Genomic DNA, 53,784 nt, shown 5'->3' on the forward strand with positions numbered 1-53,784 from the left:
TCGCCAACGAACCGGATTTCTTGATCGGCCTGGAAGATATCGAACGGGTGATGGGCAACCTGATCGCCGCGCGCCCCGACGCCATTCAGGTCAACTACGGCCAGGCGGATCTGCTGCAGCGCGCGCCGCAGCGCGAAAAACCGGCGCTGGTGATGCGCACCGACGTCGGCAACGCCTATAACGCCGCGCGCCACCGCGAAATGTGGGCGGTGCTGCACAACCCGGAGGCGCCGATCCTCGCGGCGCTGCAAATGGACGCCGCCGCGGTGGTGGTCAATCTGTATATGATCCCGGATGAGCCCGGCATTTTCCGCCAGTGCGTGGAAAACATCGGCCGCCTGCGCCACGCCTGCGATCAATACGCCATGCCGCTGATGATCGAACCGCTGGTGATGGCCCCGGCCGGCCAGGGCGCCGCCTACGGCTCGCTCGGCGACGTGGAGAAGATCGTGCCGCTGGTGCGGCTGGCGCGCGAGCTGGGCGCCGACATCATCAAGGCCGACCCGACCGAGCGGGTGGAAGACTTCCACCGCGTGGTGGAAGCGGCGCGCTGCCCGACGCTGGTGCGCGGCGGCGGCAAGGGGGAGCTGGGGCCGGTGCTGGAGAAATCCGCCGCGCTGATGGCCCAGGGTGCCTCCGGCATGGTCTACGGCCGCAACGTCTATCAACACAGCAATCCGTCGCAGGTGGTGCGCGCGTTGATGGCAATCATCCATCAGGGCGCCAGCGGCCAACAGGCGCTGGAGATCTACCACCAGCAGTGACCCGCTTTTGTAACTAAAATAACCCCCTGCTCCCCCGGCAGCATGCTATAACCTGCTGCCGGTAACTGCAGCTTGCCTCATTCCTCGCTAGAATACGCCGTGATATCGCCATTCGGAGAACCGCCATGCCAAAACAACGGGTGCCGCTCAAGCTGAGCACCTCCATCACGCTGATGGTGTCCGCCATCATCGCTTCGGTGCTGCTGGTGGTATTCGCGCTGTTTTTCGTGCAGATGAGCCGCGAGGGGCAAGATCAGCTGCAGCAGAAAGCCATCGCCGTCGCCAATACGCTGGCGCTCTCCAGCACGGTGGTTGACGGCCTGCAGCGGCGCGACCAAAGCGGCGCCATTCAGCGCTTCGCCGAGCAGGTGCGCCATCAAAACGAGCTGCTGTTCGTGGTGGTGGTGGATATGCAGGGTATCCGCTATTCGCACCCCAAACCCTGGCTGATCGGCCAGCATTTTATCGGCGACGATCTGGCGCCCGCGCTGCAAGGCAACGTCAACAGCGCCATCAACCGCGGCACGCTGGCCCCGGCGCTGCGGGTGTTCGTGCCGGTGTATGACGCGCAGAAACAGCAAATCGGCGTAGTGGCGCTCGGCATCGCGCTGGATACCGTGCAGCGGGTGGTGGCGGAAAGCCGCTGGATCATCTATTGGACCATCGCCTTCGCCGCGCTGGTCGGCAGCCTGGGCACCTTCTTCCTGGTCTCCGCACTCAAGCGCATCATGCTGGGTTTCGAGCCTTACGAAATCTCCAACCTGTTCGAACAGCGCAACGCCATGCTGCAATCGATTAAAGAAGGCGTGATCGCGGTCGATAATAAATCCCGCATCACCATCGTCAACGACGAGGCCAAGCGCCTGCTGCGCCAAAGCGGCCCGGTGGAAAACCTGCTGCTGGAAGCCGCCAGCAAGCATTGGCCGGCGCAGCTGCATCTGGCGGAGGTGCTGGCCAGCGGCAAACCGCTGCGCGATCGGCAGATCAGCTTCAACGGCAGCGAACTGCTGACCAATACCGTCCCGGTGATCGTCAACGGCCAGGTGACCGGCGCCATCGCCACCTTCCGCGACAAGACCGAGGTCAGCCGCCTGCTGCAGCGCCTGAGCGGCATGGCGCACTACGCCGATGCGCTGCGGGTGCAGTCGCACGAATTTATGAACAAGCTGCACGTGATACTCGGCATGCTGCACATGAAGGCCTACCAGCAGTTGGAAAACTACATCATCAATACCGCCAGCAACTATCAGGAAGAGATCGGCGCGCTGCTGCGCAAGATTCACTCGCCGGAAGTGGCGGGCTTCTTCATCGGCAAGATCAGCCGCGCCCACGAAGCCGGCGTTGAGCTGACCATCGAGGAAACCAGCCTGCTGCCGGAAACCGACGACGCGGAAACCACCCATGTGCTGATCAGCGTGCTCGGCAACCTGATCGAAAACGCCATCGACGCCATCGACGGCGTTGAGGGCCACGAGATCGGCCTGAGCTTCCATCACCACGACGATCAATTACACTGTATCGTCAGCGACGACGGCCCCGGTATCGATCCGGCGATCGGCGCGCGCATCTTCGAACACGGATTTTCTACCAAGGGAACGGGACGCGGCATTGGCCTGGCGCTGATCCGCAGCCATCTGGAGAAACTGGGCGGCAGCATCGATTTCGAATCCGAACCGGGCGAGCTGACCCAATTTTTCGTGCACCTTCCCTATCAGGCCAAGAGCAGAGCCCATGATTAACGTACTGATTGTCGACGACGACCCGATGGTGGCGGAGCTGAACAAATACTACCTGAGCCAGGTCAGCGGTTTTCACTGCCAGGCGACGGTCGCCACCCTGAACCAGGCGCGCGCCCTGCTGGCCGATGCCGACGTCAGCATCGATCTGGTGCTGCTGGATATCTACATGCAGCAGGAGAACGGGCTGGATCTGCTGCCCGGCCTGCGCGAACTCGGCGAGAAGACGGATGTGATCATCATCTCCTCCGCCAGCGACGTGAACACGGTGCAAAAGGCGCTGCACTACGGCGTGGTGGATTATCTGATCAAACCGTTCCAGTTCAGCCGCTTCAAGGAGGCGCTGAGCCACTACCGGCAGCAGTCGCAGATTCTGGCGCAGCGCGAGTTTTCGCAGGCCGACGTCGACAGCCTGCTGCGCCGCCAGCCCGGCGGCCAGGAGAGCAAGAAGCTGCCGAAGGGGCTGACCAGCATTACCCTGAGCACGGTGTGCGAGTGGATCGAACAGCAGCATGACAGCGAATTCTCCACCGACAACCTGGCCAACGCCATCGGCATTTCGCGGGTGTCCTGCCGCAAGTACCTCATCTATCTGGCGGAGAGCGGCATTCTCGGCACCCGTATTCTGTACGGCGCCACCGGCCGCCCGGTCTATCTGTATCAGCTGAAACCGGACGCGATCGCCATGCTGAAAGAGCATTGCCGCCCGGCCTAAACGACGCCGGGCGCTGATGGCGCCCGGACGGTTAATGTTAGAAGCTGTGCATGTAACACTTCGCCTCGCGGTGAGGATCTTTCGAGTGTCTCCGCAGGCAGCGCTGCTTTTTCTCCTGCTGCTCCAGGTGATGCTGCTGCCGTTTGGCGCTCTCTGCCGCCTCGCGCTGCTGTTCGCGCGCAATCGCCTGCTCGTTGGCCAGCGTCAGATTATCGACATTCCACACCTTGTGGCGCAATGCGTCGCGCTTTTTCTGATACTCCTCGGTGACCTTGCTGTCCTTCGGCGCCGCCGCATGGTATTCCAAATCCACCCGCGCCTGCGCGAAGCTGGCGCAACACAAGGCCGCGCCGGCCAACACTATCCTTTTCATTAATGATTCCTTTTACATCGTTTTACTCTGCGCGCACGCCGGCTCAACAACCGTTCGGCGATGCCGGCGGCTTTTCCTCTGAACGGGGCGCGCGCTGCCCGCCGGTGACGGGCGCTTTGCCGGGCTCGATACCGCACTCCGCCAGCCGCGCCAGCTCTTCCGCATCGCGCTCTGCCGGTGGAGCTTCCTCGCTCATTTCCTGCCGCAGATCCTGCGCCAGCGCTTTCAGCCGCTTTTGAAACAGCACCGGCGACACGCCTTCACATTGCCTGTCGTAGCGCGCCGCACCGGCGCTTTGGCTTAGCGGCAGCAACAGCAAGAGAAAGATCGCGGCCATGTCCTTCGCCATGGGCAACTCCTTTGATTACACCGAAATAAACCGGCAGTTCCCTATAAGGAAAACGAATTGTCTGCTAACGCAATAAATGGTCGGGCCACGGCAGAATAGCGCAGGAAAGGTAAACCCTCCGACAATATCGACAGAATGCGCGCATTAATTTGGCTGAATATATTTAGCGGCTTAACGATCGAATATTTTCGACCCATCGAAGGTGCCGCCAATGCCAACATTTCCTTCGTGCAATACCGAGGAGGCGGACTCGCCCGCCATGATGCGCTGCCGCTGCTCCCGCGTGGCAGGCTGCGGCTGAGACCAGTCTGGGGACGTCGACGTCGGCTGAATCGCGCTGCAAGCGCTCAACAACAATAACGATGTCGGGGCCCAATAACGCCATGTCATCGTTTTCTCCTTAAAGGAAATAAAATACCCGCAGCCGGCGGCAAGGGTAAATAAAAAAATGACTTTCTTTAGTTTAATAACCGCCGTTATTTCAACGCCGCCCGTCGATGTTAATCACCTGGTTAACCTATTAACCTGAAATAAACATTTTCGCTTAGCCACCCGATAATTCGCGTGCAATAAAAAAGGCCGGGCTAACCCGACCTTGTTTGACCGCTCGACGCGCTTAGACCAGCTCGATCACATCGAAGTTGGCTTCGCCGCTCAGATCGGCGTCGTAGTCAACGCCCTGCAGACCAAAGCCGAACAGGCGCAGGAATTCCGCCTTGTAGCCCTGGTAATCGGTCAGTTCGTTGATGTTGTTGTCGTTCAGCTGCTGCCAGATTTCACGGCAGGTTTCCTGCACGGCGTCGCGCAGTTCCCAGTCATCCAGGCGCAGACGGTGTTTCTCGTCGGTGTCCGGCGCCGCACCGCTGTACAGCTTGGTGGCGAACAGACGCTGGATCTGCTCGATGCAGCCTTCGTGAATGCCCTGCTCCTTCATGATCTTGAACACGATGGAGATATACAGCGGCATTACCGGAATGGCGGAGGAAGCCTGAGTCACTACCGACTTGAGCACCGCAACGTAAGCCGCGCCGCCTTTGGCCTGCAGCTTCTGGTTGATGGCGTGCGCCGCGCGATCCAGATCTTCTTTCGCCTTGCCCAGCGTACCGTGCCAGTAGATTGGCCAGGTCAGATCGGTACCGATGTAGGAGTAAGCGACAGACTGCGCGTTATCCGCCAGCACGCCCGCTTCGTCCAGCGCGTCCATCCACAGCTGCCAGTCCTGGCCGCCCATCACCTTCACGGTGTCGGCGATTTCTTGCTCGTTGGCCGGCTCGACCACGGCTTCAACCAGCACGTCTTTGTTGGTGTCGAGCGCGACGGATTTGTACGGCTCGCCGATCGGCTTCAGTGCGGAACGCACCACTTCGCCGGTTTCCGGCATCTTACGCACCGGCGAAGCCAGCGAGTAAACCACCAGGTCAACCTGACCCAGGTCTTTTTTAATCAGATCGATCACGGTCTGACGGCACTCGTTGGAGAATGCATCGCCGTTGATGCTTTTCGCGTACAGGCCTTCTTCTTTAGCTGCCTTGTCGAAACCGGCGGAGTTGTACCAACCGGCGGAACCGGTTTTGCCTTCGCTGCCAGGCTTCTCGAAAAATACGCCGATGGTGGCCGCACCGCTGCCGAAAGCGGCATTGATGCGCGAGGCCAGACCGTAACCGGTGGATGCACCAATGACCAGCACCTTTTTAGGCCCGTTTTTCAGTTCGCCGCGCGACTTAACGTAGGCGATTTGCTCACGGACGTTGGCTTCACAGCCTGCCGGGTGAGCGGTGGTGCAGATAAAACCACGAATTTTAGGTTTGATAATCATAGTAATTTTTTCTTGGTAGCTAAAAACCGAAGGACAATATACCTGATTTTCTCGATATACTTAAGAAAGTGCGAAAACAAGCGCAGTGAACAGACCAGTCGGGGCCGCGCCCCCGCGCCAGTGAAGGAGCCGTACCGGGTGAATGCCATTCCCAAAATACATGCCGATGAGGCCGAGATTTCCCTCCCCCATGTCCGAGCCATGCTCGCCGAACAATTCCCGGCCTGGGCGGCGTTACCCATCGAACTCGTCACCACCGGCGGTACCGACAACGTGATGCTGCGGCTAGGCGACGAGCTGTTCATTCGCCTGCCGCGTACCGCCTCGGCGGCCGAAGCGCTGGCGCGCGAGAACCGCTACCCCGCGTTGCTGGCACCTCATCTGCCGGTGCCGATTTCCGCGCCCTTGGCCCAGGGTAAGCCGAACGGCCACTATCCTTTCGCCTGGAGCATCGGCCGCTGGATCGCAGGCCGCACGCCCGCCTGCGGCGAGTGCAGCCCGCTGCTGGCGACGCAATTGGGTGAGTTCGTGCGCGCACTCCACGCCATCCCGACCGCAGACTATGAAATCACCGCCTATCGCGGCGGCCCAGTCAGCGCCAGAGATGCCCTCACTCGCGAATCCATCGCCTTGTGCGCCCCTCACCTCGACGCTGCCGCCCTGCTGCAAGCATGGGACAGCGTGAGCCAGGTGAGTGAAAACACCGGCGGCGCATGCTGGCTGCACACGGACATTCAACCCGGCAATCTGCTGATCGACAACGGTGAGCTGGCGGCGGTGATCGACTGGGGCGGCATCGCCATCGGCGATCCTGCGGTCGATATGATAGTTGCCTGGAACCTGATGGGAGCGGAAGCCCGCGAACATTTCCGCCAGGCGGTGAAGGTGGACGATGAGACCTGGCGGCGCGGCCGCGCCTGGGCGCTGTCGATTGGCGTTATCGCTTACGCCTACTATGTCGATAAGGAGCCTTCACTCACGCGCACGTCACGCTACCAGCTGGAGCAAGTCGCGGCGGAGATGGGATTAACGCTATAAAACAGCAGGCCGGGCGCACTTCGCCCGGCCTGATAATCATTACGCCTTGTTCTTTTCCATCTGCTCAATCAGCGTATAGCGCAGCGATGAAGCATCGGCCGGCACGTTCTCCACCGGAGTAACAAGCACTTTCAGCCGATACTGATAGCCCGGTTCGAAGGTGAAACCCTCGATACCGGTATAGAACAACTCCCACGGCTGCTGCGCGGAACGGCGCACCTGCATGCACTTCATCGGGCCGACGCCCACGCAGTCCACCAGCGCGCTGTTCACCAGCAACACCTCCGTTTGGCCGCCTTTCTCGTTCGCGGGCTGATTCATCGAGGTTCCCTCCTGGCTGCAGCCGGCCAGCGCGGCCAACGCAACAAATAACAACGCTTTAATTTTCAATGTACTGCACCACTAGTCATGTAGGTCAGGCGATCCTAACAAATTGACCGGATGAATTGAACCTTGCTGCGCGCCGCAGAAAGGCCATTCGTTGCAAAGGCCCGGGTGGCTCACGTTACCCTCTCGTCGAGAACATCATTCACCATCACTCTCATAAGCCTGAAAAATACCCTTAAATAAATTCCCTGTTCTTATCCGAACCGGTAATTACCCCCACTGTTTTTTCTGTTAAAAACAGCTGGCTTGTTCAAGCTTTACGCCATTTAACCGTATCGATAAAGAGGGAGTTTTATGCAAGAGATCGAGGCCAAATACTTCCACCTGATCGCCGGCGCCGGTAACTTTGCCGACAACCGCGGTAGCAACGGACGTGTCAATAACAACGGCGGCAACAAGAACGGGGACGGTAAATCGTCGGACGGCAATATGTACCAGAAACACACCTCCCCGGACTGCATTAACGGCATCATCACCGGCTCACTAGGGGGGCTTGGCGGTCTGGCGCTGGGCACGCTCAACGGCGGCTGTTTCAAAGAGGCAAGCAAAGGTGGCGGCAACGTCGGCATGGGGCAAGGCGGCAACAAGAGCAACTGCAATAACAATAGCAACAAGGGTGGCAACACCTGCTCTCGCTAAGCGGTTTTAATTAATCAAAGCACCGTCTGAGTCTTTCTGTTCAGTCGGCGCTTTCAGCATTTCGGTGATAACAATGTTTAAACTGTTCCGTACCTTGTGCCTGCTACTCGGCTCTTGGATCGCCACCCTGCTGCTCAGCGGCGCCGGGGTTTCTTTTACCCACGGCTACGCCGCGCCTAAAAACCTGTCGCATTTCGTCGTCTCGCTGGTAGTGGTCGGCGCCATCCTGCTGTGGACCCATAAATTGCTGCGGTTCTTTTTTGCCGAGAAATTTGAGAAGAAGCCGCGTTAAGCCATATTCTCACTTTGGTCGTCGCCCGCAATGATAAAACCGGCATCACGAATCGCTGCCTTCACCTGCCTGGCGTCCATCACAGCCGTTTTCACATAGCCAAAAAAGGCCACCCGCACGCCGGGCAAACGGACTGGCGTCGCCAGTTGGGCACTGAGTTCGAGATTGCGCTGCGCCATCATCTCAGCACGCGCCTGCCAAAACGCGGCGGGATCGGAGGGAGTTTCAGTGGTTGTTTCGCACCGAGACGCCCATTCGCTTAGCGCCTCCCACTCCGCCAACAGGGCGGCAACCACTTCGGGGTTGGCCATCTGCCCCCAGTCAGAGGGTAAAACCCCCTCACGCCACGCCTCAAGATAGCCGGGCAGCGCCCTCTTCAACTGGCTCAACCGATCGTTCAAAACAGGTTTCCTTTTACAACGCCTAATACCTTGATATTCCCCATAATGCCACTCTCATTTAACCGGTGATGGGAGCAATGACCGGAGCTTATCAGCGCCATAAATGACGTAATGCCTTTTGGTGCGGCGAAATTAGCGATATGTGCGGGTGGGGAATAAGGATGGAGATCGGGTTGGTGGCTATGACTCGAAAAGAGGAGCGGGGATTGTTGGTGGTGCCTTAAATAGAATTTCCTTACAAATCAATCACACAAAAAAAGACCGAATACGATTCCTTTAATCGAACCAAAACAAATAAATTCAATTTTTTCATATGGATAACTCAGGCATGGATTATAAAGCCATCAAAAATACCTTCGTTAACCGTCTTTTGCATTCAAATAGTTATCAAGAATCTCGATTCGATTCGGGAAAAGTTCGAGCGATTTTATACCGAAAAATCCTGCACACCTCTCCCAAATCATCATAAGACCAGAAAGCATGACCGGTCATCAAATAACCGGCAGATCATCCCACTCGCACGACCGCATATCATTGACGCAGTACATCACCACGCCGAACACCTCGATCCCTTCTTCCGAGTCTTCGTTACCGAGTTCAGTTTCCCGGCCGGAGCCATCGAGAAACTCAAGCGCGCGATACGGGTAAAGACGAAGCCGGCGCAACACATGCGCGCCTTCCTCCGCAGCTACGATAATACTGCCGTGTACCGGCGTCGCCGATGAATCGACAACAAGCAACGCGTCAGCGTGGATACCGACCGCCATCGCCTGGCCAACGGCGCGGAGCAGATAAGTAGCGCTCGGTTTTGAAATGCAGATCTCATCGAGGCTTAAGCGCTTCTCAACGTAGTCTGCTGCCGGGCTAGCAAATTTTGGCATCATTCCCATAGTGTTTTACCTCACAACAAATACTGTATGCATGAACAGTATAATCGTAAGAAAAAACCGATGTGAAGACCAATTCACATCTTAAATGGCAGATGCCTGATCGATAACGAAAGATAGTTTTGGGGAATGGCCGGGTTCCCTCCCGGCCCTCTGGTTTTAGATAGCGTTCCAGCCATTCGCAACCGCTATTTCCTGCATCCGCTTGTACATCAAATCGAACTCAGCGGCAGTAAGCGCGCGGTTGTAGACGGCGTAGGCGCCCATGATCGTGGTGCTGGTTTGAGTTAGGCGGCTGCCCATATTACCCACACGGATCGTATCCTTGCCTCGCAAATCACGAATCATAGTTAGGTCCGCGTTGCGACGGTTAAGGGTAATTCCGACAGCCTTATCGATGATGTACCGGCGTTTGCTCGCTGTCTCCCCTGAACCAAAATCTCCGTTTCCGTCATAGATGGCTGCGAGGAATCGCCAAGTTGCTGTATCTTCAGTTGCCGGCGGTGGGCTGGTGCCGTTGGTTACGGAGATATTATCCGATATAACGGTCGCTCCAGCCGGCGTTCCATCATAGACGGATGCGACTGCAGTTCTATAGCCGTTCGCTTCCATTATCAGGCCGGAGCCAGCGACAGTAACACCTGTTGCCGATGTGGTCTGGAACGTACCGATCAGATTGCACGCGCTAAGACCCGTTGGAGTCCAAATTTTATTCACACTAATATATGTGAAATTCTCTGTCTCATGAATATTCAGGTCAAGGTAGCCAAAGTTTCCCAACTTAGAAGATTTCGCATCGATACGGATAGGGTTTCCGACAATTGTTGGCTGCACGCCTCCTTCAACCAGGTTGATGCCAAGCATATCTCCACCAAGGCCAAATGAAACCAATCCATCACTGACCGGAACATCAATGGAGACCCCGGTTGAAAAAATAGAGTCGCCCATCACTAAATCAATAGCCATATTAGACCTCGTTACATTCAATTGTTTGGATGGCTGCAAATGTTGCCAGCGAATAGTTTTTATTTACCAACTCTGGGATGTTCTCTTGCGGATATTGGTTAGGCACCCCATACTCCCACTTGTTGTAAGCAACTTCACTCCCGCCATCACATATGTTGTGCGTTCCGCCATGAGAACTATCGCCTATAGTTACAGTTACTTTCCCGGTCAGTTTTCTGGAGCACAATATCTTTATTACTGTTGGCGAAACGGTGGTAACTGTTAAATCAGAAGAAGCAATCACCCCCGATGAATCACTAACAGAGATTCCCTTATCTGAATGCTCAACATAACTCCACCCGTTGAATACTTTGTTGAACTTCAGCGGGGTGATATGTGGTGTCATACCAAGATAAATAGCATCTTCATGATATACGCCTTTCTCACACTTAAATGGATATGAACCATATCCTGACATGTGACGAAACGCATCACGAGCAAACATAGCGCCAAGAATTCGATATGAGTTTGCCGATAAATGCGCTCCTGGATTCGACAATCCCTGATACGAGCCGACCAGAACAACATTATCATTTTTTAGCGACAATTCTATTTGCGCGGCAGGCACACCCTTACCGCGAACATAGCTATTCCCGAGTTGATTAAGCATAAATAGCGGCTTTCGGTCTTGCCCGCTTTTATCCATACATGACGCAATCAGAGTGTCATGCATTGACTGCAAGCGAGGATAATAGAATTCAAACGACTGCCCATTATCATTCTCACCCTGCATATAGATAATGCCGCCAATTTCCCAATCGTAGCCAGCAGCGGCAGCGGCCTCTGCAATGCCATCCAGGGCGGTCTCAACTCGGTTGTATATTTCTGGACTTGCTCCCTTCTTCAGCTGTTCGATAGTTCGGCCAGAAACGCCGCAGCAGGCGACGCCGATGATAAAGTCCTCATCATTTTCTATTCCAAGGCTTTCGTTGTGATAGGCCTTCAAGTTATTGGCAAATGATGAAGAAATAGTCTCCCCATATCCGCCAGACGTGTTGGCCACGATGTTTCCTGCGTTATCCTGCATGACCTCAACCAACGGCCTAAAGACATTTTCACCACCAAGCGGCGCATATTCATAAGTGGTGTTGGTGGAGAACTTCATACCACGTGGCGAATCGCCAAGCATCACATTACCCAACGATTGAGTAAGTGATAAGGCGACGCCACCTTGGGCGCCTACACAGAATGACTGTCCGTAGACAATCCAAAACTGCACTTTTTTCTTTCTTTTATTTGGATTACCCAGCGCCGGAACGTTATTAAAAATTCTTCGACCGAAATTTGTTTTTGCCGAATCTGCAAATGACTGAACCAGAGATATAATAGAATCCTCGGTCATTCTTCTTGCGGATGAATTTCCGTCATACCCGGCAATTTTAGCATGCAGCACGCAGTTTTTATCAACACGAAGCCCTACCACGCCACGACTATCACGAAAAGCGATAATATCTCCACCGGTTCCAATCGATATTTTTACGTTTCCGTAGCTTAAATTTGTTGCAGAGTTCAATATCGCGCTTATTTTCGGGAGGTAGAGGCTCCCGGCTTTCGCTTTAAGAAGGGTAAGTCCAATCCTATCTTTTACCTTAAAACTACCATCCTCGCTTTTAACTACAGAGAAATCTCTATTTTTAATGACATTGTCTGATACTTCTGTGTTTTCAGAGAAAAAACCATTTCTACTAAATTCAACTAATTTACTGACAAAACCCACCCCGCCTTCATTGTCTGCAGACCAATATGCGGCAACCATACCCAACTTATCCCGCCACCGCATGAATGGTTTTCCTGCGGATTTTTTTATTAAATCTGTTATTGCTTTACCTGGGGCGTCGGCTATGGCTATGGCTTGTCCATTAAATTTTCGGTAATAAATGAATGATGCGTCGGCCCCCACTCCCTGGGCAACGCGGAATGATTTTCCCTCGGGAGTTCCAGCCAGCCCCGCTATCGTACCGTCTGGATCATTTGGTGTGATATAATATGTATTGGCATCAGCGATGTTCTGTGCGTTTTTCTCCGCCGTTTCTGCACGCACAGCAGCGCTATCAGATCTATCCGCACTGCCTTTCGCATCACTAGCGCTATTGGCGGAATTTTCAGCATACCCTTTAGAATCTCTCGCGCCTTGAACTGCTGTTTCCGAACGCAGCTTTGATAATTCGGCGGCTGCTACAGAAACATGGCTGGCATCAACCGAAGCATCACGCGCGCCCGCAGATTCACGAGCTGACTCAGCAGAAGCGATTTCGGACGCCTTAGCACGCTCGGACATTCGCTTCATGTCGGAATACACCGGCGGCCGGGCCAGCTCCGGATCTGCATAAATTAGATAATCATTAAGGGAACCATCCGCCGCTCCATCTTCGATGCGCATGAAACCCAGACGTTGGTGAATCCCATTGTCATAGGTGATGACAACTTCATAATCATCAGGAACGACTGAGAATTCATACTCTCCGCCGGGACCCGTCACGGTTTCTACACACAAGCATTTGAACGTTTCCAGTGTGTTTTTTTTCGACTTTACAGCTATCAGAACGCCAGGCACGGCCACGCCTGCCGGGTCGCGGTATACGCCGGATATTTTGATCATATGGTGTCCAAATTTTATTAGGTTATCTCGTTTAACTTCCTGAATTGCTACAATTCTGCTATGCTACAGAAATCTATTTATTTGGCATGAAATTAAATAATGGACTGAGAAATGCTTAAATACTACCTCTACTGCATTAAAAATAAAGTATCACCAATTAAAGCAAGACTATTTTTTAACAACACATCACATTCACAAAAAAAGAAACACAAAGTCCTGTCAAAATCCGGAGTAAAAATTAGCGGCCAGGCTAATATCATGGCACCTTTTTATTATGAGTACGGGAAAATTGAAATTATTGGCAACGTATTCATTAACGCTAATTGCAACTTCCTTGATGATGAAAAAATTGTAATCAATGATGGAGCGATGATAGGCCCTAATGTAACGTTGTCAACGGTAAGCCATCACATCGCTCCAGAAAGGAGACATAAAAATAACATTGTCGCCCCGATCACAATAGGTAAGAATGTCTGGATTTGTGCTGGAGCCGTCATACTTCCCGGCGTTGTAATCGGTGAAAACAGTATTATCGGTGCAAATAGCGTTGTGAATTGTAACGTACCAGCTAACACTATGTATGCCGGCACTCCGGCAGTATTCAAGAAGAATATTTAATCGGCCGGTTTTTCCGGCCATCCGGAACCATTCTCTTTGCTCATTCTGTTTACTAGCACCCTATATTGCTTCCACTTATCTATGTTTACTTTTTCTTCATCTGTTGCAATGCCTAAGTCAACAGCATCAGATAGAATTGATATTTTTTGCGAAGCCTCACTTATTAATCTGTTTTTCATTTCATCGAAGTGCAATGCTTCAATGTCAAAATCGTATTCTACAAATTCATTCCCATCCCAGTAATAACCAACTTCATTTTTAGCGATAACTATGACGCCAAACTCACCATTCAACGCCCTATTATAAATGTCGCGTCCGTGTTCAGTTGAATCGTTAGGCATCGCTGTAAACGAAATTGGTGAATCTGACAGACCGGGGAAAATAACGTCACAGTCTATATATTTTTTAATGTTTGTTGTTCTGCATTTTTTCACTTGTCCATAATTCATTATGACACCCTCACAAATAAGCTAACACCATAATGTCTATTCCCACCTTCACTATCAGAAATACATAATCCCAAACATTTCCATGTGCCTCCCAGTTGTCCCTCGGCAAATAATGCCGCCCAGTTTCCTCCGCCGGGATACCCTGTCACACCAGATGGGGATAAATTAGAACCAGAAACCAACGCACCGTAACCGACTCGAGAGTCTTGAGGGTTTAAGCGTGCAAATGCGAGACTGCCAATCGCATCAGTATTAACCTGAACAGGAGGCTGCGGACGTTGTGGACCATAGGTATTATTGTTCAACCAGTTACTGAGATATCCGCCCCAGATGTTCCCGGTAATATTTCCGTCAACATGGAAGATAGCCCCTGCAGCATAAACTCCGCCTGGGCAATAAAAGTTCCCACTATTGGCGTCAAATCGCCAATTATAGTCGGCATTATCTCCCTTCACATGGATACAGGCTTGAGCAAAACTTGGCGTGCCACTGAGCAGATATCCAAAACTCACTGCGGATGGATAACCTTGCCCTTGCCGGGTCGCAACACCTTTAGCAATCGGCACATAAAGACCGCCGGAAGATACGGGCCACTGCCAATTAGGCTGAAAGAATGGTGCCTGAGTACTCAATTGGTCTGAAAAAGCACCTGCTCCCCACGGAATTGCTCCTGGCGTTGTAGCAACAGCGGGGGTGAATAATTGCCCCGTCATGGTGTCGCCAGCCTTAGCAACAGCATTAATATCAGCAGCAGTAGGTTTAAACTTATCGGTATAAATTCTCGCCCAGGTAATCCCACCAGCCTCTGCTTGAGAAACACCAACATACGCAGCCATATTACCGCCAACAACAGCAACGTAGCCTGAGGACGGTGCGGCATCCATAGGCAAGCATACAACGCCAGCTGATACGTTCCCGGACACCGCTGGGGGCTTATTAGCTGCCGAAGCATTTACGCGGTAAAACTGCGCGATGTTACTGTAAGCGTCGCTTTTGGCTATTGGCCCGACACCCAAACCCGCCGTACCCATTTCCATTACATTACCACTGCCAGTGCCGACGTTTTTTGTCGCAGCAGTACCGAGCTCAAGGTTTTTCCGGCCCTCCGCTTTATTTTGCAAATCCGCCAGGTTTTGTGACTTTTGAAGAAACAGCCCATTGGGATCCGCCAACAGATTTTTCCAGCCCGCTGCACTGGCGCCGTCCGGATCCGTGGTGTTTGAATCAACGGTATTCCACCAGATTTTCGAGCCGTCAGCGCTTAATACCGTCGCGCCTTTTGCATATCCGCCGATAGCCTGAGCAAAAGCGGAATCAAAGGTATACTGGCCGCCGGCTTGAGAAAAACGAATTGCCGCAGTGATGTCGTTCAGCAGTCCGTTAAAATCCTTCCCGTGCGGCGGGATACCGCCGGCCGCGATCGCCGTCATAGTCAGCGGAGGAAAACCAGAGTCATAGGCAGCATTGCCCTTCTCCTTGGTTTCCTGCGTGGCATTATTGGGGATCGTGTTTTTGTCAGCTGTACCGCTGGCGAACGGCACTGCAATCTGACGCGGTTTATCTGTCAGTTTCATTTTATGCCTTCTGAATTATTGAAACGTTAATACCTGGCGGCGCCGGCAGTGCGCCGGAGGACTGCACGATAGCCAGCTCTGCGGTCGACAGTTCAAACTCGAACACATAGCTCATCTTCATTCCGCCATCGTTCTGGATATAGGCGCGCCCCCGATCGCCGAACATGTAGCGCAACATCCGATTGATATTCGGTATTGAGCAATCGGTGATATTGCTCATGGCTTTCATCATGATCAGACGGCGATAGATCGGGTCCGCAAGTTCAATGGTCTGCGTTGTGCTCTCACCGCTATAGAACGGCGCCTGGTCAAATGGGCGGGGATCTGTCCGCGTTGGCGTATCTAGCCGCGCCTCACTGAACCCCAAATAATTAAAGTCGTCGTCGACCGTTAGCCGCCGGCTTACGTCCACAATTTTTCCCCACACATCGAGGCCATAGGTCTCTGCGGTTTCGATGTTCCAGATCAGATCGTAAAAATCATCGACGAACTTGTCGGGGGAAACGGCTTCGTTGAAGCTGCCGATCAGGGCGTTAAGGCGGGGGCTGGCGGCGTACTGTGCGAGCACAGTGGCGTCCACATTCTGCAATTTAGACCTCCTGCAGCTCTACGCTGATATTGTTCGGATCCAGCGTCGGAATTTCGTCGATTCCAAACTGGAGGGATGAGGAAAAGGCGTTACCATCCCTGCTCAGCGCCAGGCTGAGAATATCGATGTTTGAAGGGTCAATGCTGTAAATGCCTGCATAGAATCGTCCGGCGGTCAGCGCAGCCGCTGCGCGCGCACGATTGCCCCCATCAGCGCCATTGAATGCCGCGATCACTTTACCCTTTACCTGCTCGGTAATATCCGATGGTAAATATTCGCTTTTTTTCAGGATAACCCTCACTGACACGCTCACCGGCTTCACCCCCTGCCAGGTGATCACATACTCCGGGTATGGCGGCTCATAGCCGTCGGTATCTGCAATCGTGTATGAAGAATCACCGTTCATGTCGACAGCGGGCGGCGCCTTGCGCCAGATAGCATCCGCGATATCCTCAGCCTTTCCACCATATACGCCAACGTAGAACGAATTTTTCTTCAATGTATATTTGGATGGGCCGACTTGCCTGTCTACCGGGGTCGGGTTATGCGTAACGTATACGTCCACTACGTTGGGAACTTTTGCGAGGATCTCGCCGCGGATCGCGTTCAATGTGTTCCGGGCATTGTTGGCAACGGAATTGCGTCTGCGGTGCTCAAAGTCGGCTCTGCTCTCCTCATTGTTGCCCGGCACCCCGGCGGCACGGTTCGTCACACCAGACCAGCCAGGGATCGCTTTGTAGACCTTGCTGAGCGCACTAATGGGGCAACCGATCGGGCCTGTCGTGAGGTTCTGGAAAACCACATCGACGCTACCGGCGGCGCCGATCGTGGCGTCGGACAGGCTGGCGTAGAGATACCCTGTTTCATCCTGTGCCAGGCTTCCAGCAGGGATCAGCGTATCCACCAGCCCTGAGCACGTCCCGGTTACTGTCGTGCCGGTGGCACCGATGCGGTCGAGGAAATAAACCCGGCCAATCGCATCCTGAAACCTGCCGCTGCTGTAGTCCGCGTTCACCTGGTTCGCGATCGCCAGCAACTGATCGTTCTTATCGGCGATGATGGCCGAATCACTCATCGCCAGCTGTCCCTGTGGGCTCGTCAGGCTGGTCCCCATCGAGCTCCCCAGCGCGGTGGAGAAATCGGTTAGCCGGCCGTTTAGTATGTCCACCTCATCCGGTACCAGCAGCCCCGTTTTTGAAAACGTAACCGCCGGTACCGCAGTTGTGTAATTGGTGTTTTCATCCGTCATAACAGCACCGTGTAATCGTTGAAATTGGTATCGGTGATCGTCATTACGCCACCAATGCGGCGATCGCCATCTGAGACTGCCGAACACAGCGCGCTGGAGACCGTCGGCAGTTTCATCGCCTCCTGCTGCATTTTGGTGTTAATCAGCTGCGTGCCGGGCCAATGGCCGAGGATCCGCGGGTAATAAGGAATCCCGAGCGTGTTGTCATACCAACACTCGCCAAGGAAAGTGCTGCAGGCGCACGCCACATCCTGTGCCACCGCATAAGGGTTGTCCGTGACCGCCAGGTTGCCTTTGTCGTCCAGCATCAGATCCCAGGTATTCGTATCGAGAAGAAGTGAGCGAGTTTGCATCATGCCCCCTGTTGCGGTTTATTCGTCTGCGCGCTGCCTGATTGCACGCCACCATGCACGTGGTCACCAAACTCGATGCCACCAATCGTGGCGCCGCCGGACAAGTCCGCTTTGCCTTTGGCTGTAAACTTCTGGCTCACCTCGGTCGCGCCGTTCAGTGCGATTTCCGGCGAGTTAACGGCAAAACGCTTCGATGCATTGGTTTCAACATCCGGCGCATTCAGCGTGATTTTCCAGGGTGAAGTTACATTGATCTGCTGATCGGCAAACTCGACAAATTGCACCGGGTCGCCATTCAGCACACCACCCAGATAGATCGCATCTGACAGGCTGTGCGTGCGCCTTGATCCAGGCATTGCGGGCTGGCGCGTGGCTTTAACCCCGCTGATATCCCGATCGCAAATCGCTATGAACCCAATATCACCGGCTTTCGGTGGCATGATCACCGCACTTTGACCACCCTGTAGACGCCACACCGGCACGTTGTAAATTACCTCATGCGGGATAGGTGAGCCGTCGCCAGCGACGGCCATCACCATCGGGCGAATGTCCACGTGCTCCCCGTTGGCATTGATCACCCTACCCAACGTGATAAACGCATGACGCCCCAGAAACTGGCGCATAACGAAGTCCTGCGCGTTGATATCACCATTCAGATCGGAGCCGTTTACATGAAAATTTTCCATATCAGCCCCCGGGTTGCCGCAACAATTCGCAGGATGTTGAACATTGGCCGCCCTCAATCCATGAGGTTAACGTGTGCATTGCACCGAGCACCGCATAGCGGCCGCTGGCGTTCGGGAGTGAGGTCACCAACGACAATTTGCGACCAATAAAAATATCAGGACAGAACAGACACGAAATGCTCAGCCCAACATTGGTAAAAATGGGATACCCGATTAATCCGTGGTCGGGAGAAACGAGCAATGCCGGCTCTTTTCGGGATACTCCCTTTGGCCAGATCGTCACCTTCTCCACGTTGATATCGATTTCGGCATCAACAGCCCGTGCCGCCTCGATCATCTGCTGCGTGATATCTCCCTGGAAATACGGATCGGGCAGCGTGCGTTTAACGCCCTGATTCTCATATTTCAGCCCCACTGATGATGCCATTGGCATCAAAATGTCATCGATCGAGACGGGGCCTTTCGCGCTGAATGGCGACACCTTTTTCGCCCGCAGATAAAACATCATGTTCGCCGTAATAATCAGCGGCACATCCGGAGCCTGGTTGTAATCCGCATATGCATCGCTGATAAACCCTTCGAAAATCAGGCGGTCAGCAGCCCATACGCGGATCCGATTAGGCTTGGCCCCATCAATCCAAATCCCTTTGTAGCTCAGCGCCGCCATCTGCTGGGCCACGAGCCCCCACAGATAAAGGGTAATTTGCGTGCCGGCAATCCCGCCATACGCCGCCAGGCTTATATAACAGCGCGCATTTTTGACGGTAAGCACGTTACCCCGATCGTCAAACGTTCGCCCCTCTGCCAGGGTAAACTCCACCCTGATATCCCGTTGTTGATAGCTCACGGCATTTCCTCCGGCGCAAGGTAGTAAAGTTTGAAACGCTCACCCAGGCCGGACCATTCAGGATCCGCGTTTCCCGCCAGGTCAGCGAAAAATAATTCGCCGGCGAATGGCAGATAGCCGTAACGCACGATCTTGTTGCCGTTCAGGCACAACACCCCCTGCAGGCAGGGAGTGCCGTTAACGGTCAGATCGATATATAGCCCCGTGGTACGCTGTGCCAGACGAATTTCACAGGCCTGATTATTCAGGGAGACGGTGAATCGTTGAGACTTGAGGGGCTTGAGTACAATTTCCAGCATCAGGTTAAACTCCCCGCCAATTGCTTAACCGCCGCATCCAACTTTTGCGTCGCGCTGACGGTGACCTCTCCGAGAGGTTTGGTCACATCCTCGACCGCTGACGAAACCTTATCGGCAATGTTCCCAACCAATTCCGACGCCGAGCGCTGCACGCCGGAGATCGCTTTCTTCACATCTGAAAGGGTGGAACCACTCGTTGAAGAGGTAACGAGCTCCGTTTTGGCGCTCGCTCCCTGGGTGATTTGATTATTGGTAGTGTCGGCCTGCGATGTCTCGCTGCTGACGGTCACCTCGGCCACGTCCTGCACGTCCTGAAAAACCGCCGTTACCGTAAGCAACGTCGGGCCGCCGTCGCTTCGGATCCGATAATCGTATTTGGTCAGGTCATAGGACGAATAGGTTTTGTCGGGGGTTTCGATGTCATAAACCTCCGCCGTTGTTCGCATCGTCTCCAGGGTGGCCAGCACATCCGAGCGGGATGTCAGCGTGAGATTGGTCAGGTTCGGAAGGCCGCCTGAAAACCCTGTCCAGCCCTCCACGGTAAACGTAATGTGTAATTCTGCCGGCCGCTGCACCTTGTTGAACGAGGTGTAACCACCTCGCTCGATCGGCGCCGTAGTGATCGACGCTTCGCCCCCCACTTCGATAACGACAAATGACGTTGGCGAAAAGGGCTTCGTGCCAACACTGGCGCCGGAGGCATAATAAATTCCGTATCCCGGTGCCAGCACGCTGTTAACGACAGACAGTAGGCCACCGCCCCGCACAGCATTCAGTACAGTGGCCTGATTCAGGGAAAACCTCATGTCGATACTCCCGATGCATACGCGCCCACAAGGCTGGAGCGATTAATTTTTTGCCTTGCATCGTCGATGATCCCTTTCGTGCTGTCTGCCGGCGAATTCACCTGCAGAGTGCCGATATGGGTTGTTTCGGTGATCGTGGATTGCGAACCGCCGACCGGCTGGCGCGCCTGCGCCGCCATGCCTGCGCCCGGCTGAGGCAAATTCGACAACACCTTCGGCACGTATTCCCGCGTTTCCTGCGGGGCCGCGCCGAGCCCTTTGCGCTCAACATTACCCTGGCCCCAGTTATACGCCGCCAGCGCCTTACCCAGATCACCATCGAACATTTTCAGCAGCTGCGACATGTAGCGCGCTGCGGCATGGGCTGATTTCTCCGGATCAAAAACGTCATCGCCGACCAGCCCGAAGTCCTTCGCCGTGCCTGGCATGAACTGAAACGGCCCTTTGGCGCCCGCTTTCGATACGGCCTGAGTATCGCCGCCAGACTCCGTGATCACCATGCTGCGCAGCAGCCCGGCAGGGAGCCCGAACGTTTCCTCCAGCTTGCTGAGTTTCGGCTGCAGCCACGCCAGCATTTCCTCACCGGCCTTTGTTGGCTGTGGCCGGCGTACCGACTGGGCGAACTGAGCCGGATCCGCTTCATCGCGGCGCCAGGGCAGAAGTTTTTTCCCCAATTCGTTCACCCAATCTGAACCGGGTAAATTGTTGAGGAAATCGGCTACAGGGTTATCTTTCAGCGCAGGGTATTTTTCCTCGAGGGGTTTAACGACAAATTCCTCAAGCGCCACCAGAGCAGCAATAAGGCCAGCTGGCCCCATCAGCGCCCCACTGAGCCCTTTAAACAGGGAAAGCAGCTTGCCGCCCACCGATGCGCTAACCAGCAGCAGAATGGCGTTCTGCCAGCCTCCTACTGCCTTGGCGGCTTCACCGGCGACACCAACAATGTTCGACAGAACATCGAACACGCCCTGCACCGCGGCTTTGATTTCATCCGGGTGCTGTGCCATCCAGTTCGCCAGATCATTCAGCCACGCGTTGAACTGTTTGATGTAAGGCAGCAGCGCGTTAAAGAGGATGTATCCCGTTTTCTCAAAGGCCTGGCTGATCTCTGCCCACTGCTGGCGAAACTTCCGCGCCGCTGCGATTGACTGATCGTCAACGCCTGAGCGCGCTGTAAATCGGTCAACATCGCGCAACGCATGGCCAGAGCCGAACCATTGCTGCGCAGCGTAGCCATACCCCAGCTCACTGCCATAGGCCTGCTGCTGATCCTTATTCAGGTTTGGAAACGCGGCTGCCAATTTGCGGACAATATCTTCAGTCCCATCCCGGCCCAGATCGATATTGGCGCCCGCCTGGTTAGCGGCCAGTAGCAGGCTTTGAAGTTGAGGATCCAGCCCAAGGCCAGATTTTAAGCGTGCCTTTGCATCGTTGATGCGGGAGAACGCACCCACGATCTCGTTGGCACTGACACCGAACGCCTCGCCTGCCTTGGTCCAGCCATCCAGCGATTTGGCCGACATGCCAAAGGCATCGGCCGCCGTCGCCAATTGGTTCAGGTTACTGGTGAACCCGGTAACAAAGCTTTTGAGGCCGCCCAGCGACAACGTGACGCCGGCCAGCGCCAGCACCTGGGCGCGAATACTGGAAAAGAACGACGCCGCTTTTTTGCCGCTGGCTTCCATGTCTTTGGCGGTTTTGTCGGCTTTTTTCCCGGTTTTATCCAGCGCCTCGCTGCTTTTCTTCTCGCCGGTGTCGAACGCCTGCGCAACGTTCTCCATGACCGCTGTCAGGCGGTCAAGCCCTGCCACTACCGCCTGCTCGCCAGCGCTGAAGTTTTTGTCGTCAATACCCAGGGCGAGGACGAGCTCGTCAAGTACCATTGCCACTATTTCCCCTCCTGCATTACGCGTGCGTTATGGGCGTCCACCTGGATGATTTCCAACAAATCCCACAGGTCCTGCACACCAAGCACCGCATCCAGCTCAGCCTTGGAGGCTTTGCCGGCGGAAATCACGGTAGCGATGGTGTGCGGGACGTTGGTGTAATCGACAAGCCCAAACGGCCTGTCAGGATTGGCAAAACGAGGCGGGATATCTAGCGGCCGGCGGTAGCGAAAAAATCCACGTGCAGTTTGAACACCTCCGCACGCAAGTTAAGGCGTGTGGCCACTTCATCGATATCGGCTTCAATCAAGGGGCGGACCACGGTTTTATCCGCTGGATTCGGCACGGCCTGAACACAGGTCATCAACTCATCAAGCAGCGGCTTGGCCTCATCCGGGGGGATCTTCGAAATCGCCTTTAAGCCCTCAACAGCCATCGCCGCGATCCCCATGCTGCGTAAATTTTCGGGGATCTCGACGCCGCCGCGCCCCATCGCCATCAGCGCCCGCAAAGCCCACCATTCAGCCTGTGACGCCGACATTTCCTTGATATAGAAAACCTTGCTCTGATCGCGCCCGGCGGCGTCGATAGTGATAAACGTCTCTTTACGTGCCATCAGTTAAACGCCTCCGGAGTGATGGATTCCCATTCGATGATCGCCTGGCTGGCCTGCAGAATGCGGCCGGCATCCGGTAGCGCCTTCCACTGCTTCAGCACGCCGTTCACACATTTATATTTGCGCTTGAGCGCCGGCAGGATAACCGTTGCATTGCAGCGGAACACCGCCACGCTGGCGCGCGATGTGGTCGCCCAGGTATCGAACACGTCCCGGCTTTCCGAATCCGGCATAATGTAGATCGTCTGGTTGATGTTGCCGTAAATGAAGCCAGCCGATAACTTGCCGTCGGCGCCGCGCACCGTTTCCGCCAGGCTCAGCGCGTCGGTCCCGTAGATATTATCCGCAGCAAAACCCTGCAGCTGCACGCCTGACGGGTACAGGTTCATTACCGACAGCGTAATGATGGCGTCGGCAGAAGTGATGGTGTTGGACATTATTGAACCTCCGTCGATGCAATATTCAATTTCTGGATGCTGCCGCCGTCGCTGTACCACAACGCGCAGTTCGGGCTGGTGCGAGCAGGACGAAGGGCCGGCAGCATTTCACCGACATAGAGGTAGTACCCCGTCGCGAAAATTGTCGCCGACACGTCTTCCCCTACTGCGTTGCTGATCTCCAGTTTTTGCGCCGCGGACAGTGTCACCCCGGCACGAATGCCGCCCCATGCTTTAAACTGCTCGATCACATCGGTCATCGAGGTTGCAACCAGCGCGCGCCCGGCGTTGTTGTAGGGGATCGTCTTGTTGGATTTGAACAGCGCCAGCACCGCGCCCTGCAGGTTGGCGTTCAGCCAAATTTGCCCGGCGAAGCTGTCCAGCCATTTGAAATCGCCGGTGATCGAGCCATCTGCCCAATAATCCTCGACGATGTTATTGGCGGCGTACTTGCCGTAGAAGTTATAGCCATTGGCGATCAGCACGTCGTACTCATCCCCGCTGGTCACATCGGCCGCCAGCCCGTTGTATTCGCGGAATTTGAACGGCACGCGCCCTTCTGTGCGGGTAAAGTCCAGCGCAGCGGCATATCCCAATACGGATGCAGGTTTTTTGACGTCAGTGCAGAACACCGGCACGACACTCCCGTAATTGTTCACGGTGATGATCTTGTACGCGATGTGATCCTGATTGCCCGTAATTCGGGCTTTTTCGTTGGTGGTCCACGCCACATAGAAAAAGCGCTCCTCCTGCGCGCTGGCCCATGCGGACAACGCCAGGTGTTCATCATCCTTGCACTCGAAAACGGTCGAGAATGAGGCCCACTGCTGCGACTTGGCGATGATTGCCGTGAACAGCGCGGGAACCACTGCCGCCGGCGCCCCCTGGGAGATCTTGGCGCCGAAATCGCTGGTCATCTTCATGGGTGCCGCTGCTGTGCCGGTCGCATACGCGATAGTCGTCGCTTCCGGCTTGGCGCCTGCAGCAGTGATGATGAAGGCATTGTGCGTGGTGTCATATACCACCGTCGCCACGGCGGCCGTCAATGAGGTTTGCAACGCGGCGGCCGCCTCCGCAAAACTGGTTACCGCGCTGAAATTGACTTCCGCACTGGCATTCTTCCCGCTGATGCTGATCGTGAGCGTACCGGAGATTTTTTTCAGCTCCTCGACCGTCACCCCTTTGAACGATCCGCTGCGCAACCATGCGGCCGCCGGCGCGCGGTTGAATCGGGCGAACAGCAACGCCCCCGGAGATTTTGTCGCGTTGTTGTAGCCCTGAAAATACATGGATGCCATAACGTATTCGTCAGAGTCACCACCGAAATAATCGGCCACGCTCGAGGGTGACGAAAACGAAGGGACGTCGCCGATCGGTACGTAAGGGCTGTCGGTTAAAAGCAGGCCGTTGAGGTCGACCGCATTACCCACGGCGGATAGCACGCCCGGTTTGATTTTTACGTCTTTACTGATTGGAATTGCCATCGATGGACTCCGTTGTGGTCGTTTTGATGGTCACGTTGTCGAAGAACGCCAGAGGCGCACTGACCACCGGTTTGATTTGCGCGATGAATTCCAGCGTCCAGCGCGGTTCGTATTGCCACTCGCCGTTAATCATCGTGGTCTGACGGGGATCGCTACAGTAGAGCGGCGTTAAGACGCCCCCGGAGCAGCGAAAAGCGGAGGTGCCAAACTCCGAGCGGATCAGCGTGGCGAACATCAGGGAATTTCGCTCCGCGCTGTCGCCAAAGAAATCAAGCTGACATTCCCAGCGCGTGGTGCGCGTGATGTGTTGCGTACCCAGTCCGGCCGCCGGTGGCGGCGTGTACTTCACCACCGCCGTAGACAAACCGGCGGAATTCAGCGAAGTCATCGCGATAAATTCGCCCTGTGGCATCGGCACCCCGTTTTGCTGAGTGCGCTCGATCTGCGCATCAACAAAAAGCCCCTGGAGAAAATCGCCAAGGGCTTTATAGAGATCGCTTTCAGTGATCGAGAGCGTTACGTTTGCAGACATGCAACAACCCTCGTCCAATCCGGCCAGTTCTCCGGCACCGCCACCACAAGCCACGTTTCGCCCGCGATGACGAATTTGTCACCGCCGACCTGCTTCGGTCGGCTCACACCGCACCAGTTACCGTTCGTATAGATGGACGTGAACACCCCCTGAATATTCAGGTTGTCCAGGTGGCGGATATCGCCCTGGGTAACAGCCTGTTTTTGTACCATCATCGGAATGGGCGCGTCATAGGCCGGCGCCCGGGAATAATCCTCACGTTTTTCAGCACCGAGCGATCGATAAATCTGCGCCTCAACGAAGGGATTAACTGCGCCGACGGCGCGCGAAACAATACCGTGCAAATTCACTCATCACCTCCATCAACGGCATAGTCGACGCTGTTCTGCATGTGGCCAGTGTCGACCAGCGGCTTATCGAACCCTTTGCGCTTAATGGTCGATTCCGCCAACGGCGGAGAATTGAGCTCCCGGATAGAATCCTGCAGCTGGCTTTTTATCCGCTCCCCCATCAATCCAAGCGCTAACCGCGCGTCATAATTTGATGAACGGATAAGCTGCGAAAACTCACCGGGCCACTGCGTACTGTTGGCTGAAATCATGTTGCGGAAAAAAGGCCGCGGCAGCTGAAAATAGGACTCCCCGGCCTTGGTCATCACCATTTTTCCGAACTCGTTCGCGGCGGCCACCAGCGCAACCGGGGTCCCGTCCTCATAGGTCGCATCGGCCAAAAAACCCACCTTGAGGCTCTTGCCCGAAGACAGCCCTTCGGCAATTTGCGCCAGGCGCGCTTTAAACGCGGCACCGCCGCGAACACTGGCACCCATTTAGCGCCCCCGCCTGACCGGCCGATAGTAGTGGTCTGGATAGCGAGATGGCGATGAGCCCGGGTGATAAACCATCGTCCTGTAGGGTGCGGTCGCTTGCCAATAATCCGCGCCATAGGGAGTCTGCAGATACCACCATGACTGATCGTTACTGCCGGCGCTGTCCACCGATACAGAAACCGATCCCTCTGAGGCACTGGTAATGCGGCCAACAAGGCCGCTTCCCTGACCGCCCGACTGTCCTGAACCAAATCCACGCAACGCACAGAGATGAGCAACAAGCAGGAAAAATAACTGTTCGCGCTCTTTCAAATCCTGCACTTTGCTTTCATCGGTATTAACGAGGTAGAGGGTCGAGGCCTGATTGAACAGCGCCTCGAGCAGGTCATCACTTGGCGCCGATCCGCATCCCGTTGCAAACGCCGGGTAAAGCGCCCGAAATGCCTTGATGTTGAAAACCACGGCGCCCATGCATTACTCCTTCTTATTCATCGCTTCATCATCACGCTTGATCCCCGGCGCCGGGTTGTTCTGCGGCAATGGGTCAAGGCCTGACTTCAACTTTTCCTGCTCTTTGGCCTGCGCACGGGCGCTGTTGCCATTGTCCTGGGCGAAGATCACGCCTTTTTTTACATACGGCTGATCTTTGTGGATCTTCAGCCAGGCGTCCCACAGTTCCTTATCGACCGGTGTGAGGCCATAGCCGCCGATAATGCGCACATCTTCGCCGCGGTAACCCGCGACCGCCTGCTGATGGCCGTCGACTTCCAACACCAAACCGTTCGGCAATTTGCAGCCAACTGTTACTTGCTCTGCCATCTTTTAAACCCCCAACATTTGTACGTAAGCCAGCGGTTGGCGAATGATCGCCCCCCAGGTACCGGCGGATTTTTTCTGGTGCCAGGCTGAAGACTCCGTCACCACGGCGTGCGCGCGCATTTTCTCGGTGAACGCACAGTAACCGGTGTCGTTCTCCCCCAGACGCTCGGCAATCAGCTGAACCACTTCACCCGCGTCGCTGGAATACTCCACCGCCGTTTCAATGGTCATACCCGGGAAGTTTTTCTGCAGCAGGTCTGCAACGTTGACCTTGTATTGGTTGGTCTTCGTCAGGTTGGCTTCCGACAACGGAGACATATTCAGCTTCATCTTGTCGGTTCGCTCGACATGCCCTTTGGTCTGACTGACGAGCTGCTTGTACAGCTTGACGATGTCGTTATAAATCGCCTCGGCGTCCTTATCGTCCCATTTCAACTTACCGCCGACGTCAATCGGGGTAATCGGCGCCGATAGCGACGGATCGTTCAGCAGGCCGTAGTTCTGCAAACCCTCGATGCCGTAGAAGTAGGATTTATTCTGGAACTTGTTCAGCACCAGGGCAGACGCGACATTCAACTCCGCCGCCCAGCCGATGCGCGCTGCGCCGTACATATCCAGTTCGCGTTCACCCCAGCGGGTGTGCGTCTGGTAGTGGTAGCTCTGGCGCGGCACCCAGTTTGCGTTCGCGGTTACCATGCCGTTGTTGTTGTAGTCGCCGTAAGAGCTGGTGTCACCGGCTGATTCCACGATCGGGAATTGAGTGGTCAGCGTCGTCCAGTCGCCCTTTTTGGTTTCGCCCAGGATTTGGGCCGCTTTCATCGGTGTCACCAGCACGCGAATTAATTCTGGATCAACGTAGTTGGTGAAATAGGCCGGCACGCCGGAGTTTGAGACCGTTACCAGATTAGGCTGCGCATCCATCGCCAGCGCGAAATCGCTCGCATACTCCGGCGGCAGGTAAGCCTGCGCGCCCGGCAGGATGATGCCGTAATCGCGGCTGGCGGTAGCGTAATGCTGCTTAAATTTATTCATCACTTGCTCCAGGTGCTGATTTTGATACGTTCTTTGGCCGCCGCGGCGCTGGCCACCGAGAATGCCGTTTCCGCAAAGCCTTCAATGGTCGCGCCGGCCGCACCGGTAGCAATCTCGCCGGTGGTCAGTGACGCAAACACTTTTTGGCCGACAGTGGCCGCTGTCGTGGTAACCGCCCAGTAATCACCGCCGGTGTGCAGCGTGCACTCTCGCCCCGGCTGGATCACGTTAGACGCCGCGCCCAGCCATTCAACGATTGACGCCTGGCCATCGCGAGGAACAAACCCCGACGGCGCGCCAGTGCCTTTGTTCGATGCCACGCCCTTCACCACCCAGGCAAATCGCCCAATGGTTAACCCGTCGGCACCGGTGACCAATGCCCCCTCACCGGCCACATAGCTGGTGTATGGGTTGTTACTGGCAAAAGCCCCCTCAATACCCGGAGCCGGGTATTGGTTAATGCTCGTCTGAAATCCTGACATGTTAATAACCTCGTTTAAGTTTGCCGGCGGTAGGGAAGTCGGCAGCGAAAGACGATGCAGCCGCGGAGTCATGGGCCAGCTTCGGCGCCTTGACGGCCTGTTTTTGCTCTACGGCATACTTCACCATGCTGCGGTAAGCGCTTGGGTGTACGTCGGTGATATCGATCCCGGCCTGTTCGAGCGCGGTGCGGTAAACCTCCTCGGCGGAGTCCATCGCCACCACGTCACCAATCAGAGGACGCACCTCACTTTCAGCGGTGCGAACCGCCTGGAAGTTTTTCGCCGCCGCCTTGGTGGCGTTGTCAGCCGCCAGCCTGATAGCTGCGTCCATCGCCGGTTTGCTGACCGTATCGGGATTCGGTTTTACCGGGTCTTTTGCTGGATCGTCCGGGGTGTCATCCGCAGCCGGCATCAGTACCGCTTTGATTTTTTCCAGCACTTCCTCCGGCACTTTGTCGGACAACAGCGCCAGGATGCTTTCCAGTGGGTTTTCCGTATCAAACGCTGGCCCGTTCTCTTCCGGCTCGACCACTTCTTCGGCGGCCTCCATCAGTTCGGCAAGCTCGGCCGGCTCGATTTCCATATCCTGCGCCAGGCGGCCGGAAAACGCGGATTTGACCGCATTCGCGATCGCGTTGGGGCGTTTATGCTGGCCCACCAATTGCGTGAGGTCTTTCGGCGAGGCGTCTTGCGCCAGGCGAGGTTTGAGATAGGCGCCCAGCGCTGCGCGCATGGCGACACCCTTACGATTTAATTTCATGTTTTGTAACTCCTTCGGGAGGCAATCAAATACCAGCACATCGGATCCGGCCCGGCCGTCACCGACCAGCGCCACGTGGTTACCGACGATATCCCGCATCACGCCGTCAAATTTGACGCCATCCGGGGTAACGCCTGGGGTCATGTCAGCGACGTACGCATACGACGATGACAGTTCTCGTTGCTCGTCGGTCTCGATACCGGCGATGGCGGAGTTGTCCCAAATCGACAATCCGTTTGTTAGGTAGGTGCCATCAAAATCACTGTTGGCGTGCGTTGTCCCCACCCGAAGCTCACGCGCGGGCGCGCCTGGGTAATCAGGCTTGTGTCGGCAAAGGATGGGGATGTTATTGAAGGTTTTCGCTGCCTTGCGCAGCTCGTCGGGGTCGCGGTACAGCATGTACAGCCGGTCGGGCTCAAGTCCTAGCGCCTCGGAATTCGGGATTTCTCGCCCGTAATAGCCGCACACGTTGGCCTTGCTGATGTTGCTGCGTTCGACCTGCAGCCGTCCGACCTTATCAATTTGCCGCACCGAACCCCGGTCAAATGCCAGTCGTTCAGTCGTCATTCATTACTCCAGTCCCGGTAAAATCGCCTCCCATCCACACCTGCAACGTATTTTTTGCCCTGGCATGATCCATTCGCCATCGATAAACATGCCTTTGTCCAGATCGAACTCTTTGCCGTCGGCTTTCACATGGGAGATGCGCGGCTCTTTCCCTGCGTGGGAATGGCGCCAGCGCCCCCGGCGGATGCCAAGCGCACGCTGGCGCGCCGACTGCATGGCAGACGTTGCCTTGTTGTTCTGATCCAGCGCGATAAAAGCCGCCCGGCGCCGGGTGACGCCATAGCGCTGTTGCAGCTCTTTGGTAAGGGTGCCGAGATCACGCCCGCGAGATACCGACTGCATTACCAGCGTTTCGACCTGCGTAAGGTATTGCTGCGGAATGGAGCGGATCAGATTGACGTTCTCGGTGATGGTCGCCTGCAGTGCGTTGTTCATTTCCGCCGTCATTTTGAAGGGCACCGTGAAACCGGCCTGCTGCAATGCAGTGGAAAGCGAAGCATCGCTATTCTTCATCACATCAGAAGCGAAACGCTCAGCCAGTTTTCCGGCCAGCACATCGAATTTTTTTCGCCAGCGCCGCGACAATTTGCGCATGGCATCGCGCATCATGATCGCCGGTGAGGCATCCTGCGCCAGCCCGGTCTGCCGGTATTCGGCGCGCAGCCAGTAAAGCGTGCTGTTGTGCAGCTCCTGCACCGCCCTGTCCAGCTGCCGCCGGTACCAGGCCTCAATCCCCGCGTTGGGTCGGATCTGACGGAGGGTCTTTTTCCGACGCGCTTTTCTCGAGGTTGAAGTTTTCGTCGTCTTCGTCGTCGTCAATCTCAATCTCCCCGCTTAAATCCAGACCGCTATAGGGGCTGTTCGGATCAGAGGCCAGTTTTTCGCGCACCTCGTTATTCGTCACTGAGCCAATGGACTCGTAAATCTGGTCCGTCTCCGCTTCTGTTTTGCGGATGGCGGCCTGCTGTTCACGCGTCATTTCGTGCAGGGATTCGAATTCAAAGGTGATATCCGGATCGATGTCGCCAAACTCCGACAGCTGGATAATGTCCATCACGCGCTTTATCGGGTGCTTGAGCAATCTGGACGCGCCGGCCGCTATCGTGTCGTAGAACACCTTGATCTCGCCCTCGCTCGAGGCATTCAAACCCGTGGGGCTAAGGCCGGCGAACTTCACCGACGGGATCGCGCTGACAAAGAACATGTGCTCTTGTGCCTGCGCCTGCAGCGTGTCCAGCCCGCTCAGTGGCGTGTTGAACTGGAAGAACTCCTCCTGTTGCTTGTCCAGAATCAACAAGCCGCGCGTGTCCCGCGTGCGGTTATACAGCTCCGCGCGCTTGGCATAGTTGGGATCGTTCTTTCCGCTTAACGCATTCCCCATGTTCGTGAGGATGCCGCTCAGGGAGAAGGAATGAAGCACATCACCCACGCTATCGCGGGTACGCAGCCAGTTATTGACGTAGGGCTCGGCGATTTGCGTCAGCGACAAGCCACCGAAGTTATAGGCCGGCTTCAACATGTCAGGCACCGGCCGGGAAATCAGATCCAACATGCGGCTGGCGTGCACGGTCTTACCCATCACGAACCACTCCGCCGGCTTGTAGAAGTCATCGCTCAGCGGGTTATCGGCGTTGTAGATGCCTGGGTAGGTCCATACCGGCTCAATCACGCGAAAGCCCACCAGCGAGCCGGGCGTGATTTTTTTGTTGGACAGAAACAGCCGGGATTGCAGCTCCTCCGGATCCGTCCATGCGGACAAACCGCGCGGGGAACGCACATCGATGTATATCTGGCCGCGGCCGAAAAATCCGTCGTGCTCAATAGCCAGGCGGAAAACATCCTGCACCTTGTAGCGCTCCATCGCCTTAACGAGTAGCGCGATGCGGTCAGCCTTGCTTTCATCCCCGTCACTGGCCGCTTTAACCTTGATCCATTTGCGGGTCATTTCCTCGGCGATCACGCTCACCATCCGGCGATATTCCGGCAGCTGGGCGAGTTGCGCCAAATAGGGATAGCCAGGGAAGCCGCCGAAAACGTAATCGGGGTAGCTGCCGTTCAGTGAATCGTATGGCGTTGCATCCATCGCAAGAATCGCACTGCGGATACCGTCAGGGATAACACCGGCCGGCGGTTCGTATTTCTCGAACTCACGCCGCTTTTTGTGTCCGACCTCGGCGAGCATCTCGTCGCTGATCGCAATCCCTGGCGATTTTGGCGCCTCCTGCACTGGCGGCGCCTCACCACTCGTTTTTTTTCGCTTAAAGGGCCACATCAAATATTCTCCAGGAAGTCATCGGAAATCACGAGCGGCATCTCGATCGGCGCAAAGGCCATAATGAAAGCGTCGGCGACGTTCGGGGATGGAATGTCGCGCTTTTTCAGATCGTCTTTCGTTTCCACTTTCACGCGCCCGTTTTTATCGAAATCACGTTTCGGCGTGGATAACTCAAATTTGAGTTTGTCCAGCAGCGGACAATCGGAATCGATGCTGATCAGTTGGTCGTCAGTAAAGCTCTCGCGTTTTTCCTTTCCGTTGATCACGTTGTACGTATTACGGAAGCGGTCAGCGACAAGCCACCAGGCCTGCGCTTTTATATTCGCGAAAAAATCTTTATTGGTGATGCCTGGCTGATATTCACGCTCTGGCTCGAAGACCGCGCCGCCGGCGTTAAATTTGAAATACTCGATCGCTTCCGCGCCCCAATCACTGGCGTTTTCACGTTCCTCGTTTATTTCGGCAAACTTAGAGCCACTCGATGCACCAACGCCGATGCTGTCGTAAACGATGGCCGCATCATGCTTCAACGCAACGTTGTACGTGCGTTTACAGCTTTTCATCAGCTCGTCTTCAAGTGCTTTCCATTCATCAGCCCAAAGCGCCACCGAACCATGCGCATACACGTTGGCGCACTTATCAGCGCCGCTGTCGGCAACGTCAAAGCCTACGCGCCGGCGGCCGGCCGGTTCGATGTTGAGCGCCTTGTGAGAGTCGACAGCGGCTTCTATCCACGAGAGCTTGATAATGGCTTCATCGTCGTCCGTGCGAGGCACGCCGAGATAAACGTGCTCGAACATTTCCTTATCGCGGGCCTTGGCCGCCTCGATCACGTTCATGATGGTGCGGCTGAGGAACGGGTTTTCGTCGAAATTTATTTTTCTGACCAGCGTTTCAGGCGGTGGCGTAACAACGAAATTTCGCCAGACAAAATCTGTCGTTAAACGCGGGTTGAACAAAAACCAGCACTCCGATCCTTCCTTACGGATCGTTGGCTCCAGAACTTCCCATTGAGCCTCGGTCATGGCGTGCGCCTCTTCGTTCCAGAGCACATCGATGCTTTCCAGCGACTTGATCTCGTCAACGTGCCGCCACAACCCGTAAAACATGAATTCACTGCCGGTAAACCGGTTGATGATTTTGTTGTCCAGGATGCGGAAACGATGACGCAGGCCAAACCGCTCGATCTGAATTTTCAGCAACGCGTACACCGATTCCTCAATTTTGTTTTGGATCTGGCGCGTGCATAAAAAACGCAGGCGGTATTTGTCGCTCAGGAACGTCGCAAAGCCGGCGGCGTCCCATGACTTCGATGAGGTTCGCCCACCGTATAAAACCTTATTCCTCGCCTTTGTCGTCCAGAACTGCCGGAGCGCTGGATTCAGGCTTGCTTTGTCCAATATCTGCATAGAAATCGTCGAGGCCTCTCGGTACATCACTCGCCGGATTATTCAGATCCAGTTTCGTGATGAGTTGGATCAACATGGCCCGAGCGGCTTTCTTATCCTCCGTTTGGATCTCGATGCCGAATTTCGTTTCCTTCACTCCAGTGAAATAAAATCGCGCGTCGCCGACATGGTCCCGGGTGTCGTGGATGTGGACATAACCTTCACCCTCACCGTTGCAATGCGGACAGTCCGGGTTGGGATCCATGTTTTCGATAAACCCAATGCCGCCCGACAAATCCGGCGGAGGCCTGTTGTCGGCCTCGGCTTTTTTTTCGGCCTTAAGTTGCTCGCTCAGATCTCGCCACTGGTATTTGTGTCCCTCACCCCAGCAGTAACGACAATTCACTCGCCGGTACTGCATCAGGTCGTTCGGGTCAGCTTTGGTTATTGCCACCAGCTGATTTATCAAATCGTCGAGGTCTGCCTGGTAGCGCTTTGCCGTTCTTTCCTGCAGGTCGCGAATAGCACGCCGAACGTTATCCCTTCTGTACAGACGGCTGGCGCCCACATAGGCGGTGTTCCCTGTACCCTCGTAGCCAGCTAGGCGGTACGCTTCAACCCTGCTTTTACTCACAACGCACCAATGAACAAACCACGCCTGCTGCAACGTCAGTCCGTATTCATCAGGATCAACCGTCAGTTCCACCTCGCCTTTTTCTGAGGTTTTTTCTGTCGCTTTTTGCTTGGTGCGCACCTTCTCTTTTTGCGTACCTTTTTTGCGTACCTGCGTACCGGGTTGCGTACCAGTTTTCTCACTGCGTACCCACCCATGCTTTTTGGCCCGCTTTCTAATGGCTGCTTCACTGATGCCGTATATCTTTGCCATCTCACGGAGAGAAAGCTGACCGGCACAGTAATCGCGCTCAAGGCCGCTTTCTTCCGGTTTCGACATGGCGTTACTCCATAAAAAAACCACCAGCGGATAATAGTCAGGGTGACCGGGCAGGATCCGTTGATGGTTTTGCTTGCGCATTATCGATGGCACTCAGTGAATGCCACCTGTAATGCAGATGGTGTTAGCAATCAGCATCCGGCTTCGCCACGGACCGGCAAGCGGCCATACAAGCTCGCTTCATATCCATCTCAGCCTGGCGAGCCCAATCCGTTGCTTCCCAATCGGCCCGGACATCGCCAACATGCTCGCGCAGAAGTTTGATGAACTGGCGGCTGATATCTTTGAATTGATTCATCTTCCCGATTTCGCCAAATGACAGTTCACGATACCCCGTTACAGTGCTGCCATCTTGCGGCTTAGCTTCGCTCATTTTTTTCTCCCGGCGGCTTCCCGCCATTGGTTCAGCGTGGCCACCTGGCCGGCGCAGATTGATAACGCTGTTTGAAGAGCCAGCGCGTGGCTGCCGATATCCCCCCAGGTATCGCCCTGCAGTTTTGGTTGCTCGCAGGGGGTGAACACCGATTCAGGGGGAAACAGCACGAGCGGCGCCGGCGGTTGTGGTGTCCGTTTCGCGCAGGAGGCCAAGAACAGCACCAGGAGCAGTGCGGCGGGCGCACTCGTCATTTTTAATGGCATCCTGATATTTCCTCTGGTAGTTTTCGCCCTGCTGGCGCAGCTGCTGCTCTCTCCGTTGCTGTTCGGCCATCATTGCGCGATTACGGGCGTCATCCGCGCGCAGGGTGGTGATTAGTCCTGCCTGTTGCGCCAGCGTCTTCTGCTGTTCTGCAGCCTGCTGGCGTGCCAGCTCCAACCGGTGCGACAACAGCGAGCTGTAACCACCCAGCAAGATGGCCACCACCAGCAGAAGCAACATTCCCCCGCCGGCCAGTTTTGAGAGCCAGCCGCTCATGCCAGTGCCTGGCGCGCACGCTCAAATCGTTCTTTGCGGTCTGCCAGCCCGTTATTGCCGCCGTTGATCAGCAGCGTCACCCGTTCGACGTCGCCGGCGTACTGACCACAATTCCGCGATTTCCAGAACCAGCCAGCGGAGCGCATCGCGTACTCGTCTTTTTCCAGCAGGTCAGGCACCAACAGCAAATCGGTTTTGATGCCGGCGCTGCAGGCGCGATAATTGTCGGCGCCGGTGATCTGGATCAGGCCGCGCCCGCGGTATTTCCAACCGTCCCCGGTGGATTTGTTACCCAGGCGGCCGCCGTAAACGAGATTTGCGATCGCCGCCTGGCGGTTCACCGGTACCACCGATTCGCCGCGCTGGCGCCCCAGCATTTTGCATTGCTCCGCAGTTAGCCGTTTGCCAAACGTCGATTGCAGGCCGGCCACGCTGTAGTTGAACGATTCCGCGACCGCGGTGAAACCGGCCGACTCATGCCCTACCTGAGCAATGAACATTGCCTGCGCCACTGGCGAGGTGATGCCAAACTCGGCGAACGTCGCCTCCAGATGTGGAAACCAGCGCGCGGCCAGTCCGGCGCCAATACCGGCCGCCTCTTTGAATTGATCCTGAGTCATGAATTATTCCTGTCGTGGGGAGCCTGTGCGGTTGCTGGCGATGCGGCGCAGCATATTTCCGAAATAGTCGACGCCGGCATAGCCGATAAACATGCTGCCGAGATAGGCATAGGTGGAATCCCAGCCGAACGCGGCCAGGCAGTCTTTGATGAAATAACCAACCATTGCGCACATGGCGGCGTCAATTAGTCGGCGAGTCCATCCTTGCTGGCCAACGTATGCGCTGCGCAGTAACGCCATTACCGCAGCCGTGGCCGCATAGCCGCCTCCCTCCTTGTGGGCAGCAAGCCATGTGAGCAACTGCCCCCACACATCGGGGTTTTTGTCAGGCATTTTCATGTCCTCCCCCTGTCGGGGCTGGCCCGATCTCCGGGTGATGAAAAAGAAAACCCGGCTGGTGCCGGGCTAGGGTGAATTCTCAGGTTTCGGGTATGGCTTCGGGCTGAACAATTTCGTGTTAAGCCGCCGGCGCGCCCGCTTGTTCAGAAAGCGGATATACCTGAACTGATTAAATGTGTGTGCGGTGGCGCGGTGTGCGTTCGCCTGCAGGAAATTTCCACGGGCGCCAGCCTTGCGCCCTTTCGTCGTCATGGCGATCTTGTGATACCACTCTCCGTCGAGCTCGTAGAACGTCGTTTGATGGCTGCCGACGTAATCGAAATTGCTCGCCTGATACACGACGCCGAACCTGCCACAGCGTTCGTCGGCGAACGTCTGCACCCAATCCACAGCGGGATAAAGCAACTTGATGGTTTTCAGCGCATAGCTGATTGCGCGTGATTCGGTATTGCGCGGCATCCGGTCATGCACCCAGAGCCGGTTTAACTCCATGTATTCGCGGTTGCCGGTGCCGGTCACGACGCGCGCCCCGCTGCTCGGGTTCATCGCGTAGCCCCACTGCATGACGCCCACCAGCTCGCGGCCGTCAAAAATACCCAGATGCAAATAGGAGTTGTTCACTACGCGCTTGCTGTAGTGAAAATGGCTGATCACCAGGCGGGCAAGCCAAACCGGGATCGTTGCTACGTGGAGATCGTCGCATCCAAAACCGACGGTTTCGCCAGCATAGACGATCGGCGCCGGCTTTCCGCTGGCACGTGATACAACTGCATTAACGTGATTTTTCAAGGTCTCGGCACTCCAATAGGCGGGTGTGCTCGTGACTGTTGACGCGGGCATACAGCCCCGGAGAGCGGCAACTTTCCGGGGCGCCCATCTGGAGCGGGAAATAAAAAAACCCGCGCGCGGGCGGGTTAACACAATTTTGGCAATTTATCAAATTAGCGTCGAATATGCCCTATTTTGTTGCATTTTGCAATTCCAACCGATAAATAATCTCTTCGCGACGTGTCGACACCAGTTGCAAGGCTTCTACATCCATTTTCTCCGCGACCTCTTTGAGGCGCGCCCAGTGCGGCGCATATACTCGCGACCAGGTTGAGCGGTCGACGCTCATCAAGTTGGCCAGTGCGCTGCCGGCGTATTCCTTGTACGTCTCATTCTTGTTTTTTGCCGCCGTTTCCTGCACGGCCAGCCAGACTAACGACACCAGGCGCTTAATAATTTTTGACTGGAGGCGCTTGCCGACTTTGTACGCCTGGTAGCTCTCCCACACGTGCTGGCAAATTTCGGTCTGGTATTTGAACTGCAGATCGAAGCCGTAGCAGTAGCGCAGCCAGGCAATTTGATGTTCGCCAAGCGTCATGACTGCGCGGCGCCACGCGCACGACGAAAAGACATGATCGTTGATCGGTGGCATTGGTCGCCTGCGGCTGCGTGTTTCGAGCGCATAAACGGCGGAATTTTCCGCATCGGCCCAGCGCTCCCCCTCCAGTTCGACCTTATGGATACGCTGGCGCGGATAGTGATTTTTATCCGCCGGCGGGTGCTCGATAAATGCCTGGAGTTGCCCCTTAGTGCCGCCGGAGTCATCATGCAGCGCATTGGTTAACTCCAGCCGTATATATTCCAATTGCTGTGCGTTCATCATTGCGGCACCACCAGCCCGCGGCGGGCGATTTGAATAATCGTCAGAACGATCGCGCGGTCCATCATCTGGCGCCGCTCTTCGCGTGAGAGATCTTTGCCGTTATCGATCGCGGTGTGGCAACAAACGCAGAGCGCCGCGGTGGCGCAGTCGTCAGTTTTCAGCCCCATGCCCTTCCCCTCGTTCCGGTGCGCGACCTGGGTTCCCCAGTTTCCACACAACACGCATTGTTCGATTTGCCCGACGGCCGCCAACCATTTTTTGCTGCGGTAAATTTTCATCGTCTCACCCCGCAAAATTCATCAGCTGCGCCGCGGCGTTCTCGGCCTCCTCATGGGAGCGAAACGGCTTGTGCAGGATCCAGCGCCATAAAACATCGAGTGCGGCCTGATACAGCTGATGGAACTCTGTTTCGTCCATGTTGGCGAACGCGATGCTGCGGGGGTGTTTGCGGAGAGTGCCGTCGGGGAGTTGGATCGCGTCATAGTGGCCGGCCTCGACCGTCACCCACGCGCGATACGCGTCAAAGGATTTGCACGCGCTGATGCTGCCGGCACGCCGATCAGCGATGCGCTCGAGATACTGCTCAGCCGCATTCAGAAGCGCTGGCTCATTGCCGCCGAACGTGGCCAAGAATCTGGCATAACCGGTAACCAGCTTGCGCTCGTTAGTCGATATGGCGCCACCGGTAGGCTCCCAGTATTCGAAGCCCAGATTGAGAAGCGCGAAAAAACGACGGTGAAACGCCGGGTTGCGCACCTGTTTGAAATCGGCCACCAGCACGGCGCCGAGCTTGCATTTCGATTGCAGAAATTCGCTGGTCTCCGGCGTGGCCGGGATCAGTATTCCTGGTGATTGCTTGATGAGTTGTAACTGCGCCATGTTCTCTCCTGTGGCGCAGCAGGCACGGGGTGTTCAGGCCCGTTAAGTGAGTTTATCAGAATTCAGGTTACGGTAGCCGGCCCGCTCTAAAATTTGTGTTATCAGCTTTGGCGTGCCAACGATGTCTTCTGGCTGTAGCGGCATGAAGGAGATCTGATCGCCCTTTCGGTACATCAACGCCCGCTCGCAGACGGGGAAATTTTTGAATCTGGCAACCACTGCATCATCCATGCAGCGCACGACTTTGTACCCTCCTGGGGGCGTGTCTTGTAATCCGGTCACCTCAACCTCCTTTGCTGTGTGATTTGTCGGCAAAGAGTGCCATCAATAAAACCAGTCGTCCGCGCTTTCCCATGTCTCCTGCAGGATGTTCTCTACACGCTCTTTGGCGCCCTTTTCAGCCCCGATCACCGACAGATTATCCTGGGCGCCGAGCCGTACGGCGACGCGGCAATCGGGGTATGATTTCAGCAGTCGTTTCTGGAATTCCTGTTCAATCGCCGCAACAGCGCCAGCTGGTAACTCTTTGTTTTTCTGGATTACTAATTCGACTTTCATCATGCGCCTCCTTGATACTGGTTATTTATACAGTATAATTATGGTTAGAATAATTTGAGTTTGCAAGAAAAGAAAAGCCCCTATCGGGGCTTTTGTGTGCTACAGGTCGATAATCAACCAATCTCTTTAAATTTTAGTGGGTTGCGTGCAAGGATATTCAGTAAACCCTTCGTCTCCGGGTTTTTACCGCCGTTTTTAGAATCAACGATGCATAAAGCGCCGGCGAGAAGGCCGCCGGCACGCTGTCAAAGCCGGCTTTCACAAACATTGAACGAACAATCAGCGGAGCAACAGCCAAATTGCTGATCGCATTGTTGCGCATATCGTTGTCGAGGTGGATCACCCCATATCCCGGCGGGACTGGCCCATTCACGCACTCCCACACGTACACATCGAGGCGGACGTGCTTTCCAGCAACCACGATCACCTGCGCCTTGTTTTTCTTTGGCGTTTTTCCGCCTGCATGGTTAAAACGCCATCCGCGCCGCTCCAGAGCGTTCTTGATTCCGTTGGCAGTTCTGTTATCGCCGAAACGATGATTGAAGGACTCCACCAGCTGCGTATAGGGTTTATCTCGATTTGCATACAGGTAGCTGAGCTGGGCATCAGTATACTCCCCTGCTGGTCTGAGTTTGCCGATCCACCCGTTATGCGAAAGAGTTGAACGAATCGTGTGGCGCGACCTATTTTCACCAAACTGCAAATTATATGCGGCGGTCAGCTCATGGCTTGTCATTCCTTCAGCGTTATTTTTCAGAAAAAGTAACTGTTCATCAGTGAATAATTTACGACTCATCGGTGACCCCCAAAATAGCAGGGAGAGTATGCAACGTCCCACCGTTCATATTGCGTTGAGCATCGATCACCACCCGATACGTGGAAACCAGTGCTTGCGATAAATCGACAACAGCCTCAGCACGATCGAGTTCCTCCTTCAGGCGTTCGCCAGTCAGACCGGGATCGTTGATTGTTTCAAGCATAGCAAACTGGTGATTGACCAGGTCCTGAATGCTATTTTTCACGATTTTACCTCCGCATATCTGATCCGCCCGTAGTACATGCCGGAACGAAAACGATAATGTTTGCTCTGCTGCCACATGTCGCGTTCTGTGGTGATTTCTACCCCGCGCACCAGGCGCGGCTTGCAGTTAGCCATGCTTTGCCCCCATCAACCGATGAACACGAACCAGATGCTTGAGCAATTGCTCATCGCGGCGGGCGCCGGCCTTTTGTTGGCGGATACGCTGGCGCAGATGCGCGATGGTTGGGATCACCAATGTTTCCGTGTCTGCGTCAACTGCTGGCATTTGTGCCACCGTTGGCGCAGCTATGGGTGCCGCCGGCACAGGAATATCCACCGCTGTTACCGCGGGCGCCGGTGCTGCAATTTTTTCCGGTTCAGCCTTATCGGGTGCAACTTCAACCCCGGGAAGCATGTAGCGGAATTTGCCACCAACCGATTTGCGTTCGATCTTTCCGCGACTGGTCGCCATTGCCAACGATGACGCGACTCGACGAGTCGTAACGCCTGCGGCAGCTGCCAGCTCTTCGGCCGTCATAGGCCCCTTTTTCGCGATGATGTTGATCAGATCGTCGGCCTTCATTCCTGTTGTTACCTCGATTTTTTCGTTGCCTGGTACAGTTCCAACGGCCGCCCACTGCTGGCCCACCTGCACTACCTCACCTGCCCGTTTCAGTTCCCAGAGCTGATCGATAATCTCTTGCCGATCCAGCCCCAGGCGCGCGGCGATTTCGATTGATGAGGCTTTCCCCATCGCGTTCAATGCATCGATGATGGTTTCCATTAAATTTTCTCCTGTACGCTGGCCAGCGCCTGATCAAACATCTTGTGGACGTTGCAGAACTGCAGCTCCTTCGGGTGGAAATGCCACAGCGTTTTATCCGGCGTTCCGGTACGGGGATTGGCGCGATAATTCACCTCGGCGCGCTCAACAAATTTGTCGGACACGCTTGTCAGTTTGTAGAGCGCCCTCGGCCCGCAGCCCTTCTTTGTGATTTTTACGTCCGGCGATCTGATCATCGACCGCAGCCTGAGCGCCAGCTCCTGACGCGTCATCGTGTTTGCCGGGTGCGCGGCTTTGACCGCTTCCCAGATTTCAGTGGTGCTCATTTCTTTGCCGAGGATGATATCCACGAGCTGCTGTGCGGTTACTCTGTGCTTTTCGGTTACTCTGTTGGTCATTGGTTTATGCTCCGATCACTTAATCACCCGAAGGTGGCTTACATTTTTCCGATAGCTTCCCCAGGTGAATTCCACCCAGATCCCGCCATCCATCGTTAATCTGTCCATGACTCTTGCGCCTAAAACATCGGTTAACTCCCTCGAACTCAGGTTGGTTAAAATTCCCACCGGCTTTAACGACGACAGCCGGCGATCGATAATCTGATTCAAAATCACCCACTCGCCGCGTGTTTCGCGCTGCACGCCGACTTCGTCGAGAACGAGCAGATCGACCTTGCACAGGTCGTCGAGTAATGCCCCTTCGGACTCTCCGCCGTCGTAGCAGCGCCGAACACGCAGCATTAGGTCGGGGATGGTAACCACCAGCACCGTGTGATTCTTCGCCAGCAGATGGTTACCGATCGCGGCGGCCAGATGGTTTTTTCCGGTACCGCATCCGCCACTGAAGACGAAACAGCCAAACCCCATGCCGAAATTTTGCGCATAGCTTTTGGCTTTGCTCAGGGCGTGGCGCTGCCCGTCATTGCTCACTTGGTAATTCGCGAACGTGCAGTTGCGGTGCAAGTCGCAGATCCCCGAGCGTCCGAAAATCCGCTCTGCGCGGGCGCGTTGGTTCGCCTTCTCAAGCTCGGCGCTGCGCTTCTCCCCTTCCGTACGATGCCAGGCAAGCAGCTCTTCAGCGGTGTTGAACTTCGGCTTAACGCCCGGCGGCATGATGCGCTGCAGCCTGCTAATCAGTGACTCTGGTGTTTTCATGGTTCACCTCTTGGTCAGTTAAATCCCGGCGGTTTTTCGCCGTATTCGCCCGAAGGCTCGAAACGTCCCCTGCGGGGGTGGCGCTCCTTGCCGGTCGGCGCATTCCTACGCTCGTGCAATACGCTGTCGGCAAATTTTTTCTCCCACTGCACCTGGTGATACCGCCGCCCCTCGGGCTGCCAGTACGCAACGAAGCCCGCCAGTTCGCCAGGGGTATATCCCGGCGCTGGCCCGTCCAAAACACGATTCCACAGTGCAGCCCGCTGCTGGAAATCAGGCGACGGCTGCCAGTCGGCGGTCATAGGGAATTTATCGTTGGGTTCGTCCAACCAATTTTCATCCTCGAACGCCGGCGGCGCCGAATCATCAGCTTTGGAATCATTCGCGCCTGCGCGATCTAAGAGAGTGGTTTTATCTTTTAGATCCTTTCCCTTCCCTTCCTTTCCGTCAGTGAATCCTCCGTGATTACTCATTGAGTCATCACTGAGTCCTCCATGACCATTCGGTGAATTGTTCTCGCATTTATTCCCATTACTCACTGAGTTTTCATTGAAACCAGGCGGCACAGGGATATTTGTCTGGCTCGGCCGGTTTATTTTTTGGTGCTTTAAAAATCCTGAAATGTGCAAATACTGCACATCATTCACTGAGTACTCAGTGAGCAATCCATGAGTAATAAGCTCTTGGAGTAGCGGTTCACAATCCATCGAGTCCGCGGGGAAAACCTGCATTTTGATTCGGCGTGGCGAACGCTCAAGGCAGCCCTTGTCGTTGGCAAAATTAAATAAGCCAATAAACAGCAATCGGGCTGGAATGGAGCACTCCACCACCTTCTCATCCGTCCAAAATTCAGGCTTAACTGTACGAATTCGAGCCATTAGCTGTTCCTGGTATTTCGTGTTTCGGTGATTGAGTTCGCTATGTCGCTAACCCTGCTCGGCACTAAAGCCGCATATTCAGGATTCAGCTCACACAGCACCGCCTTACGGCCGTATGCCGCAGCAACGCCCGCAGTAGTGCCACTACCACCGAACGGGTCTATAACGGCGCCACCGGCCGGGCATCCTGCCAAAATGCACGGCTCAATCAGCGCCGGCGGGAACGTTGCAAAATGGGCGCCTTTGAATGGTCGCGTTGGCACTGACCACACCGTCCGACGATTACGGAGCTCTACCAATCCAGAGACGGCCGCCGAGAACGATGCGTTGTTGCGATTTCCGAATGCGTTGGCTTGGCTTTTAGGCGTTACACCTTTCCCGCGCGGATGCGAGTTCCCCGTTACCGGCTCCTTGATGGCTTCGTGGTCGAAGTAATACTTTGGCCTCTTACTCAGCAAGAAAACGTACTCGTGAGCCTTTGTGCAGCGATCACGTACGCTCTCCGGCATCGGGTTAGTCTTGTGCCAAACGATGTCTTGGCGCAGATACCAACCATCGTCCTGAAGCGCGAAGGCGAGACGCCACGGCATGCCGAGCATATCTTTCGGCTTAACCCCTGCTGGCACTCCTGCCGCGCGCCGCTCTTGCCGATTGGTTCTTCCGTCTGAATATCCGTTATTGCCACTAAATCTCGCCGCGTAACTGTCGCCGATATTTACCCAGATCGTTCCGTCATCACGGAGTACGCGACGCACTGCACGGAAGACTTCAATCAATCGTTGGATAAACTCCGCCGGCGTCGGCTCCAGGCCGATCTGGCCTTCAACGCCGTAGTCTCTCAGCGCGTAATATGGCGGGCTTGTTACGCAGGTATGGAATGCCTTTTCAGGCATTTCGCGCATGAGATCCACGCAATCACCGACATAGCAGCGGAAGAATTTATCCCAAAGCATAATCAACGACGCCCCATACGGCGCCCAGGCACATGCGGGCGATCCGGCTTGCCCTTCACCCGCTTTAGCGGCTTTGCGTACGTCTTTGCGATAGCGATACTGCTGGCGATCGTCACGTTCGGGCTGGACAGGTAATGATCGGCGCCACGGCCGGCAGCCGAGCGCGCCACGTCGTCGGGAATTCCCTCGCGTACCAGTTGGGCGCGGATCTGTGTTTCGATCTGTGCTCTTGAAAAATTGGCCATTGGTTTATGCTCCGGTTAATGCAGGGTTGAATAGGCGCGCCGTAACTCGTTGAGGCTTCGCTCAGCTTTGTCGCATTCCCGTTCAAAGTCGGTCGGCAACGCGTTCAACAGCGCCGCGGCGATCGCCCCTTGGTGTTCTTTCAGCGCGCGAATTGCAAGATATTCAATGCTGTTTCCGGCAATCAGTCGGGCGCGCAGTTCTGCTGGCAGCGCAGCGAGGATCGCCGGTTGCAGCTGTTGAATCTTGCGGCGCGCGGCCACACTATCGCCGTCCAGCCAGCGAAATATCTGCTGTTTGTTGTTGTGCCATGCTGCATCGTCAACGCTGCCGTCGGCACGTTCGATCTGCGCCAGCAGTGGCGCCTGTAACCGCAGGTCAAAATAAGCGCGGGTGATCTCGGCTGCTACCGTGCGCTGGGTTGTTTCGATGGCCCATCCGCGCAGCGCTTCGCGGATCTGCTCGTGTTTGATTTCCATAAATCAGTCCTTAATTTTCAGGCCTGCTATCCTGCGTTGCTTGTGGGAGGCCGTCGGTTGGGTTTGGGTAAAGATCCGGGCGCAGTTCGTGGGGCGTCACGCCTGTTGCTTGATGAATGGAAAGAACACGATGGGCGGGTACCACCCCTTTTCCGTCGTTTTTCCACAAGCTTATAGCCATCCTGGAAATCCCAAGCATTGAGCTGAGCTTCTTTGCGGAGCCCGCTATCTCAATTGCTTTATCAAGTGCCGTCATAGTTTCTCTCCTGTCATTGAGAAATTAAGTAAAGCAATTATTTACTATCGAGTCAAGCAATGCGTGCCTTGTTAAAGTAAAGCAAACATTTACAATGCTGATTATGAATACGGAACAATCACAACCAAGCCTCGTTTCAAGGCTGACAGAACTTAACGATAAAGGGCTTTCCAAAGCGGAAATGGCTCGAGTTGCCAATGTCAGTAAACAAGCAGTTACGGGCTGGTTTAAAACCGGAACTATGAGCAAAAAATCTGCAATTGCCGTTGCTGAGGCTGGTGGGGTTTCCCTCGCATGGCTTCTGGGAGAGGTTGTAGATGAAGACACAGGGCTAAAGCCCAAAGAACTAGAAATGCTTGAATTATTCCGTCAGCTTCCAGAAGCAGAACAAGAACGCATGATTGATCTCTTCCAGCTCCGGCTAAAAGAAATCGATGAGTACGTTGAGAAGTACCTGCGAGGGCGGTATAAGCCGATCGAAGAGTAATTTTTGAGATTCAGAAGGCCAGAGGCTACCCAAGCCCCTGGCCTTTTTCGTTTCCAACCCACCAAGTCGGCCCGAGGCCGGCTTTTTTTACGCCTGGACATCACCATGTAAAGTACCGCTTTACCTTTTAGCTCATTTTTACTTGACTAAAAAGTAAAGAACATGTTTACTTAGTCTCATCGCAGCAACGAGTCATCAAGGCAGGACGCCCACGAAGTAGCCGCCACCGGCGCATGAAAAGGTGGATGAGATGACAGAGACAGGCGCGCAGCAGGTACGACGTTCTGACAGCCGGAAAGACGGCGAGCATAACCAATGACCAACCACAGAGCAGGAAGAACACGATGGAAAACAAAACTATCGATCAGGGCAACAACGAGACAGTAAAAACTGGTGTTTTCACTAACTGCAACGGCACTTTTACCGCGATGACGTTCACAAAAAGCCGGGATTTTAAAACCGCAGCAGGCGCGCAACGCTGGTTTGCTCGTCAGATGGCCAACTAACAGCAGAGGATTTCACTATGTTCACATCATACGAAGAGTATTTTGACAGCCTGGCGGAGGGTGAAGAAGCCATGTCAGAAGCCGAATTTAACGCAGCTCTCAAGTAACACTTATCGCGCCATTCAGGGCGCTACAGAGGCAACCATGAGCAAGATCGTCCCAAACAGCGGTAAGGCCGTTAGCCTCCGCAACACGCGCACCGGCGCGCCGTGGGTAGGATCATTCGATTACATCCGCGGCCGCTACCGGTTCGAACCGGTCGGCAACCTTCGGGCCATCAAGCGCCCTTTTGAATCCCTGCGGATCCCGCCGGAATTCGAGCCAGCTGGCACGCACTGATATTTAAATTAGCAACACCCTATCGGCTGAATTAATCAGCCGCGGGGTCCCATTACCTAAAAACGGAGCATAACCATGATCAAATCAATCGAAATCAAATTAAACCTGCTGCACAAAACCGTAGTGGAAATTATGACTAACGGCGAAACCATCGGTTATATCGTCAATACCGATAATAAAGAAAAACCGCACTCTCTCGTGAATTCAAAAGGTGCCAACGTAGGTGATTATGATTGCCCTAAATGTGCCATTGATGCCGCAGCACGCCTTCATCTTGGCGTGAGTGATGATGTGCCTTCTGAGTTCGAAATAAAGGGGCGTCCATCTCCTAAAAAGCTGCTGTTGCTTGCCCTGCTGGCCATGCTCGCAAGCGATGATTGATTGCTGTGTGTAGCCTTCCCCGCCGTTGCTGGCGGGGATTTTTAGAATATTGAAATGCGTCAAGCGTTTCCCTTTCGGGGCGTCAACTCGCAGGGCGCATTTCAATATCAATCACCACGAGAGGTTATTTATGGAAAAGTTATTTTCCCCTGTCGCGGCACGAAAGGCACAGGTGGAATATTGCAACAATAAACACGTTCCACATTTCGCGCCATACGATGGGATTTGTTTTCGTTGCAAAAAGGATATTTACCAGCAACACGGATTGCGTGGGTATGAAACCGGTATTTCGCTGGACGAAGCAAAAAACACCCATGTTATTTACTGCCCACACTGCAACCGCAGTTATTGCGATTAGAAAGTAAAAAGGCCCGCACAAGGCGGGCCAGTCTACCGGCTTTACGTCCCGGCGACGGGTTACCGGGGAACCACCCCCAATAACCGGAGCATAACCAATGACCAACCGAAGCAGATCACTGATCGGCTGGCATTGTACCTAAACCTAGGAGAACTACACAATGCAAAATGTTGCAGCCTATCTTTACAGGGCAAAACAGAAATCTGGGAAAAACCATCTTTTTACGTACTTTGAGGCGAAGTCTGACGATCACGCGGAGACAAAACGTGATTTTCTCTTCATGGAAGCTGGCCATTCAAAATCCGACTACTTCGCGCCGGTACGCATCGATTTTCCAGTCGTGGACGAACTGCCGGCCGAGGGCGAATTCAGCGAAACATTCTGGCTTACCTGGGCGCTGGAAAGCGACGCCAGCAAAACCTGTGTGCCGCGCGACACGCTCGATCCGTCCGTGGCATTCCCGAAACTGTATCCCTACATGACAAAACCTGCAGGTGGTGCAGGCGCAGCAGAAAACAGCAGGACCACTGAAAAAACGCAAGTGGTGCAGGAGCAGCAGAAAACAGCAGGTGAATACTTCGCATCGAGCCTCGACAAGCACACCGTGATCGCCGCGGCGTGGCTTTACGGCAATAACTGCCTGAAGCTGAACGACGAGCAATTGGCCGCGGCCAAAGCTCTGGTGATGGACGATGCGCAGCGCTACCCGCAAAACGTCATTCTGGCGCTGACCAGCCTTAAACAGTTCGCACACACCTACCCGGAAATGCCGATCACTGCGATCTCGGGCATGAAAGCCATCTGGCCACCGTTCGGCAAGGTGCCGGAGCTGGGCAAACTGTGCCAATTCGCCACCGAATACCTCGACGCTACGGTAGAACAGCGCGCGGGCGTTATCACGAAGTGGCAAACCTCAGCGGCCGGCGGCGCCAAACCAGCCGAAACCGCGCCTGAGGGGCCATTGCGCACCGAATCCGGCGCAATCCTCACAAACGGCGCCGAACCGGCAACCGGCACGCCGATCGACTCTCTGCAGATGCTGGAAACCGTAATCGGCTGCGCGCTGTATCCGTCTGATTTCGATATTTCCAACCCCCCGGGCGCCATCATCCGCGCTGTGAACGAAATGAAAAAGCGCAACGACGAGGCGCTGAAAGCGTGGAATGAGCAGCTCAGCGCCACGCCTGGTGTTTTGCAGTTCTCCCGACAGGCGATTGTTGCACTAATCCGCGGGGCCGAAGAAAACCTGCACGTTACCCCCGGTGCGCTGCGCAGCTACATCAACGCCAATCTGATCGAAGTCGACGGTAAACCTGCGCAACAAAACGCGGAAAGCGTGCAACAAACGGCCTCAAATCCGGGTGAAAAAGATGAAGTGGTCGCCGAGTTCGAGACAGATCGTCGCACGTGGCTCCGCACTGAGATTCGCGCAGCGTTGAACGGGACAACTACCGTTATGGGCGAAAGCGACGTTTCTGAATTGATTGCTGCCATCGGAGATGTTTCGCGCGGCTCCATCGCCCGCCTGCTGGCCAAGGAGATCGAAACATGCGATCCGTTCAATCAGCTGGTTGCCGATGATGTTCACCACATTACCTGCGATGTGTTGGTGAATTGGACTGATGACAAAGAGCAGCGTGTCGCGTTCCTTGACCAGCGAGTTGAGTATAACCTGCAGGAAGCGCGCCGGGCATCCGAGCAAAAATGCCAGGAAATGTCCGCAGCTATCGACGGAACGGTCAGCACCCCGCTGACGCAAGAAAACCCAGAGGCAGCACGGGTTGACGCCTCAAATGAGGGCGTAAAAACGGAAGTCGCGCAGCAGCAACCCGGCGAACTCCGCAGTATGGGTGGCGGTCGATTTGACGTTTCCGAGTTGTTTGACGCGTCACCGCTGGCCAAGGTAGACACCACGACCGGCGACGATGTTCGCGAGTTCCTGGGTTCGTCAACGGAAACGGCCGAAGTGTCAGGCGAAACAGCGGAATTGTCAGGTGAAAACGTCGATACCGCGGCGCCAGTCGAAGTGCAGAATGAGCCTGCCGCGGCAGTCGTCGACGCACCGCGCCGGGAAGAACCGGCAGCCCCTGCGTACTTCGAGCCCGGCCGTTATCTGGATATTCCGAACGAGGTCTATCACAGCGCCAACGGCATCAGCAGCACGATGGCAAAGGACGCGCGGATCAGCCTGATGTATTACCACGGCCGCCACGTTATCAAAACCATACAGCGCGAGCGCACCGATGCGCTGACGTTCGGATCGTTGGTTCACGCGCTGGCGCTCGAGCCCGAAAAGCTGGACGAGGAATTCAGCGTTGAGCCTGTGATCCCCGATGGGGCATTCACAGATACAGCATCGATGCGCGCATTTATCGAACAGCACAACGCCAGCCTGCCGAAACAGACCGACGCCGATACGCTGCGCGCCGTGATCGAGAAGCATAACGCCACCCTACCGGCGTCGTATGCGTTGGGCGGCAATTACGAAGAAACCGCGCAATTTTATGTTTCACTGCCGGTTGAGTTTCAAAGTCTGGCAACGGCCGAACCTACGGCTTCAGCGATGAAGGGGTGCATCAAGAAGTACAACGCCACCCTACCGGCGCCGTTGAAAACCACCGGCGGCCGCGACGCACTGCTGGAACAACTGGCAGCCATCGATCCGGAGTTTGTCGAGAAAGAGCGCGCGATTCCGGCGCCGTTGCCGGTCAGCGGCAGCAAAGAGGATATGGCCGCGCGGATCAAAACGATTTTGCCAACGGCGGTATTCGCCGACGAAGTGATCAGCGCTTGGAAAAATAGCAGCGACCAGCGCCAAACGATCACGCAGGCGCAGATGAAACACGCCAAGGCAATTCAGCGCGCCCTGTTCACCCACCCATCGGCCGGGCAGTTGTTGCAGCACCCACAACGCGCGGTTGAGGTGAGCTATTTCGGCATCGATGAAGAAACCGGCCTCGAACTGCGCGTACGTCCCGATCTTGAGATTGAGTCCGGCGGCCTGCGTACCGGCTTTGACCTTAAAACCGTCAGCATGGGTAACGTCAAGCAAAGCGCCCTGCGCGCCCGCCTGCACCGTGAAATCATCGAGCGCGATTACCACCTGAGCGCGGGCATGTATTGCGATGTTGCGGCTCTGGATCAGTTCTTCTGGATCTTCGTCAACAAGGACGAGCACTACCACTGGGTCGCCATCGTTGAGGCCTCCGCTGACTTGCTCGAACTCGGCCGCCTTGAGTACCGCAAAACCCTGCGGGATATCAAACAGGCACAGGATACCGGCGTGTGGCCAGAACCGATCACCGAAGAAATCGTGGACGACATTAACGACTTTGACCAGCGCCGCATGGAAGCGCTGCGCGTAGCCTAAGGAGCATACCAATGAGCAACCAACTTGCACTGATCCAGAAAGACCTGGCAGAACAGCTGGCACCGGCAAAAGAGATTTTGCCGAGCCACGTCAGCTTTGAAAAATTTACCAGCGCCGCCGCCGTGGCGCTGGCCAACAACAAAGACCTGTATGGCGCCGACCGCCAGAGCGTGATTAACGCCCTGTCATCTTGTGCTAAAGACGGGCTGATCCCTGATGGGCGCGAGGCGGCCCTTGTCGTTTACAAGACGAAAAACGCCGATGGTCAGTGGATACCTCGAGCGCAGTATTTGCCGATGATCGATGGCGTGATGAAGCGCGCCCGCCAGTCAGGCGAGGTTTCTATCATCGCAGCCCGCGCGCTGTACGCTAACGATAAATTCCGGGTGTGGATGGATGAGGACGGCGAACACGTGTTCTACGAGCCCAATCTGCTCGACCGCGGGGAGATGATCGGCGCGTTCGCTTACGCCAAGATGCGCAGCGGTGAGCTGCAATTTGAAGTGATGAATCTGCAGGACATTGAGAAGGTTCGCGCGGCGAGCAAGAACAGCGACAGCGGCCCGTGGGTGAGCTGGTTCGAGTCTATGTCCAGAAAATCCGTCATGCACCGCCTGTGCCGGCGGCTGCCGAATAACTCCGAGATCATGGAAATGCTCGAGCGCGGGCAAGAGATGGTTTGGCATAAAGAGAAAGACGTCACGCCGGACACCCGCGTAAGCGCCGGCCAGCTGATCGAGGCGGCTGATAAGGCGCCCGAGCCAGTTACAGAAAATTCAGCACCAGAAAAGATTGCAGAAGATATTCGCGGCAGCATCGACAAGATCACCACCACAGCTCAGGCGACAGACCTCCGCGCCTCAGTTGAAGACCTGAAAGCGCAGCTGGGGATCACCCTGTACACCGAGCTGAAAAACAAAATCGTACTGCAGCATCACCGCCTGAATGCGATTGCCGGCCTGGGTGCGTCGATCGATGCGGCCGGCAAGAACGGCGGCACCACAAGCCAGGAACGGGCAGACCTGGGCGCCCTTCTGCATCGCTCCGCGCGGTTCCTGAGCGCTGATGAGGTTCAGCGCTACCAGCAGGCGATCGATGACCTGTCGCCGGCGCAGGAGGCGGCATGCTGACACTTATCGGCTTCCTCCTGCTGGTAAGCCCGTGCGGCCATGATGCGTGCGACGCGCTGCCGGTATCTGAGCGAATTTACTCGAGCTTCGACCAGTGCGAGCGAATGAGGGAAGCAATCCAATTGCGCCGCCCGCGCGCCGTTCTGTACTGCGACGGCGTTTACAGCACTGAGAAATGATTTTCGAAAATCAAAACACAACGCGGGCCACGGGTAAGATCGTGGCCGGTTGTGCGCAGGAGCATAACCAAATGACTCAAAAACTGACTTTAGAAGAATGGTGCAACGAGATTTACCCAGGTAAAAAACCGTCTCGGCAAACCTTACAGCGTTGGGCCAGGAACGGAAATTTTTACCCGGCAGCGGAAAAAGTAGGCCGCGAATATCGGCTGACACCAGGGACTATTTACATCAATCCCAAAGATCTCAATTTGGGTAGAAAAATAAAGGAAGCGCGAAGCATCGAGCCAGCTCGAGCGGCGTTTATGGAGAAGGTGATCAATGACACGGCGAAGGGAGGGGTATGATATGCGTTTGCCAAAAAACCTCACGTTTCGCAGCAAGGGCAAATCCTTCTATTGGCGCAACCCGGTCACCAAGAGGGAGATATCCCTGGGGCAGATTGCGCGCCGTGACGCCATTGCGCAGGCGATCGAAGCTAACCACTACATCGAACAGAACTACTCTCCCGTCCTGTTACTGGAGAAAATCAAAGGCAGCCATGAGTACACACTGAATTCTTGGATCGAACGGTACGAGGTAATATTCAAACGCCGCCAGCTTGCCGAAAACACTTACAAGGTGCGCGCCGGCCAACTAGCCATTATCCGCGAGCGCTTGGGCAGCATGGTACTTTCAAAAATCACGACTCGACACGTCGCCGAGTTTCTGGAGTTCTGGATCGCCCAGGACAAAAAAACAATGGCCGCCACCATGCGTTCGGTGCTGTCCGATATCTTCCGCGAAGCAATCGTCGAAGGTCATATAGAAAACAATCCCGTAACGCCTACCCGCGCCGCAAAAGTCGTGGTAAAGCGCGAACGCCTGGAACTGGCGCAATATGGGCCTATTCGTTATGCAGCAGACCCAATGCCGCCCTGGTTCGGCTTGGCGATGGATCTGGCCTTGGTTTCTGGCCAGCGCCGCGAAGATCTGATACAGATGCGTTTTAGCCATGTCGTAGACGGCAGATTACTTGTCGAGCAAGGGAAGACTGGCGCCATGATTTCCCTACCCCTGGATCTAGAGTTGAAGATCGTAGGCCTCCGCCTCGGGACAGTGATCGATCGCTGCAGGTTGGTCAGCACTACAGACTTTATGATCAGCGCCGGCATCCGCAAAAATAGCCCAGATGGCTCGCTGCATCCTGATGGACTAACGAAAAAATTTGTTGCGGCGCGGAAGGCTTCAGGTTTGTCGTTCGAGGAAAATCCGCCGACATTTCACGAGATCAGAAGTTTGGCCGGCCGGCTGTATGAGAAGGAAAGAGGAAGGGATTTTGCGCAGAAACTGCTGGGGCATACATCAGAGATGATGACGCTGAAATATCTCAATACGAGGGGGAAAGAGTACGTAATGCTGTAAAAGACCGAATATCAAAATTCGAGTAAATTTCGAGTAAATTCGAGTTTTTCGAAAATAACATAATAAAATCAACAACTTAAAAAAAGACCGAATACGATTCCTATATTCGGTCTAGGGAAATGGCTCTTGGGAGAGAGCCGTGCGCTAAAAGTTGGCATTTAATGCAGGGCTTGTTCAGCCGTGCACTTTAAGAGTAGCCTACCGCGCCAGTTTTGCCAGCCGCCCGGCGGCCGCGTGATAGTTTCGTGACGAAATAACTATGCGGCAAATGCGCATCAATCCGCGCACGTTGGGCAAGGCGTTGGCAAACAAGCGGTTAGTCAGCGCACAGCTTCTCGGCGCGTTCAATAAACGGCGCCAGGCTCATTTTTTTCC

At 55.2% G+C, this 53,784-nt stretch carries 70 protein-coding genes (2 of these 70 cut by a window edge); 16 read left to right on the forward strand and 54 right to left on the reverse strand.

Annotation, left to right across the window (positions count from 1 at the left end):
* The 3 genes from AWX27_RS03500 to dcuR all read left to right on the forward strand — a co-directional run.
* On the forward strand, positions 1-764 hold the 3' portion of the coding sequence (locus AWX27_RS03500; RefSeq protein ID WP_047727766.1) for a class I fructose-bisphosphate aldolase. The gene continues 79 nt to the left of window position 1, outside the view; the window shows 764 of its 843 coding nt (coding positions 80-843); its start codon lies off the left edge, out of view; its stop codon occupies positions 762-764.
* Between the two features lie 125 nt (positions 765-889).
* The gene (locus AWX27_RS03505) at positions 890-2,503 is read left to right on the forward strand and encodes a sensor histidine kinase (RefSeq protein WP_060419410.1); all 1,614 of its coding nucleotides are present in this window, start codon (positions 890-892) and stop codon (positions 2,501-2,503) included.
* Positions 2,496-3,215 carry a two-component system response regulator DcuR gene (gene dcuR / locus AWX27_RS03510; RefSeq protein ID WP_060419412.1) on the forward strand — a complete coding sequence of 240 codons (720 nt, stop codon included), beginning with the start codon at positions 2,496-2,498 and terminating at the stop codon, positions 3,213-3,215. Before AWX27_RS03505 ends, dcuR begins: the two co-directional genes overlap by 8 nt.
* Positions 3,216-3,252: 37 nt before the next feature.
* Here the strand turns inward: dcuR and AWX27_RS03515 are convergent, their stop codons facing one another.
* From AWX27_RS03515 to fabV, 3 genes are all read right to left on the reverse strand, one after another.
* On the reverse strand, positions 3,253-3,588 hold the full coding sequence (locus AWX27_RS03515; protein ID WP_060419415.1) for a hypothetical protein: 336 nt from the start codon (positions 3,586-3,588) through the stop codon (positions 3,253-3,255).
* Positions 3,589-3,631: 43 nt separating this feature from the next.
* Positions 3,632-3,937: a hypothetical protein gene (locus tag AWX27_RS03520; RefSeq protein WP_060419416.1), complete on the reverse strand. Its 306-nt coding sequence runs from the start codon at positions 3,935-3,937 to the stop codon at positions 3,632-3,634.
* A gap of 616 nt (positions 3,938-4,553) precedes the next feature.
* On the reverse strand, positions 4,554-5,753 hold the full coding sequence (gene fabV, locus AWX27_RS03530) for an enoyl-ACP reductase FabV (protein WP_048322950.1): 1,200 nt from the start codon (positions 5,751-5,753) through the stop codon (positions 4,554-4,556).
* Positions 5,754-5,954: 201 nt separating this feature from the next.
* Between fabV and AWX27_RS03535 the strand changes: the two genes are divergently transcribed.
* On the forward strand, positions 5,955-6,791 hold the full coding sequence (locus tag AWX27_RS03535) for an aminoglycoside phosphotransferase family protein (protein ID WP_060419420.1): 837 nt from the start codon (positions 5,955-5,957) through the stop codon (positions 6,789-6,791).
* Between the two features lie 39 nt (positions 6,792-6,830).
* Here the strand turns inward: AWX27_RS03535 and AWX27_RS03540 are convergent, their stop codons facing one another.
* The gene (locus AWX27_RS03540; protein WP_060419421.1) at positions 6,831-7,181 is read right to left on the reverse strand and encodes a DUF4377 domain-containing protein; all 351 of its coding nucleotides are present in this window, start codon (positions 7,179-7,181) and stop codon (positions 6,831-6,833) included.
* 291 nt (positions 7,182-7,472) lie between these two features.
* Here AWX27_RS03540 and AWX27_RS03545 point away from each other — a divergent pair, with 291 nt between their 5' ends.
* Together AWX27_RS03545 and AWX27_RS03550 are read left to right on the forward strand one after the other, a co-directional pair.
* Positions 7,473-7,817: a hypothetical protein gene (locus tag AWX27_RS03545; RefSeq protein WP_060419422.1), complete on the forward strand. Its 345-nt coding sequence runs from the start codon at positions 7,473-7,475 to the stop codon at positions 7,815-7,817.
* Between the two features lie 73 nt (positions 7,818-7,890).
* A complete protein-coding gene (locus tag AWX27_RS03550; protein ID WP_060419423.1) occupies positions 7,891-8,109 on the forward strand; it encodes a hypothetical protein in 219 nt (72 codons plus the stop codon).
* Here the strand turns inward: AWX27_RS03550 and AWX27_RS03555 are convergent.
* The 4 genes from AWX27_RS03555 to AWX27_RS03570 form a co-directional block, all read right to left on the reverse strand.
* Complete coding sequence (locus tag AWX27_RS03555; RefSeq protein WP_060419425.1) at positions 8,106-8,510, reverse strand: hypothetical protein; 405 nt, start codon at positions 8,508-8,510, stop codon at positions 8,106-8,108. The genes AWX27_RS03550 and AWX27_RS03555 overlap by 4 nt on opposite strands.
* A gap of 491 nt (positions 8,511-9,001) precedes the next feature.
* Positions 9,002-9,400: a HumD family translesion DNA polymerase gene (locus tag AWX27_RS03560; protein WP_060419427.1), complete on the reverse strand. Its 399-nt coding sequence runs from the start codon at positions 9,398-9,400 to the stop codon at positions 9,002-9,004.
* A gap of 156 nt (positions 9,401-9,556) precedes the next feature.
* Positions 9,557-10,363, reverse strand: coding sequence for a hypothetical protein (locus tag AWX27_RS03565; protein WP_060419429.1), 807 nt, complete (start codon positions 10,361-10,363; stop codon positions 9,557-9,559).
* 1 nt (position 10,364) lies between these two features.
* The gene (locus tag AWX27_RS03570; RefSeq protein WP_060419431.1) at positions 10,365-13,001 is read right to left on the reverse strand and encodes a prophage tail fiber N-terminal domain-containing protein; all 2,637 of its coding nucleotides are present in this window, start codon (positions 12,999-13,001) and stop codon (positions 10,365-10,367) included.
* Between the two features lie 111 nt (positions 13,002-13,112).
* Between AWX27_RS03570 and AWX27_RS03575 the strand changes: the two genes are divergently transcribed.
* A complete protein-coding gene (locus AWX27_RS03575; RefSeq protein ID WP_072270085.1) occupies positions 13,113-13,619 on the forward strand; it encodes an LbetaH domain-containing protein in 507 nt (168 codons plus the stop codon).
* Here the strand turns inward: AWX27_RS03575 and AWX27_RS25445 are convergent.
* From AWX27_RS25445 to AWX27_RS03800, 45 genes are all read right to left on the reverse strand, one after another.
* Positions 13,616-14,068 (reverse strand): tail fiber assembly protein, encoded by a 453-nt coding sequence (locus AWX27_RS25445; protein ID WP_080435060.1) that lies wholly within the window; start codon positions 14,066-14,068, stop codon positions 13,616-13,618. The genes AWX27_RS03575 and AWX27_RS25445 overlap by 4 nt on opposite strands.
* Positions 14,068-15,642, reverse strand: a complete 1,575-nt coding sequence (locus AWX27_RS24955) for a hypothetical protein (protein WP_156428552.1) — start codon at positions 15,640-15,642, stop codon at positions 14,068-14,070. The genes AWX27_RS25445 and AWX27_RS24955 overlap by 1 nt, the downstream gene beginning before the upstream one ends.
* A 1-nt stretch (position 15,643) precedes the next feature.
* Positions 15,644-16,231 (reverse strand): DUF2612 domain-containing protein, encoded by a 588-nt coding sequence (locus AWX27_RS03585; protein ID WP_060419434.1) that lies wholly within the window; start codon positions 16,229-16,231, stop codon positions 15,644-15,646.
* Between the two features lies 1 nt (position 16,232).
* Entirely contained in the window at positions 16,233-17,480 is a 1,248-nt protein-coding gene (locus AWX27_RS03590; protein ID WP_060419435.1) for a baseplate J/gp47 family protein, read from the reverse strand.
* Positions 17,477-17,833 (reverse strand): contractile injection system sheath initiator, encoded by a 357-nt coding sequence (locus AWX27_RS03595; protein WP_060419757.1) that lies wholly within the window; start codon positions 17,831-17,833, stop codon positions 17,477-17,479. The genes AWX27_RS03590 and AWX27_RS03595 overlap by 4 nt, the downstream gene beginning before the upstream one ends.
* The gene (locus AWX27_RS03600; protein ID WP_060419437.1) at positions 17,833-18,519 is read right to left on the reverse strand and encodes a Gp138 family membrane-puncturing spike protein; all 687 of its coding nucleotides are present in this window, start codon (positions 18,517-18,519) and stop codon (positions 17,833-17,835) included. The genes AWX27_RS03595 and AWX27_RS03600 overlap by 1 nt, the downstream gene beginning before the upstream one ends.
* A 1-nt stretch (position 18,520) precedes the next feature.
* Positions 18,521-19,366 (reverse strand): baseplate hub protein, encoded by an 846-nt coding sequence (locus tag AWX27_RS03605; protein ID WP_060419438.1) that lies wholly within the window; start codon positions 19,364-19,366, stop codon positions 18,521-18,523.
* The gene (locus AWX27_RS03610) at positions 19,363-19,665 is read right to left on the reverse strand and encodes a phage baseplate plug family protein (RefSeq protein WP_047730622.1); all 303 of its coding nucleotides are present in this window, start codon (positions 19,663-19,665) and stop codon (positions 19,363-19,365) included. The genes AWX27_RS03605 and AWX27_RS03610 overlap by 4 nt, the downstream gene beginning before the upstream one ends.
* Entirely contained in the window at positions 19,665-20,471 is an 807-nt protein-coding gene (locus AWX27_RS03615; protein ID WP_047730621.1) for a phage baseplate protein, read from the reverse strand. Before AWX27_RS03615 ends, AWX27_RS03610 begins: the two co-directional genes overlap by 1 nt.
* The gene (locus AWX27_RS03620) at positions 20,468-22,360 is read right to left on the reverse strand and encodes a transglycosylase SLT domain-containing protein (protein WP_060419440.1); all 1,893 of its coding nucleotides are present in this window, start codon (positions 22,358-22,360) and stop codon (positions 20,468-20,470) included. Before AWX27_RS03620 ends, AWX27_RS03615 begins: the two co-directional genes overlap by 4 nt.
* A gap of 208 nt (positions 22,361-22,568) precedes the next feature.
* A complete protein-coding gene (locus AWX27_RS25250; RefSeq protein WP_060419442.1) occupies positions 22,569-22,973 on the reverse strand; it encodes a hypothetical protein in 405 nt (134 codons plus the stop codon).
* Positions 22,973-23,410 (reverse strand): phage tail fiber protein, encoded by a 438-nt coding sequence (locus AWX27_RS03635; RefSeq protein WP_038875737.1) that lies wholly within the window; start codon positions 23,408-23,410, stop codon positions 22,973-22,975. Before AWX27_RS03635 ends, AWX27_RS25250 begins: the two co-directional genes overlap by 1 nt.
* Positions 23,410-24,894 carry a DUF3383 domain-containing protein gene (locus tag AWX27_RS03640; RefSeq protein WP_060419444.1) on the reverse strand — a complete coding sequence of 495 codons (1,485 nt, stop codon included), beginning with the start codon at positions 24,892-24,894 and terminating at the stop codon, positions 23,410-23,412. Before AWX27_RS03640 ends, AWX27_RS03635 begins: the two co-directional genes overlap by 1 nt.
* On the reverse strand, positions 24,875-25,426 hold the full coding sequence (locus AWX27_RS03645; RefSeq protein ID WP_060419446.1) for a phage neck terminator protein: 552 nt from the start codon (positions 25,424-25,426) through the stop codon (positions 24,875-24,877). The genes AWX27_RS03640 and AWX27_RS03645 overlap by 20 nt, the downstream gene beginning before the upstream one ends.
* Positions 25,411-25,776 (reverse strand): hypothetical protein, encoded by a 366-nt coding sequence (locus AWX27_RS03650; protein ID WP_049194153.1) that lies wholly within the window; start codon positions 25,774-25,776, stop codon positions 25,411-25,413. Before AWX27_RS03650 ends, AWX27_RS03645 begins: the two co-directional genes overlap by 16 nt.
* Complete coding sequence (locus tag AWX27_RS03655; protein ID WP_060419448.1) at positions 25,773-26,252, reverse strand: zinc-binding metallopeptidase family protein; 480 nt, start codon at positions 26,250-26,252, stop codon at positions 25,773-25,775. Before AWX27_RS03655 ends, AWX27_RS03650 begins: the two co-directional genes overlap by 4 nt.
* Entirely contained in the window at positions 26,253-26,723 is a 471-nt protein-coding gene (locus AWX27_RS03660; protein WP_060419450.1) for a DUF4054 domain-containing protein, read from the reverse strand.
* A gap of 3 nt (positions 26,724-26,726) precedes the next feature.
* Entirely contained in the window at positions 26,727-27,071 is a 345-nt protein-coding gene (locus AWX27_RS03665) for a hypothetical protein (RefSeq protein ID WP_060419451.1), read from the reverse strand.
* 3 nt (positions 27,072-27,074) lie between these two features.
* Positions 27,075-28,103: a major capsid family protein gene (locus AWX27_RS03670; RefSeq protein WP_060419453.1), complete on the reverse strand. Its 1,029-nt coding sequence runs from the start codon at positions 28,101-28,103 to the stop codon at positions 27,075-27,077.
* Complete coding sequence (locus AWX27_RS03675) at positions 28,103-28,585, reverse strand: structural cement protein Gp24 (protein ID WP_038875760.1); 483 nt, start codon at positions 28,583-28,585, stop codon at positions 28,103-28,105. Before AWX27_RS03675 ends, AWX27_RS03670 begins: the two co-directional genes overlap by 1 nt.
* Before the next feature lies 1 nt (position 28,586).
* Complete coding sequence (locus tag AWX27_RS03680) at positions 28,587-29,912, reverse strand: DUF2213 domain-containing protein (protein ID WP_060419454.1); 1,326 nt, start codon at positions 29,910-29,912, stop codon at positions 28,587-28,589.
* Positions 29,913-29,915: 3 nt separating this feature from the next.
* Complete coding sequence (locus AWX27_RS03685) at positions 29,916-30,599, reverse strand: phage head morphogenesis protein (RefSeq protein WP_038875869.1); 684 nt, start codon at positions 30,597-30,599, stop codon at positions 29,916-29,918.
* 40 nt (positions 30,600-30,639) lie between these two features.
* Positions 30,640-32,184 carry a DUF1073 domain-containing protein gene (locus AWX27_RS03690; protein ID WP_060419455.1) on the reverse strand — a complete coding sequence of 515 codons (1,545 nt, stop codon included), beginning with the start codon at positions 32,182-32,184 and terminating at the stop codon, positions 30,640-30,642.
* A complete protein-coding gene (locus AWX27_RS03695; protein ID WP_156428553.1) occupies positions 32,184-33,596 on the reverse strand; it encodes a PBSX family phage terminase large subunit in 1,413 nt (470 codons plus the stop codon). The genes AWX27_RS03690 and AWX27_RS03695 overlap by 1 nt, the downstream gene beginning before the upstream one ends.
* Positions 33,526-34,608 (reverse strand): terminase small subunit, encoded by a 1,083-nt coding sequence (locus tag AWX27_RS03700; protein WP_060419456.1) that lies wholly within the window; start codon positions 34,606-34,608, stop codon positions 33,526-33,528. The genes AWX27_RS03695 and AWX27_RS03700 overlap by 71 nt, the downstream gene beginning before the upstream one ends.
* Positions 34,609-34,651: 43 nt before the next feature.
* The gene (locus tag AWX27_RS03705; protein WP_055312916.1) at positions 34,652-34,900 is read right to left on the reverse strand and encodes an Acb2/Tad1 domain-containing protein; all 249 of its coding nucleotides are present in this window, start codon (positions 34,898-34,900) and stop codon (positions 34,652-34,654) included.
* A gap of 153 nt (positions 34,901-35,053) precedes the next feature.
* Positions 35,054-35,440 carry a DUF2570 family protein gene (locus AWX27_RS03710; RefSeq protein ID WP_060419457.1) on the reverse strand — a complete coding sequence of 129 codons (387 nt, stop codon included), beginning with the start codon at positions 35,438-35,440 and terminating at the stop codon, positions 35,054-35,056.
* On the reverse strand, positions 35,437-36,060 hold the full coding sequence (locus tag AWX27_RS03715) for a glycoside hydrolase family 19 protein (protein WP_049234535.1): 624 nt from the start codon (positions 36,058-36,060) through the stop codon (positions 35,437-35,439). Before AWX27_RS03715 ends, AWX27_RS03710 begins: the two co-directional genes overlap by 4 nt.
* A gap of 3 nt (positions 36,061-36,063) precedes the next feature.
* A complete protein-coding gene (locus tag AWX27_RS03720) occupies positions 36,064-36,399 on the reverse strand; it encodes a phage holin, lambda family (RefSeq protein ID WP_060419458.1) in 336 nt (111 codons plus the stop codon).
* Between the two features lie 66 nt (positions 36,400-36,465).
* Positions 36,466-37,188, reverse strand: a complete 723-nt coding sequence (locus AWX27_RS03725) for a Mom family adenine methylcarbamoylation protein (RefSeq protein ID WP_047730604.1) — start codon at positions 37,186-37,188, stop codon at positions 36,466-36,468.
* A gap of 169 nt (positions 37,189-37,357) precedes the next feature.
* Entirely contained in the window at positions 37,358-38,047 is a 690-nt protein-coding gene (locus tag AWX27_RS03730; RefSeq protein ID WP_060419459.1) for a bacteriophage antitermination protein Q, read from the reverse strand.
* A complete protein-coding gene (locus AWX27_RS03735) occupies positions 38,047-38,328 on the reverse strand; it encodes a DUF1364 family protein (protein ID WP_049194162.1) in 282 nt (93 codons plus the stop codon). The genes AWX27_RS03730 and AWX27_RS03735 overlap by 1 nt, the downstream gene beginning before the upstream one ends.
* A gap of 4 nt (positions 38,329-38,332) precedes the next feature.
* Complete coding sequence (locus AWX27_RS03740; protein ID WP_047730601.1) at positions 38,333-38,929, reverse strand: DUF1367 family protein; 597 nt, start codon at positions 38,927-38,929, stop codon at positions 38,333-38,335.
* Positions 38,930-38,971: 42 nt separating this feature from the next.
* The gene (locus AWX27_RS03745; protein ID WP_156428554.1) at positions 38,972-39,211 is read right to left on the reverse strand and encodes a hypothetical protein; all 240 of its coding nucleotides are present in this window, start codon (positions 39,209-39,211) and stop codon (positions 38,972-38,974) included.
* 42 nt (positions 39,212-39,253) lie between these two features.
* Positions 39,254-39,487: a DinI-like family protein gene (locus AWX27_RS03750; RefSeq protein ID WP_060419762.1), complete on the reverse strand. Its 234-nt coding sequence runs from the start codon at positions 39,485-39,487 to the stop codon at positions 39,254-39,256.
* 157 nt (positions 39,488-39,644) lie between these two features.
* Positions 39,645-40,283, reverse strand: a complete 639-nt coding sequence (locus AWX27_RS03755) for an HNH endonuclease (RefSeq protein ID WP_072270086.1) — start codon at positions 40,281-40,283, stop codon at positions 39,645-39,647.
* The gene (locus tag AWX27_RS03760) at positions 40,273-40,509 is read right to left on the reverse strand and encodes a hypothetical protein (RefSeq protein WP_049194167.1); all 237 of its coding nucleotides are present in this window, start codon (positions 40,507-40,509) and stop codon (positions 40,273-40,275) included. The genes AWX27_RS03755 and AWX27_RS03760 overlap by 11 nt, the downstream gene beginning before the upstream one ends.
* 126 nt (positions 40,510-40,635) lie before the next feature.
* Entirely contained in the window at positions 40,636-41,292 is a 657-nt protein-coding gene (locus tag AWX27_RS03765; protein WP_060419462.1) for a DUF1627 domain-containing protein, read from the reverse strand.
* Positions 41,292-41,690 carry a hypothetical protein gene (locus AWX27_RS03770; protein WP_060419464.1) on the reverse strand — a complete coding sequence of 133 codons (399 nt, stop codon included), beginning with the start codon at positions 41,688-41,690 and terminating at the stop codon, positions 41,292-41,294. The genes AWX27_RS03765 and AWX27_RS03770 overlap by 1 nt, the downstream gene beginning before the upstream one ends.
* Before the next feature lie 15 nt (positions 41,691-41,705).
* Entirely contained in the window at positions 41,706-42,446 is a 741-nt protein-coding gene (locus AWX27_RS03775; RefSeq protein ID WP_060419466.1) for an ATP-binding protein, read from the reverse strand.
* Between the two features lie 14 nt (positions 42,447-42,460).
* The gene (locus tag AWX27_RS03780) at positions 42,461-43,324 is read right to left on the reverse strand and encodes a DnaT-like ssDNA-binding domain-containing protein (RefSeq protein WP_060419468.1); all 864 of its coding nucleotides are present in this window, start codon (positions 43,322-43,324) and stop codon (positions 42,461-42,463) included.
* Positions 43,324-44,277, reverse strand: coding sequence for a DNA-methyltransferase (locus AWX27_RS03785; protein ID WP_060419470.1), 954 nt, complete (start codon positions 44,275-44,277; stop codon positions 43,324-43,326). The genes AWX27_RS03780 and AWX27_RS03785 overlap by 1 nt, the downstream gene beginning before the upstream one ends.
* Positions 44,278-44,279: 2 nt before the next feature.
* On the reverse strand, positions 44,280-44,522 hold the full coding sequence (locus tag AWX27_RS03790; protein ID WP_060419471.1) for a hypothetical protein: 243 nt from the start codon (positions 44,520-44,522) through the stop codon (positions 44,280-44,282).
* A gap of 15 nt (positions 44,523-44,537) precedes the next feature.
* Positions 44,538-44,999: a toxin YdaT family protein gene (locus AWX27_RS03795; RefSeq protein ID WP_060419473.1), complete on the reverse strand. Its 462-nt coding sequence runs from the start codon at positions 44,997-44,999 to the stop codon at positions 44,538-44,540.
* Between the two features lie 10 nt (positions 45,000-45,009).
* Positions 45,010-45,255 carry a transcriptional regulator gene (locus tag AWX27_RS03800; RefSeq protein ID WP_047730593.1) on the reverse strand — a complete coding sequence of 82 codons (246 nt, stop codon included), beginning with the start codon at positions 45,253-45,255 and terminating at the stop codon, positions 45,010-45,012.
* Between the two features lie 103 nt (positions 45,256-45,358).
* On the opposite strand from AWX27_RS03800, the gene AWX27_RS03805 reads away from it, so the two are divergent.
* From AWX27_RS03805 to AWX27_RS03840, 9 genes are all read left to right on the forward strand, one after another.
* A complete protein-coding gene (locus AWX27_RS03805; protein ID WP_047730922.1) occupies positions 45,359-45,742 on the forward strand; it encodes a helix-turn-helix domain-containing protein in 384 nt (127 codons plus the stop codon).
* A 344-nt stretch (positions 45,743-46,086) separates the two neighbouring features.
* Positions 46,087-46,248: a DUF1391 family protein gene (locus AWX27_RS24340; protein ID WP_156428555.1), complete on the forward strand. Its 162-nt coding sequence runs from the start codon at positions 46,087-46,089 to the stop codon at positions 46,246-46,248.
* Between the two features lie 144 nt (positions 46,249-46,392).
* The gene (locus tag AWX27_RS03810; RefSeq protein ID WP_049194182.1) at positions 46,393-46,587 is read left to right on the forward strand and encodes a hypothetical protein; all 195 of its coding nucleotides are present in this window, start codon (positions 46,393-46,395) and stop codon (positions 46,585-46,587) included.
* A gap of 75 nt (positions 46,588-46,662) precedes the next feature.
* Positions 46,663-46,968, forward strand: a complete 306-nt coding sequence (locus AWX27_RS03815; RefSeq protein ID WP_060419475.1) for a hypothetical protein — start codon at positions 46,663-46,665, stop codon at positions 46,966-46,968.
* Positions 46,969-47,486: 518 nt separating this feature from the next.
* On the forward strand, positions 47,487-50,696 hold the full coding sequence (locus AWX27_RS03820) for a PD-(D/E)XK nuclease-like domain-containing protein (protein WP_156428556.1): 3,210 nt from the start codon (positions 47,487-47,489) through the stop codon (positions 50,694-50,696).
* Between the two features lie 11 nt (positions 50,697-50,707).
* Positions 50,708-51,826, forward strand: a complete 1,119-nt coding sequence (locus AWX27_RS03825; RefSeq protein WP_060419479.1) for a recombinase RecT — start codon at positions 50,708-50,710, stop codon at positions 51,824-51,826.
* Positions 51,820-52,005: a hypothetical protein gene (locus AWX27_RS03830; protein ID WP_048795012.1), complete on the forward strand. Its 186-nt coding sequence runs from the start codon at positions 51,820-51,822 to the stop codon at positions 52,003-52,005. Before AWX27_RS03825 ends, AWX27_RS03830 begins: the two co-directional genes overlap by 7 nt.
* A gap of 71 nt (positions 52,006-52,076) precedes the next feature.
* Positions 52,077-52,352: an excisionase gene (locus AWX27_RS03835; RefSeq protein ID WP_060419765.1), complete on the forward strand. Its 276-nt coding sequence runs from the start codon at positions 52,077-52,079 to the stop codon at positions 52,350-52,352.
* On the forward strand, positions 52,327-53,409 hold the full coding sequence (locus tag AWX27_RS03840) for a tyrosine-type recombinase/integrase (RefSeq protein ID WP_060419481.1): 1,083 nt from the start codon (positions 52,327-52,329) through the stop codon (positions 53,407-53,409). Before AWX27_RS03835 ends, AWX27_RS03840 begins: the two co-directional genes overlap by 26 nt.
* Before the next feature lie 316 nt (positions 53,410-53,725).
* Here AWX27_RS03840 and AWX27_RS03845 read toward each other — a convergent pair whose 3' ends face one another.
* Positions 53,726-53,784 carry the 3' portion of a YebY family protein gene (locus tag AWX27_RS03845; protein ID WP_025302452.1) on the reverse strand. It continues 283 nt past the right edge of the window, so 59 of the gene's 342 nt are visible here — the last part of the coding sequence; its start codon lies off the right edge, out of view; its stop codon occupies positions 53,726-53,728.

Source organism: Serratia sp. 2880STDY5682894, assembly GCF_001537385.1.
Lineage (GTDB): Bacteria > Pseudomonadota > Gammaproteobacteria > Enterobacterales > Enterobacteriaceae > Serratia > Serratia nevei.

What these genes read in the sequence shown, in the direction of transcription:
- AWX27_RS03735 (WP_049194162.1), bottom strand. Translation starts at nt 38,328, where the DNA reads ATGAAAATTTACCGCAGCAAAAAATGGTTGGCGGCCGTCGGGCAAATC.
- AWX27_RS03595 (WP_060419757.1), bottom strand. Translation starts at nt 17,833, where the DNA reads ATGCAAACTCGCTCACTTCTTCTCGATACGAATACCTGGGATCTGATG.
- AWX27_RS03515 (WP_060419415.1), bottom strand. Translation starts at nt 3,588, where the DNA reads ATGAAAAGGATAGTGTTGGCCGGCGCGGCCTTGTGTTGCGCCAGCTTC.
- AWX27_RS03535 (WP_060419420.1), top strand. Translation starts at nt 5,955, where the DNA reads ATGCTCGCCGAACAATTCCCGGCCTGGGCGGCGTTACCCATCGAACTC.
- AWX27_RS03655 (WP_060419448.1), bottom strand. Translation starts at nt 26,252, where the DNA reads ATGGGTGCCAGTGTTCGCGGCGGTGCCGCGTTTAAAGCGCGCCTGGCG.
- AWX27_RS03775 (WP_060419466.1), bottom strand. Translation starts at nt 42,446, where the DNA reads ATGAAAACACCAGAGTCACTGATTAGCAGGCTGCAGCGCATCATGCCG.
- AWX27_RS03505 (WP_060419410.1), top strand. Translation starts at nt 890, where the DNA reads ATGCCAAAACAACGGGTGCCGCTCAAGCTGAGCACCTCCATCACGCTG.
- AWX27_RS03640 (WP_060419444.1), bottom strand. Translation starts at nt 24,894, where the DNA reads ATGGCAATTCCAATCAGTAAAGACGTAAAAATCAAACCGGGCGTGCTA.
- AWX27_RS25250 (WP_060419442.1), bottom strand. Translation starts at nt 22,973, where the DNA reads ATGGCACGTAAAGAGACGTTTATCACTATCGACGCCGCCGGGCGCGAT.
- AWX27_RS03550 (WP_060419423.1), top strand. Translation starts at nt 7,891, where the DNA reads ATGTTTAAACTGTTCCGTACCTTGTGCCTGCTACTCGGCTCTTGGATC.
- AWX27_RS03660 (WP_060419450.1), bottom strand. Translation starts at nt 26,723, where the DNA reads ATGGGCGCCGTGGTTTTCAACATCAAGGCATTTCGGGCGCTTTACCCG.
- AWX27_RS03815 (WP_060419475.1), top strand. Translation starts at nt 46,663, where the DNA reads ATGATCAAATCAATCGAAATCAAATTAAACCTGCTGCACAAAACCGTA.
- AWX27_RS03700 (WP_060419456.1), bottom strand. Translation starts at nt 34,608, where the DNA reads ATGCGCAAGCAAAACCATCAACGGATCCTGCCCGGTCACCCTGACTAT.
- AWX27_RS24340 (WP_156428555.1), top strand. Translation starts at nt 46,087, where the DNA reads ATGGAAAACAAAACTATCGATCAGGGCAACAACGAGACAGTAAAAACT.
- AWX27_RS03710 (WP_060419457.1), bottom strand. Translation starts at nt 35,440, where the DNA reads ATGAGCGGCTGGCTCTCAAAACTGGCCGGCGGGGGAATGTTGCTTCTG.
- AWX27_RS03830 (WP_048795012.1), top strand. Translation starts at nt 51,820, where the DNA reads ATGCTGACACTTATCGGCTTCCTCCTGCTGGTAAGCCCGTGCGGCCAT.
- AWX27_RS03835 (WP_060419765.1), top strand. Translation starts at nt 52,077, where the DNA reads ATGACTCAAAAACTGACTTTAGAAGAATGGTGCAACGAGATTTACCCA.
- AWX27_RS03705 (WP_055312916.1), bottom strand. Translation starts at nt 34,900, where the DNA reads ATGAGCGAAGCTAAGCCGCAAGATGGCAGCACTGTAACGGGGTATCGT.
- AWX27_RS03755 (WP_072270086.1), bottom strand. Translation starts at nt 40,283, where the DNA reads ATGAGTCGTAAATTATTCACTGATGAACAGTTACTTTTTCTGAAAAAT.
- AWX27_RS03670 (WP_060419453.1), bottom strand. Translation starts at nt 28,103, where the DNA reads ATGAATAAATTTAAGCAGCATTACGCTACCGCCAGCCGCGATTACGGC.
- AWX27_RS03690 (WP_060419455.1), bottom strand. Translation starts at nt 32,184, where the DNA reads ATGTGGCCCTTTAAGCGAAAAAAAACGAGTGGTGAGGCGCCGCCAGTG.
- dcuR (WP_060419412.1), top strand. Translation starts at nt 2,496, where the DNA reads ATGATTAACGTACTGATTGTCGACGACGACCCGATGGTGGCGGAGCTG.
- AWX27_RS03805 (WP_047730922.1), top strand. Translation starts at nt 45,359, where the DNA reads ATGAATACGGAACAATCACAACCAAGCCTCGTTTCAAGGCTGACAGAA.
- AWX27_RS03790 (WP_060419471.1), bottom strand. Translation starts at nt 44,522, where the DNA reads ATGGCCAATTTTTCAAGAGCACAGATCGAAACACAGATCCGCGCCCAA.
- fabV (WP_048322950.1), bottom strand. Translation starts at nt 5,753, where the DNA reads ATGATTATCAAACCTAAAATTCGTGGTTTTATCTGCACCACCGCTCAC.
- AWX27_RS25445 (WP_080435060.1), bottom strand. Translation starts at nt 14,068, where the DNA reads ATGAATTATGGACAAGTGAAAAAATGCAGAACAACAAACATTAAAAAA.
- AWX27_RS03715 (WP_049234535.1), bottom strand. Translation starts at nt 36,060, where the DNA reads ATGACTCAGGATCAATTCAAAGAGGCGGCCGGTATTGGCGCCGGACTG.
- AWX27_RS03675 (WP_038875760.1), bottom strand. Translation starts at nt 28,585, where the DNA reads ATGTCAGGATTTCAGACGAGCATTAACCAATACCCGGCTCCGGGTATT.
- AWX27_RS03520 (WP_060419416.1), bottom strand. Translation starts at nt 3,937, where the DNA reads ATGGCGAAGGACATGGCCGCGATCTTTCTCTTGCTGTTGCTGCCGCTA.
- AWX27_RS03590 (WP_060419435.1), bottom strand. Translation starts at nt 17,480, where the DNA reads ATGACGGATGAAAACACCAATTACACAACTGCGGTACCGGCGGTTACG.
- AWX27_RS03575 (WP_072270085.1), top strand. Translation starts at nt 13,113, where the DNA reads ATGCTTAAATACTACCTCTACTGCATTAAAAATAAAGTATCACCAATT.
- AWX27_RS03840 (WP_060419481.1), top strand. Translation starts at nt 52,327, where the DNA reads ATGACACGGCGAAGGGAGGGGTATGATATGCGTTTGCCAAAAAACCTC.
- AWX27_RS03810 (WP_049194182.1), top strand. Translation starts at nt 46,393, where the DNA reads ATGAGCAAGATCGTCCCAAACAGCGGTAAGGCCGTTAGCCTCCGCAAC.
- AWX27_RS03635 (WP_038875737.1), bottom strand. Translation starts at nt 23,410, where the DNA reads ATGTCCAACACCATCACTTCTGCCGACGCCATCATTACGCTGTCGGTA.
- AWX27_RS03770 (WP_060419464.1), bottom strand. Translation starts at nt 41,690, where the DNA reads ATGACCAACAGAGTAACCGAAAAGCACAGAGTAACCGCACAGCAGCTC.
- AWX27_RS03795 (WP_060419473.1), bottom strand. Translation starts at nt 44,999, where the DNA reads ATGGAAATCAAACACGAGCAGATCCGCGAAGCGCTGCGCGGATGGGCC.
- AWX27_RS24955 (WP_156428552.1), bottom strand. Translation starts at nt 15,642, where the DNA reads ATGAAACTGACAGATAAACCGCGTCAGATTGCAGTGCCGTTCGCCAGC.
- AWX27_RS03645 (WP_060419446.1), bottom strand. Translation starts at nt 25,426, where the DNA reads ATGTCTGCAAACGTAACGCTCTCGATCACTGAAAGCGATCTCTATAAA.
- AWX27_RS03730 (WP_060419459.1), bottom strand. Translation starts at nt 38,047, where the DNA reads ATGAACGCACAGCAATTGGAATATATACGGCTGGAGTTAACCAATGCG.
- AWX27_RS03800 (WP_047730593.1), bottom strand. Translation starts at nt 45,255, where the DNA reads ATGACGGCACTTGATAAAGCAATTGAGATAGCGGGCTCCGCAAAGAAG.
- AWX27_RS03820 (WP_156428556.1), top strand. Translation starts at nt 47,487, where the DNA reads ATGCAAAATGTTGCAGCCTATCTTTACAGGGCAAAACAGAAATCTGGG.
- AWX27_RS03780 (WP_060419468.1), bottom strand. Translation starts at nt 43,324, where the DNA reads ATGGCTCGAATTCGTACAGTTAAGCCTGAATTTTGGACGGATGAGAAG.
- AWX27_RS03750 (WP_060419762.1), bottom strand. Translation starts at nt 39,487, where the DNA reads ATGAAAGTCGAATTAGTAATCCAGAAAAACAAAGAGTTACCAGCTGGC.
- AWX27_RS03680 (WP_060419454.1), bottom strand. Translation starts at nt 29,912, where the DNA reads ATGACGACTGAACGACTGGCATTTGACCGGGGTTCGGTGCGGCAAATT.
- AWX27_RS03720 (WP_060419458.1), bottom strand. Translation starts at nt 36,399, where the DNA reads ATGAAAATGCCTGACAAAAACCCCGATGTGTGGGGGCAGTTGCTCACA.
- AWX27_RS03545 (WP_060419422.1), top strand. Translation starts at nt 7,473, where the DNA reads ATGCAAGAGATCGAGGCCAAATACTTCCACCTGATCGCCGGCGCCGGT.
- AWX27_RS03600 (WP_060419437.1), bottom strand. Translation starts at nt 18,519, where the DNA reads ATGGAAAATTTTCATGTAAACGGCTCCGATCTGAATGGTGATATCAAC.
- AWX27_RS03610 (WP_047730622.1), bottom strand. Translation starts at nt 19,665, where the DNA reads ATGCTGGAAATTGTACTCAAGCCCCTCAAGTCTCAACGATTCACCGTC.
- AWX27_RS03570 (WP_060419431.1), bottom strand. Translation starts at nt 13,001, where the DNA reads ATGATCAAAATATCCGGCGTATACCGCGACCCGGCAGGCGTGGCCGTG.
- AWX27_RS03785 (WP_060419470.1), bottom strand. Translation starts at nt 44,277, where the DNA reads ATGCTTTGGGATAAATTCTTCCGCTGCTATGTCGGTGATTGCGTGGAT.
- AWX27_RS03695 (WP_156428553.1), bottom strand. Translation starts at nt 33,596, where the DNA reads ATGCAGATATTGGACAAAGCAAGCCTGAATCCAGCGCTCCGGCAGTTC.
- AWX27_RS03740 (WP_047730601.1), bottom strand. Translation starts at nt 38,929, where the DNA reads ATGGCGCAGTTACAACTCATCAAGCAATCACCAGGAATACTGATCCCG.
- AWX27_RS03615 (WP_047730621.1), bottom strand. Translation starts at nt 20,471, where the DNA reads ATGAGGTTTTCCCTGAATCAGGCCACTGTACTGAATGCTGTGCGGGGC.
- AWX27_RS03665 (WP_060419451.1), bottom strand. Translation starts at nt 27,071, where the DNA reads ATGGCAGAGCAAGTAACAGTTGGCTGCAAATTGCCGAACGGTTTGGTG.
- AWX27_RS03825 (WP_060419479.1), top strand. Translation starts at nt 50,708, where the DNA reads ATGAGCAACCAACTTGCACTGATCCAGAAAGACCTGGCAGAACAGCTG.
- AWX27_RS03565 (WP_060419429.1), bottom strand. Translation starts at nt 10,363, where the DNA reads ATGGCTATTGATTTAGTGATGGGCGACTCTATTTTTTCAACCGGGGTC.
- AWX27_RS03560 (WP_060419427.1), bottom strand. Translation starts at nt 9,400, where the DNA reads ATGGGAATGATGCCAAAATTTGCTAGCCCGGCAGCAGACTACGTTGAG.
- AWX27_RS03765 (WP_060419462.1), bottom strand. Translation starts at nt 41,292, where the DNA reads ATGGAAACCATCATCGATGCATTGAACGCGATGGGGAAAGCCTCATCA.